Origin of the sequence: Methylobacterium ajmalii, assembly GCF_036448855.1 — a bacterium.
Taxonomy (GTDB): Bacteria; Pseudomonadota; Alphaproteobacteria; order Rhizobiales; family Beijerinckiaceae; genus Methylobacterium; species Methylobacterium ajmalii.
Window position 1 is genome coordinate 1 of record NZ_JAZFXT010000001.1, and the last position, 45,624, is coordinate 45,624.

43 protein-coding genes are annotated in these 45,624 nt (G+C 73.2%); 26 read left to right on the forward strand and 17 right to left on the reverse strand.

Annotated elements, in window-relative coordinates; translation table 11 throughout:
- Window positions 1–185 precede the first annotated feature (185 nt).
- From V3T34_RS00005 to sbnA, 8 genes are read right to left on the reverse strand one after another with little or no spacing between them, the layout of a single operon-like run.
- A complete protein-coding gene (locus V3T34_RS00005) occupies window positions 186–680 on the reverse strand; it encodes a ParB N-terminal domain-containing protein (protein WP_305079542.1) in 495 nt (164 codons plus the stop codon).
- 2 nt (window positions 681–682) lie between these two features.
- Entirely contained in the window at window positions 683–1,891 is a 1,209-nt protein-coding gene (locus V3T34_RS00010; protein ID WP_305079543.1) for a type III PLP-dependent enzyme, read from the reverse strand.
- On the reverse strand, window positions 1,888–2,670 hold the full coding sequence (locus V3T34_RS00015; protein ID WP_305079544.1) for an HpcH/HpaI aldolase family protein: 783 nt from the start codon (window positions 2,668–2,670) through the stop codon (window positions 1,888–1,890). Before V3T34_RS00015 ends, V3T34_RS00010 begins: the two co-directional genes overlap by 4 nt.
- Window positions 2,667–6,104: an IucA/IucC family protein gene (locus V3T34_RS00020; protein ID WP_331369072.1), complete on the reverse strand. Its 3,438-nt coding sequence runs from the start codon at window positions 6,102–6,104 to the stop codon at window positions 2,667–2,669. The genes V3T34_RS00015 and V3T34_RS00020 overlap by 4 nt, the downstream gene beginning before the upstream one ends.
- The gene (locus tag V3T34_RS00025) at window positions 6,101–7,297 is read right to left on the reverse strand and encodes an MFS transporter (protein ID WP_331369073.1); all 1,197 of its coding nucleotides are present in this window, start codon (window positions 7,295–7,297) and stop codon (window positions 6,101–6,103) included. The genes V3T34_RS00020 and V3T34_RS00025 overlap by 4 nt, the downstream gene beginning before the upstream one ends.
- Entirely contained in the window at window positions 7,294–9,114 is a 1,821-nt protein-coding gene (locus V3T34_RS00030) for an IucA/IucC family protein (RefSeq protein ID WP_305079547.1), read from the reverse strand. The genes V3T34_RS00025 and V3T34_RS00030 overlap by 4 nt, the downstream gene beginning before the upstream one ends.
- A 12-nt stretch (window positions 9,115–9,126) precedes the next feature.
- Window positions 9,127–10,137 (reverse strand): 2,3-diaminopropionate biosynthesis protein SbnB, encoded by a 1,011-nt coding sequence (gene sbnB, locus V3T34_RS00035; RefSeq protein ID WP_091891389.1) that lies wholly within the window; start codon window positions 10,135–10,137, stop codon window positions 9,127–9,129.
- A 44-nt stretch (window positions 10,138–10,181) separates the two neighbouring features.
- A complete protein-coding gene (gene sbnA, locus V3T34_RS00040) occupies window positions 10,182–11,180 on the reverse strand; it encodes a 2,3-diaminopropionate biosynthesis protein SbnA (RefSeq protein WP_331369074.1) in 999 nt (332 codons plus the stop codon).
- Between the two features lie 560 nt (window positions 11,181–11,740).
- Here sbnA and V3T34_RS00045 point away from each other — a divergent pair.
- The gene (locus V3T34_RS00045) at window positions 11,741–13,945 is read left to right on the forward strand and encodes a TonB-dependent receptor (protein WP_305079549.1); all 2,205 of its coding nucleotides are present in this window, start codon (window positions 11,741–11,743) and stop codon (window positions 13,943–13,945) included.
- A gap of 439 nt (window positions 13,946–14,384) precedes the next feature.
- A complete protein-coding gene (locus V3T34_RS00050; protein WP_060848820.1) occupies window positions 14,385–14,804 on the forward strand; it encodes a hypothetical protein in 420 nt (139 codons plus the stop codon).
- Between the two features lie 473 nt (window positions 14,805–15,277).
- On the opposite strand, the gene V3T34_RS00055 is transcribed toward V3T34_RS00050, so the two are convergent.
- The gene (locus V3T34_RS00055; protein WP_305079550.1) at window positions 15,278–15,553 is read right to left on the reverse strand and encodes a hypothetical protein; all 276 of its coding nucleotides are present in this window, start codon (window positions 15,551–15,553) and stop codon (window positions 15,278–15,280) included.
- A gap of 564 nt (window positions 15,554–16,117) precedes the next feature.
- On the opposite strand from V3T34_RS00055, the gene V3T34_RS00060 reads away from it, so the two are divergent.
- From V3T34_RS00060 to V3T34_RS00165, 22 genes are all read left to right on the forward strand, one after another.
- Window positions 16,118–16,465 (forward strand): hypothetical protein, encoded by a 348-nt coding sequence (locus tag V3T34_RS00060; protein ID WP_305079551.1) that lies wholly within the window; start codon window positions 16,118–16,120, stop codon window positions 16,463–16,465.
- Window positions 16,466–16,487: 22 nt separating this feature from the next.
- A complete protein-coding gene (terL, locus tag V3T34_RS00065; RefSeq protein WP_305079552.1) occupies window positions 16,488–17,855 on the forward strand; it encodes a phage terminase large subunit in 1,368 nt (455 codons plus the stop codon).
- The gene (locus V3T34_RS00070) at window positions 17,855–19,120 is read left to right on the forward strand and encodes a DUF1073 domain-containing protein (RefSeq protein WP_305079553.1); all 1,266 of its coding nucleotides are present in this window, start codon (window positions 17,855–17,857) and stop codon (window positions 19,118–19,120) included. The genes terL and V3T34_RS00070 overlap by 1 nt, the downstream gene beginning before the upstream one ends.
- Window positions 19,121–19,462: 342 nt before the next feature.
- Entirely contained in the window at window positions 19,463–20,479 is a 1,017-nt protein-coding gene (locus tag V3T34_RS00075; RefSeq protein ID WP_305079554.1) for a DUF2213 domain-containing protein, read from the forward strand.
- Window positions 20,479–20,922 carry a structural cement protein Gp24 gene (locus V3T34_RS00080; protein ID WP_305079555.1) on the forward strand — a complete coding sequence of 148 codons (444 nt, stop codon included), beginning with the start codon at window positions 20,479–20,481 and terminating at the stop codon, window positions 20,920–20,922. The genes V3T34_RS00075 and V3T34_RS00080 overlap by 1 nt, the downstream gene beginning before the upstream one ends.
- 13 nt (window positions 20,923–20,935) lie before the next feature.
- Window positions 20,936–21,883 carry a DUF2184 domain-containing protein gene (locus V3T34_RS00085; protein ID WP_305079556.1) on the forward strand — a complete coding sequence of 316 codons (948 nt, stop codon included), beginning with the start codon at window positions 20,936–20,938 and terminating at the stop codon, window positions 21,881–21,883.
- A gap of 12 nt (window positions 21,884–21,895) precedes the next feature.
- Window positions 21,896–22,150, forward strand: coding sequence for a hypothetical protein (locus tag V3T34_RS00090; protein WP_305079557.1), 255 nt, complete (start codon window positions 21,896–21,898; stop codon window positions 22,148–22,150).
- Window position 22,151: 1 nt separating this feature from the next.
- Window positions 22,152–22,526 carry a DUF4054 domain-containing protein gene (locus V3T34_RS00095; protein ID WP_305079558.1) on the forward strand — a complete coding sequence of 125 codons (375 nt, stop codon included), beginning with the start codon at window positions 22,152–22,154 and terminating at the stop codon, window positions 22,524–22,526.
- Window positions 22,526–22,828, forward strand: coding sequence for a hypothetical protein (locus V3T34_RS00100; protein ID WP_305079559.1), 303 nt, complete (start codon window positions 22,526–22,528; stop codon window positions 22,826–22,828). Before V3T34_RS00095 ends, V3T34_RS00100 begins: the two co-directional genes overlap by 1 nt.
- Window positions 22,825–23,109, forward strand: a complete 285-nt coding sequence (locus V3T34_RS00105; RefSeq protein ID WP_060848810.1) for a hypothetical protein — start codon at window positions 22,825–22,827, stop codon at window positions 23,107–23,109. The genes V3T34_RS00100 and V3T34_RS00105 overlap by 4 nt, the downstream gene beginning before the upstream one ends.
- Complete coding sequence (locus V3T34_RS00110) at window positions 23,109–23,528, forward strand: DUF3168 domain-containing protein (RefSeq protein ID WP_305079560.1); 420 nt, start codon at window positions 23,109–23,111, stop codon at window positions 23,526–23,528. The genes V3T34_RS00105 and V3T34_RS00110 overlap by 1 nt, the downstream gene beginning before the upstream one ends.
- A 26-nt stretch (window positions 23,529–23,554) precedes the next feature.
- Complete coding sequence (locus V3T34_RS00115; RefSeq protein WP_060848808.1) at window positions 23,555–24,001, forward strand: phage tail tube protein; 447 nt, start codon at window positions 23,555–23,557, stop codon at window positions 23,999–24,001.
- Between the two features lie 7 nt (window positions 24,002–24,008).
- Window positions 24,009–24,572: a gene transfer agent family protein gene (locus tag V3T34_RS00120; RefSeq protein WP_091891426.1), complete on the forward strand. Its 564-nt coding sequence runs from the start codon at window positions 24,009–24,011 to the stop codon at window positions 24,570–24,572.
- Window positions 24,569–25,936, forward strand: a complete 1,368-nt coding sequence (locus tag V3T34_RS00125) for a hypothetical protein (protein ID WP_331369075.1) — start codon at window positions 24,569–24,571, stop codon at window positions 25,934–25,936. The genes V3T34_RS00120 and V3T34_RS00125 overlap by 4 nt, the downstream gene beginning before the upstream one ends.
- Before the next feature lie 36 nt (window positions 25,937–25,972).
- Window positions 25,973–26,608, forward strand: coding sequence for a DUF2460 domain-containing protein (locus V3T34_RS00130; RefSeq protein ID WP_305079576.1), 636 nt, complete (start codon window positions 25,973–25,975; stop codon window positions 26,606–26,608).
- A gap of 5 nt (window positions 26,609–26,613) precedes the next feature.
- A complete protein-coding gene (locus tag V3T34_RS00135; RefSeq protein ID WP_305079577.1) occupies window positions 26,614–27,501 on the forward strand; it encodes a DUF2163 domain-containing protein in 888 nt (295 codons plus the stop codon).
- Window positions 27,479–27,955, forward strand: a complete 477-nt coding sequence (locus tag V3T34_RS00140) for an NlpC/P60 family protein (RefSeq protein ID WP_305079578.1) — start codon at window positions 27,479–27,481, stop codon at window positions 27,953–27,955. Before V3T34_RS00135 ends, V3T34_RS00140 begins: the two co-directional genes overlap by 23 nt.
- Window positions 27,952–31,893 carry a baseplate multidomain protein megatron gene (locus V3T34_RS00145; protein WP_305079579.1) on the forward strand — a complete coding sequence of 1,314 codons (3,942 nt, stop codon included), beginning with the start codon at window positions 27,952–27,954 and terminating at the stop codon, window positions 31,891–31,893. The genes V3T34_RS00140 and V3T34_RS00145 overlap by 4 nt, the downstream gene beginning before the upstream one ends.
- Window positions 31,886–33,967, forward strand: a complete 2,082-nt coding sequence (locus V3T34_RS00150; protein ID WP_305079580.1) for a DUF2793 domain-containing protein — start codon at window positions 31,886–31,888, stop codon at window positions 33,965–33,967. The genes V3T34_RS00145 and V3T34_RS00150 overlap by 8 nt, the downstream gene beginning before the upstream one ends.
- 7 nt (window positions 33,968–33,974) lie before the next feature.
- Entirely contained in the window at window positions 33,975–34,592 is a 618-nt protein-coding gene (locus V3T34_RS00155) for a hypothetical protein (RefSeq protein WP_305079581.1), read from the forward strand.
- 94 nt (window positions 34,593–34,686) lie between these two features.
- Window positions 34,687–35,253 (forward strand): glycoside hydrolase family 108 protein, encoded by a 567-nt coding sequence (locus tag V3T34_RS00160; RefSeq protein ID WP_305079582.1) that lies wholly within the window; start codon window positions 34,687–34,689, stop codon window positions 35,251–35,253.
- Window positions 35,254–35,282: 29 nt separating this feature from the next.
- The gene (locus tag V3T34_RS00165; protein WP_060848799.1) at window positions 35,283–35,552 is read left to right on the forward strand and encodes a Pam3-gp28 family putative phage holin; all 270 of its coding nucleotides are present in this window, start codon (window positions 35,283–35,285) and stop codon (window positions 35,550–35,552) included.
- A 78-nt stretch (window positions 35,553–35,630) separates the two neighbouring features.
- Here the strand turns inward: V3T34_RS00165 and V3T34_RS00170 are convergent, their stop codons facing one another.
- Window positions 35,631–36,524, reverse strand: coding sequence for a L,D-transpeptidase (locus V3T34_RS00170; protein WP_060848798.1), 894 nt, complete (start codon window positions 36,522–36,524; stop codon window positions 35,631–35,633).
- A gap of 330 nt (window positions 36,525–36,854) precedes the next feature.
- On the opposite strand from V3T34_RS00170, the gene V3T34_RS00175 reads away from it, so the two are divergent.
- Both V3T34_RS00175 and V3T34_RS00180 read left to right on the forward strand, forming a co-directional pair.
- A complete protein-coding gene (locus tag V3T34_RS00175) occupies window positions 36,855–37,280 on the forward strand; it encodes a Ros/MucR family transcriptional regulator (RefSeq protein WP_060848797.1) in 426 nt (141 codons plus the stop codon).
- 160 nt (window positions 37,281–37,440) lie between these two features.
- Window positions 37,441–37,737, forward strand: coding sequence for a GCG_CRPN prefix-to-repeats domain-containing protein (locus V3T34_RS00180; protein WP_305079583.1), 297 nt, complete (start codon window positions 37,441–37,443; stop codon window positions 37,735–37,737).
- Between the two features lie 69 nt (window positions 37,738–37,806).
- Here the strand turns inward: V3T34_RS00180 and V3T34_RS00185 are convergent, their stop codons facing one another.
- The 7 genes from V3T34_RS00185 to V3T34_RS00215 all read right to left on the reverse strand — a co-directional run.
- Window positions 37,807–38,838: a TIGR03885 family FMN-dependent LLM class oxidoreductase gene (locus V3T34_RS00185; RefSeq protein ID WP_305079584.1), complete on the reverse strand. Its 1,032-nt coding sequence runs from the start codon at window positions 38,836–38,838 to the stop codon at window positions 37,807–37,809.
- 86 nt (window positions 38,839–38,924) lie between these two features.
- Window positions 38,925–40,964, reverse strand: coding sequence for a squalene--hopene cyclase (gene shc, locus V3T34_RS00190; RefSeq protein ID WP_175540099.1), 2,040 nt, complete (start codon window positions 40,962–40,964; stop codon window positions 38,925–38,927).
- Between the two features lie 77 nt (window positions 40,965–41,041).
- On the reverse strand, window positions 41,042–42,337 hold the full coding sequence (hpnE, locus tag V3T34_RS00195) for a hydroxysqualene dehydroxylase HpnE (protein ID WP_091891748.1): 1,296 nt from the start codon (window positions 42,335–42,337) through the stop codon (window positions 41,042–41,044).
- On the reverse strand, window positions 42,334–43,101 hold the full coding sequence (gene hpnD, locus V3T34_RS00200; RefSeq protein WP_407942625.1) for a presqualene diphosphate synthase HpnD: 768 nt from the start codon (window positions 43,099–43,101) through the stop codon (window positions 42,334–42,336). Before hpnD ends, hpnE begins: the two co-directional genes overlap by 4 nt.
- Window positions 43,102–43,190: 89 nt before the next feature.
- Window positions 43,191–44,075: a squalene synthase HpnC gene (gene hpnC / locus V3T34_RS00205; protein ID WP_305079586.1), complete on the reverse strand. Its 885-nt coding sequence runs from the start codon at window positions 44,073–44,075 to the stop codon at window positions 43,191–43,193.
- A complete protein-coding gene (gene hpnA, locus V3T34_RS00210; RefSeq protein ID WP_305079587.1) occupies window positions 44,072–45,118 on the reverse strand; it encodes a hopanoid-associated sugar epimerase in 1,047 nt (348 codons plus the stop codon). The genes hpnC and hpnA overlap by 4 nt, the downstream gene beginning before the upstream one ends.
- Window positions 45,119–45,304: 186 nt before the next feature.
- Window positions 45,305–45,624 (reverse strand): transketolase C-terminal domain-containing protein (locus V3T34_RS00215; RefSeq protein ID WP_305079588.1); only part of this gene is annotated, 320 nt, incomplete at its 5' end.

Here is a 45,624-nt window from a genome sequence, read left to right on the forward strand (position 1 = left end):
CTTTCTCAGATGAACTTGTCAAAGAGCCGATCCGGTCGAAGCCGGATCTCGACCTTCTCGGAAACGAAAAGCAGCGCCGGGTTGCCCTGGCCCTTGCTCGCTCGTCTCTGGGGAGGTTCGGCGGGGCGGCCAGTTCGTCGGCGCCCCGTCGGTGAGCGGCTGTCTAAGGGTAGCCGGCTCGACTGTCAACACGGGGCCAGACCGGGCGATGGGTGGGGTTTTCCGGCGTCGAACAGGAGCATCGGACGCCCCGGAGACGGTTCGGTTCCGTCGGGAATCGTGGATGCGCCGACCGATTCTCCGAGCAACTGAGCCAGCGCCACGGAAGCGGGCGGTTCGGGCGCGAAGCTGTGTCGGGTGGTCTTGGGCGGGTAGAGGTGCCCGGCGAGGGCTCGGCGCAGGACCTCGCCGCGGGTCGGGACGATCCCGGGCCGCCAGGACGCGAGGGGCACCGTGTCATAGTCGTAGAGCCGCGCCGGCACCCGGGAAAGGCCGAGCTGGATCGCGGCGGCGAGGCGATGATGCCCGTCGAGCACCGCGAGGGTGTCGCGCTCGACGCAGATCGGCTGGATCCAGGCCTGCTCGGCGAGGATGAGCGCGATCACCTCGCCGATCCGGCCCCGCACCGTCTCCTCGGTCGGGCGCAGCAGGCGCGGCGGGATCAGGGACAACTCGCTCATGGTCATGCCCGCGCCACCCGGCCCTGGTCGAGAAACAGCCGCTCCGGATAGGCATGGCGCAGGAAGTCGTGATGCGAGATGTCCCAGCCATAGGCGCCGGCCATCTCGAAGCGAACGAGGTCGCCGACCCGGATCCGCCGCACGGGGACGTCGCGGGCGAGCACGTCCTTGGGCGTGCACAATTCGCCCGCCAGGGTGACGGCGGTGTCGGCCAGTTCCGGCCGAGTCCAGGGATGGGTCCAGGCTTCCCGCGGGAGGATACTGAACGGGTGGTCGTGCGCCCAGGAGCTCGGCAGGCGGAAGTGGTGGGTGCCGCCTCGCAGGAGCGCGAAGGCGCGGCCGTGGCTGCGCTTCACGTCGAGGACCTCGCACAGGTAGGCCGCGTGGTAGGCCGCCACGATGCGCCCGCACTCGAACTGGAGCGCGGGACCGCCCGCGTCGAGATGGGGGCGCAGCGCCTGCGCGAAGGCGGCGACGTCGAAGCGCCAGTCGGGGTCGGCGTAATCCACGCCCCAGCCGCCGCCGAGATTGACGACGCGCAGGTCCACCCCGTGCTCCGCGGCGAGGGAGCGGGCGAGGGCGAGCTCGGCGGCGCAGAGGGCGGCATGGCCGATGGCGTCGCGGTTGTTCGAGACGGTGTGAAAGTGGAAGCCGTCGAGGCGCAGGGACCGGCAGTCGCGCGCGAGCGCGATGGCGTCGGGGATCGCCCCCTGCTCGATGCCGAACTGGGTGGCGGCGCCCCCCATGGTCAGGGTCGCGCCCGGGACCGGCCCGGTCAGGTTGACCCGCAGCAGGATCGGCAGGGTCACGCCGGCCCGCGCCGCCGCGGCGTTCGCGAGATGCAGCCCGTGCAGGCTTTCGACGTGCAGCCGCTCAACCCCGTGGGCGAGGATCACCCGCATGTCCTCCTCGGTGCGGGCGGGCCCGCCCATCACGATGCGGGCCTCCGGCCCGACCGCCTCGCGCACCCGCAGCACCTCGCCGGCGGAGGCGACCTCGAAGCCGCTCACGCAGGGCTCCAGCGCGCGCAGGACGTGCGGGTCGCTGTTGGCCTTGACGGCGTAGAGGAACGACGCGCCGGGCGGGAGCGGCGCCGTCAGGTTTCGGGCCTGGCGCCGCAGGGCGTCGAGGTCGTGCAGGAAGGCGCAAACCGGCCGGTCCGCGCGCGCGACGGCGGCGACGGTCTCGGTCGTGGGGCGATACAGGGTCATCGGGAGGCTCCCGGAAGGTTGCGCCAGGTGCGGTCGGCGTCGGTGAGGGCGCGGCGCAGCAGGCCGCGATCGTTGGCGACGAGGAGGCCGCGCACGCCCTCCTCGCGCAGGCGCGGCAGGTCCGCCTCGGTGCGGGTGACGGCGAAGGCATGGATGCCGGCCTCCCGGCAGGCGCGGACCACCGCCGAGCCGGCGGCGGTGACGGCCGGGGCGCCGGTCTGCCAGGGCAGGCCGATCGCCTGCGAATAGTCGGCCGCCCCGAAGAGCAGCCCGTCGACGCCCTTAAGCCGGGCGATGGCCGGGGCCGCCTCGAGGCCCGCTGGATCCTCGATCATCGCGATCACCAGGGTTTCGGCGTCGAGGCGGGCCGGCATGGCGGGAAGGTCGACGTCGCCGTAGCGGCCGAGCCGCCCGGCATTGAGGCCGCGGATCCCCAGGGGGGCGTGGCGGGCGCGCCGGACCGCCTCGGCGGCTTCGGATAGGGAGGAGACCCGCGGCACCACGATGCCGGCCGCCCCCGCATCGAGGCTCTGGAGGATCCGCTCGGAGCCCGCCCCCGGCACCCGCACGAGGGCGCTGAGGCCGGCCCGGTCGGCCGCCGCGATCATCCGTTCCAGGTCCGCGCCGTCGACGAGCGTGTGCTCGAGGTCGATGAGCACGAAGTCGAAACCGGCCACCGCGGCGATCTCGACGATCTCGGGCGCGGGAATCGACACGAACAGGCCGCCGGCCGTCCGCCCGGCCTCGATGAGGCGCTTCAGGCGAAGGCGCGCGCTCACAGAAGCGGCCCCAGGCCGGCCAGGGGGTTGGGCCGGCGCCGGCCGCTGGCATTGGCGGGATCGAGGCGGCGCCGCGCCAGGTCCTCGACCACCAGAGTGTCGGCGGCCAGGCGGTAGCGCAGCGCCCCGGCCCGGGCCGCCGGATGGGCCGTGCAATGCCCGGCCAGAGCCGCGACGACCCGCTCCCAGAACCGCGCCTCGGGATAGCCGAACCAGAGGTCGAGGCCGTAGCCGAGCTCGGCGAAATTCACGCCGAACAGGGCGTCGACCATGAAGTCGCGCACGTCCTCGACGTCCCGGGCCTCGACGTAGGAATTGGCGTTGACGCGGGCGTGCTCGGGCGGCGTCGGGGTCAGCGGCGGACGCCGGGCGACGTGGTCGGGGATGAACCGGACCCCGTCGTGGAAGTCCTTGAGGGCGACGCGGGCCGGCCAGCCGTCGCGGTGGAGGAGCGCCATGTTCTGCTGGTGGCTCTCGACCGCGATGCCCTCGGCCAGGAGGAGGTGCACCACCGGCAGCATCGCGACGGCGAGCAGCCGGTCGAGCCACGGCTCGATCCCGTGCCGGGCGATCCAGCCGGCGATGAACGGCGCGCCCCGGTCGTGGTGGGTGAGCGCCGTGAACGGCACCGCCGCCTCCCCGTCGCGCAGGTGCGGCGTCAGGGGATCGCGCCAGATCGCCGAGAGCGCGCCCCGCGTCGTGCCGTCCCGGTCGTGAGGCGGGAGCGCGGTGACCGCGACGCCCATCCGCTCGGCGAGGAGCACCACGCCGCTGTCGCGCAGGTAGGGGTTTTCGGCCGCGATCTCCGCGAGCCAGCCGCTGACGATCGGGGCGTTGAGCACCGTGTGGGGGGCGAGGGTGCGCGCCGTCGAGGTGTTGCGGATCGAGAGCGCGAGCTTCAGCGAAGGCGCGCCCGGCGCCGTGCGGTCGGCGAGCGTGCGGATCGATTGCTGCGCGCCGTAGAGGTGGGGGCTTTCGCCGAGCACCACCACGCGGCCGGCCCGCTCTTCGGCCTCGGTCGCGGCCTCGCCGACCTGGCGCCACTGCCAGGGATGGACCGGGAGGAGCACGAACTCGTCCGCCCGCCCGTCGAGCCGGCCCCGGAACTCCGCCAGGATCTCCGGACCGAGGCTCTGGGCCAGCAGCGCGTCGTCCTGCCCGCCGGCCTCGGCCAGGGAGCCGGCGACCGCGAGCGACCGGTGGACGGCGATCCAGACCGGGCGCAGGGGCCGCCCGAATTCCGGCCCGAAGGCGCGGTTGTCCCGCGGGGTGAAGCCGATCCGGGACTTGAAGCAGGGATGGTAGCGGTGCCCGTCCGGCAGCGCACCCTCCAGGGCCTCGTAGGAGAGGCCGGCGAGGGCCGTGCCGGCGCCCTGGAGGAGGCTCGCGGCGTGGTTTGCCTGCGTGCGCGCCAGTTCCTCGGCGAAGCGGGCGTGGTCGGCGCCCGTGCCGGGCAGGTCCGGCAGCAGGTCGGCGAGGAAGGCCGAAGCGTCGTGAACCGACGGGGCGTCGGGGATGGACCCGGCGGGGGAGGCCGGATCGGTCTCCGCCGCGAGGCTGCCGGGGATGATCAGGACGCGCTCGTATCCCCGCATGCGCCGGCCCCGCGCGCGGTAGCGCGTCCGGCCGTGCGACGGGATGATGGTGATCGACAGGTCCGCGTCCGGCCCGGACAGGGTGGCCACGCAAGCGGGCAGCAGGTCCTCGTGCAGGAGGGCGCCGAGGAGCTGCCCGGTGACCCGGGTGCCGGCCTCGTGCCAGGCCTGCGCCTCGCTTTGCGCGCGGGCGGCTCTCAGCGGGTTGGCGAGGGCGACGTAGTCGGGGCGCTCGCCCCGGCCGGCGAGGCAGCTCGCGAGGTTGGCCTTGGCCGGGAGCGTCGGGGCGGCGAGGAGCCGCTCGATGAGGGCCGTCGTCGCGGCGTCCTCGTCGCAGGCCGCGAGGCTGTGCGCGACGACCTGCCAGAGCGGCGCCTCGGCGAGGTCGGCGGCCCGGGCCACCGTCGCGACCACATGGGCGACCTGGTTGACGACGAGGTAGTAGAGCAGGCGCCGCCAGGCCTCCTCGGCGCCGTAGAGGACGGCCGGGTCGAGGGCGAGGTCGGGTACGCGGCGGCGGAGACGCGCGCCGTCGATGCTCGCACCTTCGAGGTCGCGCACCACCAGGCGGGCCGGCAGGCCGCCGTCGAGGACGAGCAGGCTGTTCTGGGCGTGCGCCTCGAGGCTGATGCCGGTGCGGGCGAACAGGCGCAACGGCGGCAGGATCGCCGCGCGGGCATAGGCGCGCAGCCACGCCGCGGCGTCCTCGGCCGTGGCGAGCGACGCCCCGATCGCGGCGAGGACCGGGCGGCCGTTGCGGGGCGAAGGCTCGAGGAGCCCCGCCACCACCAGGGCCGGGCCCGCCGGGCCCTCCCGTACCAGGGCGCCCGTGACCGCCTCGAGCGCGGGATCGGCGAGGGCGAGGGCTCCGGGCTCGCCGAGGATGTCGAGGCCGCAGGCCGCCACCGTCTCGGGCAGGGCCGCGAGCGCGCGGGCGGCGGACAGGCTGCGGGCGAGGTGCTCGCGGCTGTTGGTGCGGGGGAAGTTGGTGATGCGGGCCGCGATCGGCAGCTTGAGAAACAGGTTCTCGGTGGCGGAAAACACCGTGCGCACGGAGGAGGTCGGCGTGACCGGCGTGCCGGAGGGCGGGGTGATCGCGAGGCGGCCCTGCGCCACGAGGGCCCGGATCGCCGGATCGGCTTCGAGCCGGGCGGCCTGCCAGGGATGGCTCGGGATCACGACCCGGCCCGCCATCGTCTCCCGCGACAGCCCCGACAGGCGCGCGAGCGCCGCGCCGATCCGCGCCTCGGCCTCGGGCTCGCGCCACAGGGTCGCGGCGAGGGCGGGATCGGCCACGAGCCAGCGCAGGCGGAACGAGGCCGCCCGCTCCGGGGCGTAGAGGTCCGAATCCATCTCGGAGAAGCCGTCGACGCTCTTGGCGAGGGGATGGAACGGGTGGCCGTGCCAGAGGCCCTGCTCGAGCCCGGTCGGCGTCGGCGCGAAGGGCCGGGCGGCGCAGGCCCGGGCATGGTCGCGCGAGCGGCGCAGGCCGTCGAGGAGGCGGCGCTTCATCGCCTCCCGCACCGGCGTCGCCTCCGGCACGGCGGCGTCGATCATCCGCCGGGCGAGGTCGGCGGGACCGTCGAGGTCGACGACGCGGCCGTCGGGCAGCCGCAGCCGGCACGGCCCCCAGGCGTGGAACCCGCCGGGCGAGGCGCGCCGGCAGGGTGCCAGCAGCGTCGCGTCGCCGAGGGGGATCGTGCAGGTCTCGCCCTCCGGGGGCACGAGGTCGGGGCTGCGCTCGCGCAGCCAGGTGTTGATCAGGCGCTCGACGGCGAGGCCGGCCTGGACGGCATCGACGGCCTCCGGGGCCGGCCGGGCGAGGGGTGAGGGCATCATGGGGCGCGGCTCCGGGCAACGGGGTGAGGGGCGAGAAGGACGGGAACGAGGGCGAGGGCGCCGGCGAGCGACAGCCCCGCCGCCACGAGGAGCGGGCCCGACGGGCCGAGGGGCGCGAGGGCGAGGCCCGCCGCGACCGGACCGAGGAGCTGGCCGACGGTGAGCCCGGCCCGGGCCCGGGCGAGGGCGGTGGTGCGGCTCGGCCCCGCCTTCTCCGCTGCCGCGAACAGGGCGGGCGCCTGCCCGGCGAACACCGCCCCCTGGAGAAGGCGCAGGGCGACGATGCCGCCGAGCCCGAGGCCGAGCGGGACGCCCGCATAGGCGAGGCCGCAGCCGACGAGCGACAGGCCAAGCCCGAGGACCGGCGCGGCGCCGTCGAGACCCCGCGCCCAGAGCGGCAGGATCAGGAGGGCGACGGCCCAGCTCAGGCTGTGCAGGAGACCGATCAGGCCGGGGGTGTAGAGGCCGGCATCGTGCGCGCTCGCCCAGGTCGGGAAGAAGGCGACGAACGCGAAGGCGCCGGCGCTGCCGCAGGTCCCGGCGAGCAGCAGGGGCAGGAGCGTCGGGGAATCGCAGGTGTCGGCGCGCGCGCGGGGGGCCTCCGGCTCGGCCGCAAGCCCCCGCGCGGCGCGGGCCGCCGCCAGGGTCAGGACGAGGATCAGCCCGGCGCAGGCGAGCATCAGCCCGCCGATCCCGCCGCGTTCGAAGGCGAGCCCGCCGGCGAGCGGGCCGAGGAGGCAACCGGCCGAGACCGCCTGCTGCATCAGCGTGAAGCCGCGCCCCGCGCTGCCGCCCGTCGCCCGGAAGGCGAGGGCCAGCACGACGCCGCCGCCGGCGAGACCCTGGACGAGACGGCCGACCACGAGGAGCAGCGGATCGGTCGCGAGCGCGATCAGCCCGCAGCTCGCCGCCGACAGGAGGCCGGTCCAGACGACCAGGGAGGAGAGCGACAGGCGCCGCGCCAGGACCGTCCAGGCCGGCGTCATCGCCAGGGTGGTGACGGCCGGCGCGGCCAGAACCAATGCGGTCCAGAAGGCCGGGGTCGCGCCCATCCGGGCGGCTTCCATCCGGGCGACCTGGAGCCCGAGCACCGGCAGCAGCGCGAGCGGAGCCGCCGTCACCGCGAGCTGGAGCAGCACCAGGACGGCGAGCCCGGCGCGGCCGATGGCGGGCCGGCCCGCCCCCGCCGTCACCGGCCCACCCCGGTGGCGAGCGGGTTCGGCGCCCGGCCGAGCCGGCTCGGCATCGAGGTGGTCAGCGCCGGCGCGGCGAGCAGCGGCGCCAGCACCTCCTTGAACGGCGCGTCCGGGCGGGCGACGAGGCAGGACGCGACGAGCGCCTTGCGAGGCGCCGGAGCCTCCACCCCGTCGAGCGCGGCCTCGACCGTGGCGATCAGGATCTGGCGCGCCTGCGCCAGGGTGAAGCCGCGGCCCGCCGCCGCGAAGGTCTCGGCCACCGCCCGGAGCGCCACGTCGAGCGCCAGGGTCTGGGCGTAGGCGATCAGGTCCTCCGGCTGGCGCAGCAGCAGGGAATTGCGGAGCGGATCGGTGACCAGATAGGCCGGGACCGGCAGGCCGACGCCGGCGAGCCAGTCGGGGGCGGTGCGCACGGTGTCGTGGTCGCGCAGGATCAGGCGGCGGGGCCGTCCGGACTCGAAGGCCACGAGGGCGTTCTGGCCGTGAAGCTCCGGCACGAAGCCGAGGCAGGCGCACCGCAGGGCCGTGCCGAGGACGAGGCCGGCGATGTCCGTGAACAGGACCGAGAGATCGGGTGCGTCCCCGGCGACCGCCTGCAGGGCCGGCGGCACGCCGCCGCGCGGCGCGACCGCGAGGCTTGCGAGCGGTACCGCCGGGGCTACGGGCAAGCGGCGCAAGGCGCAGCCGAGAAGGCCGGGACGCTCCGCGTAGAGGTCGCCGTCGGCCTCCGCGAAGTGCCAGAACGCGGTTTCGTCGGCGATCAGGACCGTGCGGGCGAGTTCCGGGTCGCGGGCGATCCCGGCGGCGAGGAGCGCCGCGCCGTGCAGGCCGTTATGCAGCGATTGCGGCGGCAGCAGGCGGCGCACCCCGAGGGTCCGCACGTCGAGGGGCAGCTTGAGGTGGAGCCCCGGCCGCGTCGGCAGCGCCACGGTGCGCAACGACGAGGTCGCGGCGACGAGCGGCCCGCGAAAATCGAGGGGCACGAGGCGCCCGCCCCGGATCTCGGGGGCGAAGCGCTCGGGGAGAACGTGCGCGGCCTGCCAGGGATGGAGCGGCAGGGCGACGTGCGAGCCGTCGAGGCCGCACGCCTCCATCTCCTGCGCGAGCAGCGCCCGTTGCGACGGATCGAGGAGCCAGGCGGCGGGATCCAGCGGCGCCGCGCCGGGCGAGCGGTCCAGGCGGTCGCGGGCGAGCGCGCACCAGGACAGGGCGAAGTAGCGCCCGGCCTCGGCGCCGTAGGCGAGGCTCTCGGCCCTGTCGAAGCCGCCGCGGGCGCGGGCGAGCGGATGGAACGGCCGGTCGCGCCAGGCCGCGAGGCGCTCCCAGGCGAGCGGCGCGGCCACCGCATCGCCCGACAGCGCCTGCGCCACCAGAGGGTCGGTCGCGGCCTCGCGGTCGGGCAGCGCGTCGAGGACGCCGTCCATCGCCGCGAGGGTCCGCTGGCGGATGGCGGGCGGGAGGTCGGGCAGCGCATCGAGCGCGAGCGCGAGCAGCCCCGCCGCGTCGAGCTCCCGTGTCCCGCGGGCGGTCTCGAACCGGGTGCCGCCGGCGAGCCGCACGCCGTCGCGCCATTCGTCCGGCCGCACCCGGGCCCGCAAGTGGCCCGGCCCGAGGGCCAGGGCGTAGTCGTGGGTCCCGTCCTCGCTCGGGGCCCCGAGGATTCCGCGGCTGCGCAGGCTCGCGACGTCCTCGATCCAGAGCGCGTCGAAGAGTTCGGACAGGATCTCCCGGGCGGCGCCATGCGGCGCGGGCGCGCGGGGGCGATCCCGGGCGATGTACCGGGAAGGGGCGGGGATCGACGGCACGGCGTTCATCGAGGCGCTCCCTCAGAACAGCGGCAGCACGGTGCCGGCCCCCGCCTCCTCGGCGCGGCGCAGGACCGCGCGGGCGCAGGCGATGTCGTCGATCGCCATCCCCATCGGGTTGAGCAGGATGATCTCGTCGTCGCTCTCGCGGCCCGGCCTGCGCCCGACCACGATCTCGCCGAGCTCGGCGTGGAGCTTGTCGCGGGAGAATTCGCCGGCCTCGACCAGGAGGTTGATGATCTTCTTCTCGCGATTGCACTGGTCCCAGTCGTCGACCACGACCTTGTCGGCCTTCAGGAACACCTCGCGCTCGACATCCATGATCGAGACGTTGGCGAGCAGCGTGCCCGGGCTGAGCCAGCGATAGGGCAGGTAGGGGGTGTCGGTGACGGTGCAGGTGACGACGACCGGGCAGTCGCGCACTGCCGCCTCGGCACTCGGGGCGATGATTGTGCGCAGCCGCGGGAAGCGGTCGCGCAGTCGGGCCGCCAGGTCCTCGGCAGCCTCGGGGCGCAGGTCGAACAAGCGGACCGAATCGAGCGTCGGAAACTGCTCGGCGAGCGTCTGGGCCTGCCGGGCCGCGATCGGACCGCAGCCGATCAGCGCGGCCTCCGAGAAGCCCGCCCGGGCGAGGTGGCGCACGGCGAGACCGGTGACCGCGGCGGTACGCATGGCGCTGATGAGCGCCGCCTCCATGACGGCGACCGGGTGGTTGGTCTCGGGATCGTTGAGGACGATCACCGCGCTGGCGCGATCGAGGCCGCGCGCGGAGGGATTGTCGTGCTTCGAGCCGATCCACTTGAGGCCGGCGACCGGCCGGTCGCCGCCGATCCAGGCCGGCATCGCGATGATGCGGTCGGCGATGTGGGTGGCGCGCGGGCTGCGCAGGTAGGGCTTCAGCGGCTGGACGAAGTCGCGCGCGGCGTGGAGGCGAAAGCCCTCCTCGATCGCCGCCATGTAGAGTTCGGAGCGGTCGCCCCCGATCTCGACGATGTCGGAGCGCGAGAGGTAGCGCAGGCTGGTCGAAGCCATGGTGACGGTCCTTGTCGGTATGTGATGGGGGCGTCGCGGGCGGCTCAGGCTGCGGAGCGGGTCGCGATCCGGCGGTAGGAAGCCTCGAACGGCCTCGTCAGGCGCCGGTCCGCCGCCGGCCAGCTCGGGTCGTAGACCGTGTCGAGGTAGCGCTCGCCGCGATCGGGCAGCAGCGTGACGATCCGCGCGCCGCGGCCGAGATGCGGGATCAGCTTCTGGATCGCCGCGACGACCGTGCCCGAGGAGCCGCCGGCCAGGATGCCCTGGCGCGCCACCAGCGCCCGGCAGCCGAGGGTCGATTCCCAGTCGGTGGCGTGGATGACAGCGTCGACCTCGGGCAGCGAGAGCTGCTCGGGCACCCGGCTCGCCCCGATGCCCGGGATGTCGCGCCGTCCGCCCGGCCCGCCGAAGATGACCGAGCCGTCGAGGTCGACGGCGACGACCTCGATCCGAGGCCAGCGCTCGCGCAGGCGGCGCGCCATCCCCATCAGGGTGCCGCAGGTCGAGACCGCGGCGACGAGGTGGGTCGGCTCCGCCGGCATCTCGCGCACGATCTCGGCGCCGATGCCGTGGTAATGCGCCCGCCAGTTGTCGGGATTGGCGTATTGGTTGAGCCAGACCGCCCCCGGTATGGTGCGCGAGAGCTCCGCCACCCGCCGCACCCGGGTGTGGAGGTAACCGCCGCCCTCGTCCTTCTCCCGCACCATGTCGACCCGGCCGCCGAAGGCCTCGATCAGGCGGCAATTGGTCGGCGCGATGTTCGGGTCGACGACCGCGGTGAACGGGATGCCGACGCGCTGCGCGATCATCGCGAGCGCGATGGCGAGATTGCCTGACGAGCTCTCGACGAGGTGGCTGTCCGCCGTCACCCGGCCGGCGGCCAGCGCCTGCGAGACCATGTAGTGGGCGGTGCGGTCCTTCACGCTGCCGCCGACGTTCAGCATCTCGAGCTTGGCGAAGACCGGGACGATATCCGGCGGGAACAACCTGTCGAGAATGACGAGCGGCGTGTCTCCGACACGGATTTCAAGCGCCGGCTTCATGGACAACTCCCCGTCTGGCGTTCGTTCGACATCGGCCATGATCTCGGCAGACGAGACAGGATGTTTACCCGTCTTCGTGAGATGCCGGTCCGATGTGCGGCGTAGATAGCCATGATGGCGCAGCATTCAAACGATTTTGTTCGCAGTATTCGCAAGCTGTTATTATTCCAGATCGCGATTGTCGCGAGAGAGCGACCGTATCGGAGTTCGACAAATTCGAGGGAGCGGGATTTTTCGAGGGAGAACAGGGGATTGCGATGCACGGCCGGCTCTCGGCGGCACCGGTGCTGTCCGTCCGCATCGCCGGATCGGTCACGATGCCGCAGGAGTCGGATCGATGTCGCGCCGGATCCCGGCAGCATTCATAAGACCGATGTTCTGAATGAGCCCGTAGTTTAGAGATATTATATTTTAAATTTTGTGCCCGAACGGCCACAATCATGCGGATAACCGCAAAGATCGATCGCGAAACCGTTGCGTGCCGCGTCGAGACACCGAATAGAAAAAACGACCCGGCGGCGCGCCGGCGCTCAGACCACTCTCTGCTGGATCGTCATCGCATGCGGTACGCCCGACGCCCCCGTCCCAGGAACCGCCGCCTCGAAGCCGGTCTCGGCCTGGCCACGCTGGTGCTGCCGTGCCTCGTGCAGGGCGCGCTCGCCGAGGGCGAGATCCGCCTCGACGAGATCACCGTGGCGGGCGGCGGCGGCGGCACGCCCGCGGCCCGGCCGGCTCCGCCGACCGGCGTGGTCGGGCCGCCGCCTCCGGCCTATGCGGGCGGTGCCGTCGGCTCCGGCTCGCGCCTCGGCTTCCTCGGCAACCGCAACGTCTTCGACCAGCCGTTCAGCGCGACGAGCTATACCGAGAAGCTGATCCGCGACCAGCAGGCCCGCAGCGTCCAGGACGTGGTCAACAACGACCCGTCGATCCGCACCAACGTGCCGGCCTTCTCGGGGATCCTCGGCTTCTTCATCCGCGGTTTCCCGGTCTTCGCCCAGGACATGGCGTTCAACGGGCTCTACGGCGTCGCCGACGCGTTCAACCCGGCGATCGAGCCGATCGAGCGCGTCGAGGTGCTGCGCGGCCCCTCGACCCTGCTCTCGGGTGTGCCGCCCTTCGGCAATATCGGCGGCAGCATCAACCTGATCCCGAAGCGGGCCCTCGACGAGCCGCTGACCCGCGCGACGATCGGCTACGCCTCCAATGCGACGATCTACAAGGCGATCGACGTCAGCCGCCGCTTCGGCGACGACAAGGAATGGGGCGTGCGCTTCAACGGCGCTTTCAACAACGGCGCGACGCCGATCGACAACCAGAGCGTCCATTTCGGCACCGCCGCGCTCGCCCTCGACTATCGCGGCGAGCGGCTGCGGGCGAGCCTCGACCTCGGCTACCAGGAGCTCGACTTCACCTCGCCGCTGCGCAACCGGAGCGTGGCGGCGGGCGTACGGATCCCGCGCGCGCCCGACCTGACGCTCAACCAGCACCAGCCCTGGGAATACCGCGACAGCGCCAACCAGCAGCTCGCCACCCGGATCGAGTACGACCTGACCCCGGACCTGACGCTCTACGGCGCCTACGGCGTGTCGAACTTCCGTCAGGAATACTTCGGCGGCGTGCTGACGATCTTCAATGCACGGGGCGACTACCGCGATCCCATCAGCTACCTGCCGTTCCACATCGTCAACCAGACCGCGGAGGCGGGCCTGCGCGGCACGGTCGAGACCGGCCCGGTCAAGCACAGCTTCGGCCTCGCCGCGGTCGGGTTCTGGCAGGACCTCGCCCAGCCCCCGGCCCAGACCGTCGGATCGACGATCACCTCGAACCTCTACGACCCGACCTACGTCGCCCCGCGCTCGACCTTCGGGCTGTCGAACGCGACGCCGCGCACCTCGAGCCGGATCAACCGCAGCATCGCCATCGCCGACACGCTGTCGATCCTCGACGACCGGGTGCTCCTCACGCTCGGCGGCCGCTGGCAGAGCCTCGACGTCAATTCCTACAGCGCGACCACCGGGTACCGGACGGGGGCGAGCGAGAGCGGCGCCTTCTCGCCGGGCGTCGGCCTCGTGGTGAAGCCGTGGGAGAGGCTGTCGCTCTACGCCAATTACATCGAGGGCCTGACCTCGCCCGCCGCGCCGGTGAACGCCGTCAACGCCACCGCGGCCTTCCCGGCCTTCGTCTCGCGCCAGACCGAGGTCGGCGCGAAGTACGATTTCGGCACGGTCGGGGTCGGCTTCGCGGCCTTCGAGATCGAGCAGCCCTCCGGCTTCCTCGATTCGCGCACCCTGGTCTTCTCCGTCGACGGCCGCCAGCGCAACAGCGGCGTCGAGCTGACCGTGTTCGGCGAGCCGGTGCCGGGCGTGCGGCTCCTCGGCGGCATCACCCTCCTCGACGGGGTGCAGGTGCGTGCGCAGGATCCCCGCAACGTCGGGCGGACCGCGGTCGGCGTACCGGACGTGCAGCTCAACCTCTACGGCGAATACGACCTGCCGCCGAGCCTCGTCCCCGGCCTGACCCTGACAGGCCGCGTGATCTACACCTCGGCGCAGTACTACGACCTCGCCAACAGCCAGAAGATCCCCGACTGGGCGACCCTGGACGTGGGGCTGCGCTATGCCACGACGTTCCAGGAGCGGCCGCTGACCCTGCGGGCCACCGTCGCCAACGTCACCGGCACCAACTACTGGGCCTCGACCGGGCGCGGCATCCTGAGCCAGGGCGCGCCGCGGACGTTCCTGCTGTCGGCCTCGGTGGATTTCTGACCGGACCCAAGCAAGACCTCCCTCCTATCGGGGCACCGGTACTGCATGTGCGACAGACCACCCTGCCAGATTCGTCCGGTTCATCGAACCGTATGAGCCTGCGGCGGCCGGCGATGCTGATGCCGTCCTCCATCGCCGCTGGGTTCTGCTCCCGGTAGCGTGTCAGGCGGAGATCGCGTGCCCAAGGCCGCCTTCGATGCACCCGCGGCGGGAGGCACTTGGCCCGCGCCTCAGGGGTGGAGACCTTTACGGCCACGCCGTCGGGGGCGTCAGCTTTGTCCATCCGTGCCGCCCGCGCGCCATCGGCCGCTGGCGCACCGAGCCGGCGCGCGCTCTGCGTCGACTCCATCCGAGACACCACGGCGCTATCCCCATCGGGCCTCGATGCTCTAGCTTCCGCAGCGGCGGCGATGCGCCGTGCGAAGGAGGATCGGAGACGATGAGGACGCTTGGGGTGATGGCGGTCATCGGATTGGGCCTGATCGGCGCGGTGGGGACCGCCTCGGCCCAGTCCTGGGGGCCCGACTACGGCTATCGCGACCGCGACTACCGGGATCGCGAATACCGCAGCCGAGACAGCGATTATCGCGACCGCGACTATCGGGATCGCCGCGACGATTACGGCCGGCGGGACGACTACCGCAATCGCGACTACGGCTATCGCGACCGAGACCGGGATTATGGCGCACGTGACCGGGACCGCGGGTCACGGGACAATGGGGCCGCCGCCTTCAACGAGCGTGAGTATTTGCGCTGCAACCCGGACGTCGCCCGCGCCGTGCTCGCCGGCAAGATGGAGTCGGGCTACAAGCACTTCCGGGTCCACGGCTTCCGCGAGGGTCGCAAGCTGAGCTGCTGAGGGAGGACCGACACCCCGTTTGCCCGACGGCCCGTCGGCTAGCGATCGACGCCGGAGCCTCCGTGCTCCGGCGATTCTCGTTTAGAGGGCCGGCCGGCATCGATGTAGCCGGGCGCATGAAGCTCTTCATTATGTCCTCGATCTCCCATAACTCATGGAGATCGAATCACCATATCGATGTTTGAGACACGTTCGAGTCTGTCCGTCCCCGGCCTCGAGTCAGGCGGTCCTGGATCAAGATGTTCTTGGATCAAGGTGTTCTTGGATCAACGCGAGCCGGACATCTGCGCAACCTGATCGAGTAGCGCGGGGGCGTCGGACTTAGTGCACCTCACAAAATCCCGCCGCAATGTCGCTGCCACAGCAAGCCGAGGCGGTGATCGGGAGTTTTGTGAGAGACACTTAAGGCCCGCTGCAGAGGGACGGTCCCAACCATTGGAGCCGCCGCCAAAGCCACGCGCGCAACCGGGCCGTCAATGACAGGCGGCAGATACCTGCGACCACGACGGGCCTTCTTCAACCCAGCACCACTCGACAACAAAGGTCACCGGCAAGGCGGCGGGCATGAATATATTTGCAATGAACTGATATAAAATATGATCAATGCGATTGAATAATAAAAAAATCGCATCTTGCATATCAATCAATAAAATGCATCGACATGAGCACGCAACATCTTTGCTTGCGGGCGATGGCGCGAGCGGCGCAGGCCAAGCCCAGCCATAAATCGCAGCCCTCGAAAAGAACATTTGACGAACATCGGCGACGCGGGTACAAGGGTTTCAGGTTATCCGGGTCTGCGGCCTGCCCCTCGGGGGAGGTGGCTGCTCGACTGCCCCGCCGATGCGGGGATGTGTCCCCGGACCCGGCCCACGGCATCACCGAGGCGAAGAGCGGCTCGTGCCCGCCGGCCTGAGGGCCGGCGGTTCCGCGCCGCGCCTCCCACCTTCCGACGAGGCGACATGGCCAAGATGCCACGAGCAGGGACGCCACCAGCAGAGACGTCGCGGGAACGGACGGCGGCGCAACCGGCATCGACACGAAAGCCCTCGACCGCGAACCATCCGGCCAAGCCCGCGGCCCGGTGCGTCGTCGACTGGACGGGCGTCGCGGCAGCCTACCGGGCGGCGCCGGAGAGCGGGCCCGCCATCGCGCGGCAGTTCGGCCTCAACCCGGAGACGCTCCGGCGACGGGCACGGGCGGGGGGGTGGGACGCCCCGACGGTCGTTCTCCCGGGCAACGGTTCCCCGGACGTAGCCCGTCCCGGCGGCGTGCTCGGCGGCCACCGCATTGTGGTGGCCCAGGGTGCCGCCTTGACCCTGCGGCTTCTCGACGACCTCCGGGCGGCGATCGCCGAGGAGGCCGGGCCGGAGAACGCCCCGGAGGAGAGCGGGCTCGCCCGCGCCGCGGCGCTGCAGAAGCGGGTTGCGGCCCTGCGCGATCTCGCCGCCGCGGCGCGGCTGTGGATCGCCCTCGAACGCCAGGCCTGGGATCTCGACGGCAAGGGGGACGGAAAGCTCCGTGACGACACCGCGTCCCTCGATCACCAGACCGCCTTCCGCCTCCTCGACGGCGAGCAGCGCGCCCAGCTCCGGGCCATCGCCGAGCGCCTGGCTGAGCGACCCGCCGGCCCTGATCCGGGCCCTCGACCGGCTCGATAGCGAGGAGAGCCTGGCGGGCTTCGTGCGCCGGGCCTGGCCGGCGATCGAGCCGGGGGCGCCCTACATCCACGGCTGGCACATCGACGCGGTCTCCGCCCATCTCGAGGCGGTGACCGCCGGCGAGATCACCCGGCTCCTGATCAACGTGCCGCCCGGTACGATGAAGAGCCTGCTCGCCGGCGTGTTCTGGCCGGCCTGGGAATGGGGGCCGAAGAACCGCCCGTCGTTGCGCACCGTCGCGGTTTCGCACACCGAGCGGCTGGCATTGCGCGACAACCTGCGCACGCGCCGCCTGATCACCTCGCCCTGGTACCGGCGCCTCTGGGGGAATCGGGTGCGGCTCACCCGCGACCAGAACCGCAAGGGCCGGTTCGAGACCACGGCGACCGGCCTGCGCGAGGCGGTCTCGGCCGGCTCGATCACCGGATCGCGCGGCGACCGGGTGATCCTCGACGACCCGATCTCGGTCGACGGCGCCGCCTCCGAGCGGGTGCGCGAGGCGGTGGCCCAGTGGTTCCTGGAGGCGGTGCCGACCCGCCTCAACGACCCCGTCCGTTCCGCCATCGTGGTGATCATGCAAAGGCTGCACGAGCGCGACCTGTCGGGCGTGATCCTGGCGAGAAACCTCGGCTACGATCACCTGATGCTGCCGATGGAGTTCGAGCCGGAGCGCGCTTGCGCCACCCGGATCGGCTTTTCCGACCCGCGCCGCGAGCCGGGCGAGCTGCTGTTTCCGGCTCGCTTTCCCAAACACGTGGTGGAGCGCGACACGGCGACGATGGGCGCCTACGCGGCGGCCGGCCAGTACCAGCAGCGCCCGGCCCCCCGGGACGGCGGGTTGTTCAAGCGCGGCTGGTTCACCCTCGTGCGGGCGGTCCCGGCCGGCTGCACCGAAGTGCGGGCCTGGGACCTCGCGGCGAGCGTGCCGAGGCCTGGGCGCCAGCCGGACTACACCGCGGGCGTCAAGCTCGGGCGCAGCCCCGACGGGCGGCTCTACGTCCTCGATGTCCGCCGCGACCGGCTCTCGGCCGGCGGCGTCGAGCGGCTGATCCTCGCCACCGCCGCCGAGGACGGCCCGGCCTGCCGGATCTCGCTGCCGCAGGACCCGGGCCAGGCCGGCAAGGCGCAGGCGCAGTACCTCGTCGGGCGGCTTGCCGGCTACGACGCGCGGGCGAGCCCGGAGAGCGGCGACAAGGCGACCCGCGCCGCGCCGGTCTCGGCCCAGGCCGAGGCCGGCAACTTCCACCTCGTCGCCGGGCCCTGGAACGAGGCCTTCCTCGACGAGCTCTGCACGTTTCCCAACGGCGCCTTCCTCGACCAGGTCGACGCCCTCTCGCGCGCCTTCTCGGCGCTGGCCCGGCCGGGATACGGCCTGCTCGGAGTCCTGTGATGTGGCTCGCCGACCGCCTCGCCAACCTCGTCTCCGGCCTCGGCGGGCCGCGGGACAAGAGCACCGGCAACCTGCACGTCCACGTGCCTCGCGCCCGGGCCGAGCTCGACGCCGCCTACCGGGACAACTGGCTCGCCCGCAAGGTCGTCGACATCGTGCCCTTCGACATGCTGCGCGAGTGGCGTGCCTGGCAGGCGCCGCCCGAGGTCGCGGCGGCTCTTGCCGCCAGCGAGGCGCGCCTCGCCCTGCGCGAGCGCCTGCTCCAGGCCCTGCGGCTCGCGCGCCTGCACGGCGGTGCCGCGCTCCTGATCGGCGACGGCGCGCCCGATCCGGCCCGGGCGCTCGATCCCGAGACGATCGGGCAGGGGGGATTGCGCTACCTCCACGTCCTGCCCCGCACCGCGATCCAGCCCGGCCCGGTCGAGCGCGATCCGCTCTCGGCGTGGTTCGGCGAGCCGAGGGGTTACACGGTCGCCGGCGGGCAGGCGGTCCATCCCTCACGCGTCGTGCGCTTCCTCGGCGCCGCCCTGCCGGACGATGCGGTCGGTGACGGCTGGGGCGACAGCGTGCTCCAGGCGCTGCTCGAGGCGATCGACCAGGCGACGGCGGCGGCCGCCCACATCGCCGCGATGCTGCCCGAGGCCAAGCAGGACGTGATCTCGGTGCCGGGCCTGTCGCAAGCCCTCTCGACGGAGGACGGCACCCGCCTCGTCACCGAGCGCTTCGCCTACGCGGCCCGGATGAAGGGCCTGTTCGGGATGCTGCTGCTCGAAGGCGACGGCCGCTCGCCGGAGGGCGAGCGCTACCAGCAGAAGCAGCTCGACTTCTCCGGCCTGCCGGAGGTGGCCCGCCTCTTCCTTCAGGTCGCGGCGGGCGCCGCCGACATCCCGGTGACGCGGCTGCTCGGGCAGTCGCCAGCGGGCCTCAACGCCACGGGCGAATCGGACACCCGCAACTACCACGACCACGTCGCGGCCCGTCAGACCGTCGAGCTCACCCCCGCCATCGCCCGCCTCGACCGGCTGCTGATCCGCGACGCGCTCGGCCGCGACGAGCCCGCCCTGCGCTACGCCTGGCGGCCTCTCGCCCAGGCGAGCGAGCGCGAGAAGGCGGAGGTCGGCCGCCTCAAGGCCGAGACCGCCGCGATGCTCGCCCGCGAGGGCGTGGTGCCGACGGACGTCCTCGCCCGCGGCGTCGAGGGCTGGCTTTCCGCCGCCGACCTCTTCCCCGGCATCGCCGCGGCCTACGGACGGCCGGCGGGCTGAGCCGGGTTTCCAACCCACTCCCGAGCGGACCGACACTGTCACATCCCCGAGAAAGGCGCGGCTTCTCTCCTCGTCCCGCGGGCGGGGAGAGGGCTGCGGACCCCTTGTCGGGTCTGCAGCAAGCGAAGGCGAAGCCGAAGCGGGGTTGAGGGGGGCTCGACGCCTGAGGCTCCCCCGGAAACACCCCCTCACCCTCGGCTGCCGCCTCGCCGCGTCACCTGAACGGTGGCGCTGCCCTCTCCCCGCCCGCGGGGAAAGGAGAGATGCGCGCGACCCGGCCTGTGACCCCACGAGCCCGATCGGGAGCGAGGCTTCCCCACCTCCCACCACGAGACATCCCCCATGCACATCTTCGACCGACTCAGCCTCGGCCCCGCGGCCGAGATCGCGGGCGCCCGCCCGCTCGGCAACGGTGCCCTGGTAGTGCAGGCCCGCGCGGCGCGGGCCGGCAACGTCCAGGTCTATCGCGGCGACGAGGTCGCCCGGCCGGACCTTGCGCAGGTGCGCATCTACCGCGACCCCGACGAGATCTTTCGGCCCGAATCCCTGCGCAGCTTCGGCCACAAGCCCGTCACCCTCGATCATCCGCCCGAGGCGGTGACGCCGCGGACCTGGCGCGGCGTCGCCCGGGGCCATGTCGGCGACGAGGTGGTGCGCGACGGGGAGTTCGTCCGCATCCCGATGCTGCTCGCCGATTCCGCCGCCATCGCGGCGGTGCAGGGCGGGCGGCGCGAGGTCTCGGTCGGGTATACCTGCGACCTCAACTGGACCCCCGGCACCGCCCCGGACGGCAGCCCCTACGACGCCCGCCAGACGATGGTCGTCGTCGACCACGTCGCCATCGTGGCCCAGGGCCGCGCCGGCCCGGAGTGCCGGATCGGCGATTCGGACCTCGCCCGGCGCCTCGCCGAGGCCGAGGGAAGGGCGCAGGCCGCCGAGACCGCCCTGGCCCAGCGCGACGGCGAGGTCGCGGCGCTCCGCGCCCGGGTGCCGGACATCGCCGCCCTCGACGCGCTCGCGGCCGAGCGCGGCGCCCTGGTGGCGCAGGCCCGCCGCATCCTCGGCGACGCCTTCGAGCCCGCCGGCCTCAATGCCGACGCGATCCGGCGCGCCGCCGTCGCCCGGGCCCTCGGCGAGGCGGAAGCCAGCGGCATGGGCGCCGCCGCGATCGAGGGCGCCTTCCGGGTGATCGCCGCCGGACCGCGCCACGCCTCCGCCCCCCACGCTCCGGATCCGCTGCGCGACGCCCTGCGCCAGCGCCCCGACGCCCCGACGCAAGCCCCGCTCACCCAAGAAGCGGCCCACGCCGCCATGGTCGAGACCCTCCGCAACGTCTGGAAGCCCGCAGGAGCCCGCTGATGCCCCCCGTCCAGACCAGCTATCCCACCCGCCCGGCCGCCGCCTACGAGGGCATGGCCGCCGATCAGAATCCCGCGACGATCCTGAGCCGCACCGTCGAGACCCCGGAGGGAATCGGCTTCGGCCGCGCCGCCTTCCAGGGCGCCCGCGACGAGAGCATCGCCGCCGCCGGCGCGGTCTTCCGCGGCATCGTGCTGGCCGACCGCAACGCGCGGCCGTCCCCGAGCGGCGCCGATCTCTTCGCCAAGGGCGAGACCGCGCCCGTGATGGTGCGCGGCGCGGTCTGGGTGATCACGGCCTCGGCCGCGAGCGCCGGCGGCTCGGCCTACGTGACGCCCGCCGGCGCGATCACCGCCGCCGCCTCCGGCAACGCCCCGATCCCGAACGCCCTGTTCGACACCTCCGCGCCCGCGGGCGGCCTCGTCCGCCTGCGCCTGAACTGAAGTGAGGCCAGCCATGACCCGCACCCTCGTCACCGACGCGCCCCGGGCGCTCGCCTTCCTGGTCAGCCAGCAGGCCTTCATCGAGCCGACCGTCTACCGCGCCCAGTACCCGGCGATCCGCTATCCGCGCCTCGTCCCGGTCGACACCGCGGCGCCCGAATGGGTGCCGACCGTGACCTACTTCTCGGTCGACCGGGTCGGGCAGGCGACCTGGGTCCACGGCGGCGCCGCCGACGTGCCGAAGGTCGAGCTGACGCGCCGCCAGCACGAGACCGCCGTCGCCATGGCGGGGATCGGCTACGGCTACGACCTCGAGGAACTCGGCAAGGCCCAGTTGCTGGGCATGACCCTCGACGCCGACAAGGCGGACGCGGCGCGGCTCGCCTCGGAGGAGTTCATCGACCAGGTCGCGCTCATGGGCGACCCGGCCAAGGGTTTCTCCGGGCTTCTCAACCACCCGGGCGTGACGGTCGGCAGCGCCGCCGCGACGGGCGCCGACGGCAGCACCGCCTGGGCCCGGAAGACGCCCGAGCAGATCCTCGCCGACGTCAACGGCCAGCTGATCGGGATCTTCACCGGATCGAACACCGTCGAGATGGCCGACACCCTGCTGCTGCCCTACGAGCAGATGCTCGGCATCGGGCTTCGCCGACTCGACGGAATCAGCCCGCTCACCCTGCTCGACTGGATCCGGCGCCACAACGTCTACACCCTGGAGACCGGCCAGGAGCTGACGGTCTACGGCGTGCGGGCGCTCGAGACGGCCGGCACCGGCGGCAGCGCCCGCCTCGTCGCCTATCGCCGCGACCCTTCCGTGCTGAAGCTGTGGCTGCCGATGCCGTTCCGGTTCTTCCCGGCCTGGCAGACTGGCCCGTGGCGCTTCGAGGTACCGGGGGCCTTCCGGCTCGGCGGCCTCGACATCCGCCGCCCCGCCGCCTGCCGCTACCTCGACGGCATCTAGGAGGGAGGGAGCATGATGCGGGTGACGAACCACGCCGCCGGCCCTCGGCTGGTCTGGCCGAAGGGCGCGCGGGCGCCCCGACTCCTGGTGCCCGGCGAAAGCGCGGTCCTCGCGCTTCCCGACCGGCCCGACCCCTGCCTCGCCGCCTGGGCGGCGGCCGGGGAGGTGCGGATCGAGGCGGCGGAGCCCGGCCCCGACCCCCGGCCCGACCTCCGGCCCGAGCGCCGCCGCGGCCGCGAGCGTCCGACCACCGGCGGGGAGGCGTGAGATGGCGGACGCGATCGCGCCGGACGCCTTCCGGGCCCGCTTCCCGGCCTTCGCGAGCGTCGCCGACGCCGTCGTCGCCGGGGCGCTTGCCGAGGCAGCCCCGCGGGTCGGGGCGGGATGGCCGGCGGCGGAGGCCGCCCTCGGGCGGATGCTGCACGCCGCCCACACGCTGACCCTCGACGGGCAGGGCGGACCGGAGGCCGAGCTCGCCCGGGCGGGCGCCCTCGACCTCAAGGCCCTGCGCTCCGGCACGCTCCACATCGAGCGCCGGGATCCGGCCCCGGACGCCGCCCCGGGCACCCTCGGGCTCACCTCCTACGGGCGGCGCTTCCACGAGGTGGTGCGCCGCAACAGCCCCGGCGTGGCGGTGGTGTGATGGGACTCGTCGACGGTCTCGGCCGCCATCTCGGGAGGGTGCTCGCCCCCCTGTTCGACGCCGCCATCCTGCACCGGGCCGGCCTCGCCAACGAGCCGGTCCGAGCCCGGATCGAGAGCGTCCGGGAGGCGGGCGAGGAGCCCGGCCTGCCGGGCCGCCTGGTGCGGGCGGTCGTGCTGACGCCGGGGGCCGCCCCGAACCCCGACGACGAGATCACCCTGGCGGGAATCCGCCACCGCATCGTCGCGGTGGAGACCGACCCCACCGGCAGCCACGCCCTCATCCAGGGGAGACCGTTGTGACGCAGAGAGCCGAGACCGGCCCGCTCCAGGCGCGCCTCGCGCGGCTGGCCCGGGCCGGCGGGGAGGCCGCGCGGCGACGCGCGGCGGAGGCCGCCGCCGCGCTCGCGGCCGACATCGCCGCGGAATTGCCGGACGGACGCGCCGAGGCGGTACCGACCCCGACGGGCGCCGCCGTCGCGGTCGAGGCCAAGGGGCTGGTCGCGCGGGAATTCGGCACCGCGACGCGGATGCCGCGCCCGGTGATCGGCCCGGCGGTGGCGCGCCTTGCGGAGCCGGGCTGATGGCCGGCCTCGATCTCTCGCCCGGGCTGCTCCGGGCGGTGCATGAGCGCCTCCTCGCCGATCCGGCCCTCCGTGCCCTGGTCGGCGACCGGGTGCGCGAGGTGGCCGGGGCCCGGGAGGAATGGCCGTTCCTGCGCGTCGATCCGCCGGAGGTCGGCCCCTACGAGGCGCAAGGCTGGCGCGGCTGCACCTGCCGCCTGACCGTCCACGCCTTCCTGCGCGGCGCCCGGAGCCTCGGCCCCGTGCAGGACCTGCTCGCCGCCGTCGCGGCCGCCCTCGACGAGGCGGACCTGGCGCTGCCCCGCGGCGAACTCCTGTGGCTGTCCCACGAGCGCAGCCTCGTCCTGCCGGAGCCCCTCGGGCCCGGCTCCTGGCACGGTGTCGCCCGCTTCGGGGCGGTCGCCGCCGAGACGACTTGACCCACTCATTCGGGAGCGAACTCCTCATGGCCCAGCCCACCACTCTGCCTTTCTCGGCCATCGCCGTGAAGCTCGAGAGCCTCGCGAAGGCCGGCACCTTCGAGGCGCCCTGCGGCCTCACCGAGCGCGCAGCGCAGTTCACCAAGGAGACCAACAGTTCGGTCGTGCCCGACTGCGCCAACGAGGACGCCGCGCCCTTCGTCGACCGGTTCGCGGTGTCGAAGTCGGTCGCGGTCTCCGGCAAGGGCGTGATGGCGCGCCAGAGCCTCGTCCGCTGGCGCGCGGCCTACGAATCCGACGCGCCGGTCAAGGCCCGGGTCGAGGTGAGCGGCACCGGCGCGGAGGGCGGCGGCGCCTGGGAGGGACTGTTTCACCTTACGAGCTTCGAGGTCGGCGCCGTCCGGGGCGAGCGCTGCAGCGTCTCGGTGGCGCTGCAATCGACCGGGGCGGTCGCCTTCACGGCCGCGGCGTGAGGCGCCGATGAGCCGCGACGGCCATGTCGACCTCGACCTCGATGGCACCACCCACCGCTTCCGCCTCGCCATCGGCGACCTGGAGGCGCTGCAGGAAGCGACGGGCCTCGGCCCGGCGGCCCTCCTGCAGCGCCTCCATGCCGGATTGTCCTACCGGTTCCGGGACGTGCGCGACGTCCTGCGCCTCGGCCTGATCGGCGGCGGCGTCCCGGTGCCGCGAGCCCACGCCATCGCCCGCCGCCTCGACGGGCTGCCCTGCATCGCGCTCATCGCCAAGGCCGCCCTTGTGCTGGCGGCGGCGCTGGAGGGGGCCGAGGACGAGCCGGTCGGCCGTCCAGCCGCCGCCGCCGGCCCCGAGGGGCGGATCGCCTTCGCGGCCTTCTACGGCGCGGCGGCGGCCATGGGACTGCCCGCCGCCGACCTGCGGGCGATGAGCCTGTGGCAGCTCGCCGCCTACATCGACGGCTTCAACCGCGCCCGCGACCCGGACGCGGCGGACGCCCCGACACCGCAGGAAGAGGACGCGCTCTGGGCCTGGATCCGGGACGCATCCGACGAGGGCTCCGCATGACGACCGAGATCGAGCGCCTGGTGGTCTCGCTGGAGGCCAACGTCGCGGCCTACGAGCGGGAGATCTCTCGCGCCGGGCCGGTCGCCGAGCGGGCGATGGCGGAAGCCGAGCACGCCGTCGAGGCCGGGTCCGGCCGGATCGCGGCCGCGATGGCCCGGGCCGGCGCCTCGCTGCGCGACGAGCTCGCCCGGATGGCGGCGCCGGAGAGCCTGGGACGGATCCAGCGCGCGATGGAGCAGGCGAGCGCCCTGCCGGCGACTGCGGGCGACGGCGCCGCCCTGCGACGGGTCGACGACGCGGTCGGGGGCCTCGCCGCGCGCCTCGGCGAGGCCGGCTCCGCCTCCCGGGAGGCGGTGGCGGGGTTCGCCGCGGTGGCGGGCGCGGTCGGGGACATCGCGCAGAAAATCCCGGCCGCCGCCGACCTCGTCGCCGATCTCGGCCGGCGGGTGAAGGCGGCGTCGGGGGAGGGCGCGGCGATCCGCGCCCGCATCGCCGACGCCTTCGCGATCAGCGAAGTGGCGCCCCGCGGTAGCCTCGCGCAAAGTCCCGAGCCTGTACCGCAAGGCCCCGCGCCGACACCCGCCCCCGTCCGGGCACCGGCTCGGACGAGGCCTGCCCGGCCGGCGGCGGAGGAAGGCGACGATGCCTTCCGCGACGAGGTCGCCCGCCTCACCCGCCGGACCGGTCTCCTCAAGATCGAGGCGGATTCCGTCGGCCGGGAGGAAGGCGCCGCGGCCAGGGCCGAGGCGGCGTTCCGCCTGCTGGAAGCCGCCAAGAAGGCCGACCTCGCGGTGACGCCGGCGCTTCGCGCGGAGATCGACCGGGTGGCGGAGGCCTACGGCGCCGCGACCGCGCAGGTCGAGCGGGCCGAGGCCGCGCAGCGCGCCGCCCAGTCGGCGTCGCGGGAGCTCGGCTCCGCGCTCGCCGACAGCTTCAAGGGCGCGATCCTGCACGGCGAGCGCCTGACGACGGTCGTCGCGCGGCTCGCCACCACGCTGGCGAGCCGGGGCCTCGACCGCGCCTTCGATGGCCTGTTCGGCCGCGGCAGCCCGGGGGCCGACCTGATCGGCGACGCCCTCGGTTCGCTCGGCCTGACCCAGAACCCGACCGGCCGCGCCGCCGGCGGCCCGGTCACCCCGGGCGTCGCCTACACGGTGGGCGAGAGCGGCCGCGAGACCTTCGTGCCGCTCCAGCCCGGCCGCATCCTGCCGGCGTCCCACGGCGTCGCGCCGTCGCCTACCGCCCCGACCGTTCAGGTCTCGGTCTCGATCGCCACCGCGGACGCCCCGAGCTTCCACCGCTCGGAGGCGCAGGTCAGCGCCGCGCTCGCCCGGGCGGTGCAGCGCGGCCTCCGGGGTCTATGAGAACAGGGCCCCGTCACCCTCAGGAGGCCGCGCGCCATGTCCAGCCCCTTCCACGAGGTGCGCTTTCCCCTCGCCCTGTCCTACGGCTCCCGCGGCGGCCCGGAGCGGCGCACCGAGATCGTGACCCTCGGCTCCGGCGACGAGGAGAGAAACAGCCTCTGGCGCCACTCCCGCCGCCGCTACAATGCCGGGCCCGCCCTGCGCTCGGCCGAGGACGTCGCGGCGCTCCTCGCCTTCTTCGAGGAGCGTCGCGGCCCCCTCTACGGCTTTCGCTGGCGCGACACCTTCGACCACAGCTCCGCTGCTCCCGGTCAGACCCCCGCCCCCACCGACCAGCGCCTCGGCACCGGCGACGGCACCACCCGGCTGTTTCCCCTCGCCAAGACCTACGGCGCCGCCTTCGCCCCCTATGCCCGACCGATCACCAAGCCGGTCGCCGGATCGGTCGCGATCGCAGTCGGCGGCGTCGCGCTCGGGGCCGCCGCCTTCACCCTCGACGCCGCCACCGGCCTCGTCACCCTGAAAGCGGCGCCCGCCGCGGGCGCGATCGTCACCGCGGGTTTTCTCTTCGACGTGCCGGTGCGCTTTGCCACCGACCGCATCGAGATCGACCACCAGGCCCTGCGCGCCGGCCTCGTCGCCGACATCCCGGTCATCGAGATCCGCCGGTAGCCCCCATGAAGATCCTCTCTCCCTCCCTCGCCGCAAGCCTCGCGAGCGGGGTCACCACCCTGTGCCAGTGCTGGATCGTCACCCGCACCGACGGCCTGCGCCTCGGCTTCACCGATCATGACGAGGACCTGGTGGTCGACGGCGTGACCTGTTCGGCCGAGAGCGGCGCCACCGGCACGGCGGTCGAGCAAGGCACCGGCCTCTCGGCCGACAACCTGGAAATCGTCGGTGCCCTCACGAGCGGGCGCCTGGCCGAAAGCGAGCTGGCGCGGGGCCTGTTCGACGGCGCCGCGGTCGCGGTGTGGCGGGTCGATTGGGCGAACCCGGACGATCGGGTGCTGATCCTCTCGGGCACCGTGGGCGAGGTTTCGCGCGGGCCCACCGCTTTTACGGCGGAGGTGCGCGGCCTCGCCGATCGGCTCAACCAGCCCCGCGGCCGGGTCTACCAGCGCTCCTGCGACGCGCTGCTGGGGGACGCCCGCTGCGGGGTCGACGCCGCGGCCGCCGCGATCCGCGGCGGCGGCACGGTCGCGACGGTGAGGAGCGCCCGCAGCGTCACGGCCTCCGGCCTCTCCGGCTACGTCTCGCGGTGGTTCGAGGCCGGCCGGCTGGTCTGGACCTCCGGCGCCAATGCCGGCGCCGCGGTCGAGGTGCGGGCGCACGGCCTCGCCGGCGGGCTCGCCAGCCTCGACCTGTGGGAGCCGATGCCGGCCCCGATCGCGCCCGGCGACACGTTCCAGGTCGTCGCCGGCTGCGACAAGTCCCTGGCGAGCTGCCGGGACAAGTTCGCCAACGTCCTCAACTTCCGCGGCTTCCCGGACCTTCCGGGCAACGACTACGCCGTGGCCTACGCCGTGCAGGGGGCAGACAATGACGGAGGCCGCCTCGGCTGAGACGCGGGCGCGCATCGTCGCGCTGGCCCGCACCTGGCTCGGCACGCCCTACCACCACCAGGCCAGCGTCCGGGGCGCGGGCTGCGACTGCCTCGGCCTGCTGCGGGGCGTCTACGCCGAGGCCTACGGCGCCGAGCCGGAGGTGCCGCCGCCCTACTCCCCGAGCTGGGCCGAGGACCGGGGGCGGGAGACGCTGCGGGAGGCCGCCGCCCGCCACCTGGCGGTCCTCGCGCCCGACGCGGCCGAGCCCGGCGACGTGCTGCTGTTTCGCTGGCGGGACGGGCTGCCGGCCAAGCACTGCGCCATCCTCACCGGCCCGGCGCAGATGATCCACGCCTATGACGGCCACGCGGTGGTGGAAACCTGGATCCCGCCGGCCTGGTCCCGGCGCATCGCCTACGCCTTCCGGTTCCCCGCGATCCCGCCCGCAATCCCGCCGGAGCCCCCACCATGAGCACGCTCGTCCTCTCGGCGGTCGGCCAGGCGGCCGGCTCCGCCCTCGGCGGCCCGATCGGCGGCGCCATCGGCCAGGCGCTGGGCGCCGCCGGCGGCAGCGCCCTCGACCGCGCCATGTTCGGCTCCCGCCCCAAGCCGCAGATCAACATCGGGCCGCGGCTGGCGGATCTGCACGTCACCGCCTCGACCGAAGGGGCGGCCATCTCGCGCGTGTTCGGCCGGGTCCGCGTCGGCGGGCAGATCATCTGGGCGACCAAGATCAAGGAAGTCCAGAAGGTCGAAAAGGTGAAGTCCGCCGGCGGCAAGGGCGGCGGGGGTCAAAAGCAGTTCAACGTGACGTATTCGTACAGCGTCAGCGTCGCGATTGCCTTGTGCGAAGGTCCGATCGTCGCCGTGGGCCAGGTCTACGCGGACGGCAAGCCGATCGCGCTCGCCGCCTACGGCGCCCGGGTCTATCTCGGCGACGAGGCGCAGGGCCCGGACCCGAAGATTGCCGCCATTGAGGGCGCCGACAACGCCCCGGCCTATCGGGGCCTGGCCTACATCGTGTTCGAGGACTTGCCCCTGGCGGGCTTCGGCAACCGGGTGCCGGTTCTCACCGCCGAGGTGATCCGCCGCGCGCCCGACGCCTCCGGCCGGCCGGCGCTCGAGGACCTGGTGACGGCGGTGACGATGATCCCCAGCATGGGGGAATTCACCTACGCCACCGTGCCGGTCAACGCCTCGACCTTCGGCGGGATCGCGGGACAGAACACGGTGTCGGGCGGGGTCGACGCGCTGAAGGCCCTCGACCAGCTCGCCGTCGAGGCGCCGCGCTGCCGGCACGTCTCGCTCGTGGTCGCCTGGCAGGGCACGGATCTGCGGCTGGGCGCCTGCCGCATCGTCCCGAAGGTCGAGACGGCGAACAAGACCACCACCCCGGAATGGCTCGCCGGCGGGGTCGACCGGGCGAGCGCGGGCCTCGTCAGCCGGGATGCCGGCGGGGCGCCGATGCTGGGCGGGGCGCCCTCCGACCTGTCGGTGGTGCAGCTGATCCAGGCGCTCAAGGGGCGGGGCTACGCGGTCACGCTCTACCTGTTCGTGATGATGGACATCGCCCCCGGCAACGGCCTGCCCGATCCCTACGGGGCGGCGGAGCAGGCCGCCTTCCCGTGGCGCGGGCGGGTGACCTGTCATCCGGCGCCCGGCCGGCCCGGCAGCCCGGACAAGACCGCGGCGGCGGCCGATCAGGTCGCGGCGTTCTTCGGCAGCGTGGCGCCGGCGGACCTGGCGTGGAACGGCAAGACGGTCACCAGCGCCCGGGCCGAGTTCTCGTTCCGGCGCTTCATCCTGCACTGCGCCCGGCTGGCCGAGGCCGCCGGCGGGGTGGATACCTTCCTGATCGGGTCCGAGATGATCGGGCTCACCACCGTTCGCTCCAGCGCCTCGACCTTCCCGGCGGTGGCGCAGCTCATCGGCCTGGCGGCCGACGCCCGGTCGATCCTGGGAAGCGGAACGAAGCTCGGCTATTCGGCCGACTGGACGGAATACGCCTCGCATCGGCCGGCGGACGGCTCGGGCGACGTGTATTTCCATCTCGACCCGCTGTGGTCGAATGCCAATATCGATTTCGTCGGCATCGACAACTACATGCCGCTCGCCGATTGGCGGGACGGGTTCGACCACCTCGACGCCAAGGGCGGCACTTTCACATCGGGCGTACCCTCGCCCTACGATCCGGCCTATCTCACCGGCAACGTCGCGGCCGGCGAGCTGTTCGACTGGTACTATCCGACGCCGGCCGATCGCGACGCGCAGGCCCGGGCGCCGATCGCCGATACGGCTTACGGCGAGCACTGGGTGTTCCGCCTCAAGGATCTGCGCGGCTGGTGGGCGAACCCGCACCGCCACCGGCCGGGCGGGGTGCGCCAGGCGCAGGCGACCGCGTGGGTGCCGCAAGGCAAGCCGGTGCGCTTCATCGAAGTGGGCTGCCCGGCGGTCGACAAGGGCGTGAACCAACCCAACGTCTTCGTCGACCCGAAGTCGTCGGAAAGCTTCCTGCCGTACTACTCGAACGGCCGGCGCGACCTCGCCGCGCAGCGGGCCTACCTCGAAGCGACGCTCGCGTACTGGCAGGGGACGGCGGGCAACCCGGTCTCGGCCGTCTATGGCGGGCGGATGGTCGATCCCGAGCGGCTGTTCGTCTGGACCTGGGACGCCCGGCCCTACCCGGACTTCCCGCGACAGGCGGCGGTGTGGAGCGACGGGCCGAACTACCGGCTCGGCCATTGGATCAACGGCCGGCTCGGGCTCACGCCGATCGCCGACGTGGTGGCCGAGCTGTGCGGCGGGCTCGGGGTGCCGATCGATGTCGGCGGGCTCTATGGCTTGGTGGAGGGCTACGCCATCGCGGAGGTTCAGACGCCGCGGGCCTCCCTCGACCCGCTGCGGGCGTGCTTCTTCTTCGACGCGGCGGAGTCGGCCGGGCGGCTGGTCTTCGCGCCGTTCGCCCGGGCGCCGGCGGCCACCCTGACGGCCGATGACCTGGTGGCCCGGGGCGGCACCGGCGGGGACTACCGGCGCACACGGGGCGAAGAAACGGCCCTGCCGGGTGTGGTGGCGCTCACCTACATCGATCCGCAGCGCGGCTACCAATCCGCGTCGGTCGAGGCGCGCCGCGTGAACGGCCGGGCCAACGCGGTGCAGCGGGTGAGCGTGCCGCTCTGCCTGGACGAGGGGGCGGCCCGGGGCATCGCGCAAGCGCTGCTCTATCAGGGCGTGGTCGAGCGCGAACAGCTCGGGGCGACCCTGCCGCCGTCCTGCCTGGCGCTCGATGCCGGCGATGTCGTCACCCTGTCGCTCGCCGGGGGCGGCACCGATTACCGGCTCACCCGGCTCGGCCTCGAGCTGGGCCGGCCGGCGAGCGCGATCCGCACCGACCTCGCCGTCTACGCCTACCGGGACGGCACCGCGACGCCGCGGCCGGCCGAGCCGCCGCCGACCGTGGGGGTGGCGTTGTTCCGGTTCCTCGACCTCCCGCTCCTGCGGCCGGACGCGGTGCCCCACGCCCCCTACCTCGCCGCCTACACGGCGCCGTGGTCGCCCGTCGCGGTCCTGCGCTCGACCGCCGGCGGGGCGTTCCAGGAGGATGCCGTGGTGGGCGCCCGGTCGATCGTCGGGCGGCTGACGGCGGACCTCTATCCCGGCCCCTGCGGGCGGTGGGACCGGGTAAACAGCGTCTATCTCGAGGTGCCGCGCGGGGTCGAGCTGGCGTCCGCCCCCGAGGTCGACGTGCTCAACGGGGCCAACGTGGCGGCGCTGCTCACCCCGTCCGGGGAATGGGAGGTGCTGCAATGGGCGCAAGCGACCCTGCTGGCGCCCGGCCGCTACCGGCTCGCCACGCTGCTTCGCGGCCAGCTCGGGACGGACTTCGCCCTCGGCAGCCCGACGCCGATCGGCGCCCCGTTCGTGGTGCTGACGGACGCCCTGGTGCAGTCGGGAATGCCGCTGTCGGCCCGCACGGTGCCGCTCGCCTGGCGCTGGGGACCGCTCGGCCGGCCTCAGGACGATCCGAGCTTCACCGGCGCGACCCTGGCGTTCCGGGGCGTGGGCTTGCGGCCCTACCCGCCGGCGCAAGGCCGGCTGGTGCGGGCGGCCTCGGGCGACCTTCGGCTGTCGTGGATCCGGCGCACCCGGATCGACGGCGACCCGTGGGAACAGCTCGAGGTGCCGCTCGCCGAGGAAACCGAGGCCTACAGCCTCGACGTGCTGGCGGGCCCGGGCGCGGGCGCCGCGGTGCTGCGCACGTTCGAGGTCGGGACGCCCGCGCTCACCTACACCGCCGCCCATCAGGCGGCGGATTTCGGCGGGCCGGTCACCAGCCTGTCCGTCGCCATCCACCAAGTCTCGGCAACCTACGGCCGCGGCGCGGCCCTGAGGGCGACCCTGTATGCCTGACGCCATCACCGCCAACCTGTCCCTGCCGCTGATGGCGGCGGCGCAGGCGCAAAAGCACGTCACCCACAACGAGGCGCTGGTCGGCCTCGATACGCTGGTGCAACTCGCGGTCCTCGACAAGGACCTGACGGCGCCCCCGGCGAACCCGGCGGAGGGCGACCGCTACCTGATCGCCGGCGCCGCCCCCACGGGGGCGTGGGCGGGCTGGGGGGCCCGAGTGGTGCGCTACCAGGACGGGGCGTGGCGGTCCTTCCCGCCGCGCCCCGGCTGGCTCGCCTTCGTGGCGGACGAGGCGGACCTGTACACCTATACAGGTATGGCCTGGGCCTCGTTCCGCTCCACCCTGACGGTGCTCCAGAACCTGACGCGCCTCGGCATCGGCACCACCGCGGATGCCGGCAACCCCTTCGCCGCCAAGCTGAACAAGGCGCTGTGGACCGCGCTGACCACGGGCGAGGGCGGGAGCGGGGACCTGCGCACCACCCTCAACAAGCAAGCGGCCGGCAACGTGCTGTCGCTGCTGTTCCAGTCCGGCTTCTCCGGCCGGGCGGAGCTGGGCTTGACCGGCGACGACGACCTGAGGGTGAAGGTCTCGGGCGACGGCGGCACTTGGCGCGAGGCCTTGCGGGTCGACCGGAACACCGGCGGTCTCGACTTCGCCGCGGCCGAGGCCTCGGCGCCGATCGCCGGCACGGTCGACCTCGGCGGGCTCGGGGCGCTGCGGGTCGTGCTCACCGGCTCGGGCACGGTGACGAGTTTCGGCACCGCCCCCAACCGGGTGCGGCTCCTGCGCTTCACCGATGCGGCGACCCTCACCCACAACGCCGCGAGCCTGGCGCTGCCGGGCGGGGCCAACCTGGTGACCGCCGCCGGCGATACGGCGGTGGCGGTGTCGGATGCGGCGGGCACCTGGCGGGTGGTCGACTATGCCCGCGCCTCCGGCAAGGCGGTGACCGGCCCGGCCGCGGCCGATATCCTGGATGCCAGCGGCTCCGGCCGCAGCGTCCTCACCGGCTCGCCCGGGCAGGGCGCGACGGCGATCGGGGTCGGGCTCGGCAACATCCCGACCTTCGCGGGCCTCAACGTGGTGACCGGCTCGTTCGACGGCACGGTGTCGTTCGAGACCCAGCAGGCGCCCGCGAACTCGTATCGCCGCAAGACGCTGTTCAGCTCGATCAATGTCGGGGGCGGCAACGACCTTCTGATCCGGTCCACCCGGCCTTCGGATGGCGGGTTCGTCGATCACGTCCTGTCGGCCTCCGCGCCGGGCACGATCCTCACCACCGGCAGCACCGCCGTCAGCCCGACCTTCGCGGGCATGACCGTCACCAACGGCGGCGTCTTCGGCGACCTCCGGGTGAATGCCGGCGGCAACGCGTTCGAGGCCGGCGGTAGCATCGCGTTCGGGATCGCGCAGCTCCAGAACTACGGGCCGATGGCGATGGTCCAGGGGCGGTTGGGCAACGCGACCGGATCGGAGTTGCAGGGCGACCTGGTGGTGATGACGCGCCCGGTCGGCGCGAGCGGCGCGGCGCTGCTCGAGCGGATGCGGGTGACGAGCCGCGGCCTGGTGGGGATCGGCACCGCCAATCCGCAAGTCGCCCTCGACGTGGGCGGGGGCGCCGGCGCCCGGCTCGGCGGCGTGACCGCGGCGGCGGCGTATTTCGGGATCGGCAATAACGCGGCCTGGGGCGGGATCGTGCTCGGGTCCGGGGCCAACGGGAACACGCCGTTCGTGGCCGCCTCGCGCGACGGCAACGGCAACCCGCTGGCGCTCTCCCTGCAAGCCGGAACGGTGACGGCGGCGTGCCTGCTGCCTAACGGCAATGTCGGGATCGGGACGACCAATCCCGGCGCGCTCCTCGACGTGGCCGGGTCGGCCGCGATCGGCGGGACGCTCAAGCTCGGAACCTACATCGTCTCGACGCTGCCGGCCGGCGTGTTCGGCAGCGTGGTGCACGTCTCGAACGGCCGCAAGGTGGGCGAGGGCTCGGGCTCCGGGACGGGCGTGGTCGCCTACTACTCCAACGGCAACTGGCGCCGGCTGTCGGATGACAGCCCGGTCGCGGCGTGAGGTCCCCATGGGTGAACCCTACCTGTACGAGTTCCTGTATCGCGGCCGGCCGGCGGGCTCGGCCGAGGCGCCGGCCTGGCACGTCGTCATCGGCCAGCACGTCACCCCGCCGGGGGCCGCGGAGGCGCAGTTCGTGGCGAGCGGGGCGCTGACGCCGGTGCAGGCCGAGGCCGCGGGGTTCCCGCTCTCGGCGGTGCTGGCGGGGATCGACGCGGCGGCGCTCGCCGGGCGGGACGCCGCCGCGGCCGAGGCGGCAGCGCTGCGGCGCGAGCGCGACGCCCTGGCGGCGGAGCGCGACGGCCTCGTGGCGCAGCTCGCCGCGCGCGAGGCGGCGGCGCAGGCGCTGCCGGCGATCTCGGATCGGCAGTTCTTCCAGGCGCTGGCGCAGGCCGGCGCGATCACGGCCGACGAGGCGCTGGCGGCGGTGATGACCGGCCGGCTTCCGGCGGCGATCGAGGCGGCGGTGTCGGCCCTGCCGGCGGCGGAGCGCTTCGCCGCCCGGATGCTGCTGTCGGGCGCGACGGCGTTCGAGCGCGGCCACCCGATGGTGGCCCGGCTCGGCGCGGCGATCGGCTACGACGCGGCGGCGCTGGACGCGCTGTGGCACCAGGCCGCCGCCCTCTGATCGGCAGTCCCTGACCAGCGGCCCCTGATCGCGGTCCGACGCCCGGGCCCGACGGCCGGCGCGCCGCCCCCCTCTGCACAACCTGGAGAGACCGATGACCGCGACGACGTTCGAGCGGGCGATGACGCTCGTCCTGGCCCACGAGGGCGGATGGTCCGACGACCCGGCCGACCCGGGGGGTGCGACGAACCTCGGGGTGACGATCGGCACCTTGAGCCTGTGGCTCGGCCGGCCGGCGACGAAGGCGGAGGTGAAGGCGCAGACCGTCGCGAGCGTGTCGCCGCTCTACCGGCGCCGGTTCTGGGACGCGGTGCAGGGCGACGCGCTGCCGGCGGGTCTGGATTACGCGCTGTTCGACTTCGCGGTGAACAGCGGGCCCAAGCGCGCGGTGATCGGGCTGCAGCGCGCCTTGGGCATCGCCGACGACGGCCGGCTCGGGCCGGTGACGCTGGCGGCGCTCGCCGGCCGGGACGTGCCCGGGCTGGTGAACGCCCTGTGCGACGGGCGGCTGGCGTTCCTGCGGGCGCTCTCGACCTGGCCGCGGTTCGGGCGCGGCTGGGGCCGGCGGGTGGAGGAGGTCCGCGCCGCGGCGCTGGCGCTCCACACCGCGCCGGCATCCGCCTCCAGCTGCCCGGCCTGCGGCCGGCCTGCCGCGGCCTGACCGCACACCCTCCTCACCGCGAGATCGCCATGAACCAGGAACAGCTCGCCGCGCTGCTGCGCACCCTGCTGCAGTTCGCCGGCGGCATCGCCGTCGGGTACGGCTGGATCGACACCGACACGGCCGCCACGCTGACCGGCGCCCTCGTGACACTCATCGTCACCGTCTGGGGGCTTTACGCACGGCGCAATGCCGGCCTCGTCGCGGCGGCCGCCGCTTTGCCGGCGGTCAAGACGATTGTGGCGGCGCCGGAGACGGCACAGGCCGTCCCGAGTTCCAAGGTCCGACCTTCGGAGTAGGAGCGATCATGCCGGACAGGCGGGGCGACGGTGGAACACCGATGCAGGACGCGATGATTCTGCCGTCGCCCGCCCGTTTCAGCCCAGCACCACCACCTGCGCACCCACCGGCACGCGGGCATAGAGGTCGATCGCGTCCTGGTTGATCATCCGGATGCAGCCCGACGACACGCTGCGACCGATGCTTTCCGGCTCGGTGGTGCCATGGATGCGGAAGAGCGTGTCCTTGTTGTTCTGCCAAAGGTAGAGAGCGCGGGCGCCGAGCGGGTTGCGCGGGCCGCCCGGTACGCCGAGGCCGCTCTGGAGCTTCGACACGCTGCGGGCGAGCGCCGGCTGGCGGGCGATCATCTCCTTGGGCGGATACCAGTCCGGCCAGGCCTGCTTGGAGTTGATGGTAGCCGCGCCGTTCCAGGCGAAACCCTGGCGGCCGACGCCGACACCGTAGCGGCGGGCCCGGCCGCCCTCCTGGATCAGGTAGAGATGGTGCGCCCGCGGATCGACGACGATCGTGCCCGGCGCGTAGCGGCCGCCATAGGCGACCTCCTGGCGCAGGAAGGACGGGTTGGCCCGGCGCCAGCGGAAGGCCTGGACCGGGAACGGCTCCGTCTCCACCGCCGCGTAGGCGCGGGCGTAGTCGATCGGCCCGTCATCGACCACGACCGCGGCGTTCGGGTCGACGGCACCCTGGGGCGGCGGCGCTTGGCGCCGCGGGCCGCCCCAGAACGAATCCTCCTCCGGCGTCTCCACGGGCGCGGGCTCGCCCCGGTAGTACGGATCGGCAGCCTGGCCTCGCGTGTCGTAGAACGCACCGTCATCCGCCGGCACGGGATCGCGGGAGCGCCGGCGCCGGGCGGGCGCGAAATCCTGGTCCGTCCAGGCCAGAGCCGGACGGGACCAGGCGCCCGCCAGCAGCGTCGAGGCAAGGCCGGCTGCCGAGCCGGCGACCAGGAAACGGCGGTTCTTGTCGGTCATGGGAGGTCTTGGGATCGTGCTGACAGGAACGGAACGCCGGATGGCGCAATGCAGCGACAGCTAGGGCATTTACCCGCGGAGGGGAAACCACCGCGCACGAAAAAACCGTCAGGACCAACACGCTAGGGCGATATCCCACGCCGGTGTGGCCCCGGCGCCGCCCCGACCGGTGCCGCTCTCGGCCGAGGCGTCAGCACGCAGCAGATCGGGTACGATACTTTTTCCGCTTCGTGTCCCGATCTTCGAAACCTGTTGTTGTCCATATCTGCTACGGTTGACGCCTGCCGGAATACGTGGCCTCCTGAGGCGATCACTTCAATCCGGTGTGCCATGATCGACGATGACACGACCCGACCCCTCGATCTGATCGAGCTCGCCGCCGACATCGTATCGGCCTACGTGGCGAACAACTCCGTTCCGGTAGCGGAGCTTCCGGGGCTGATCGCGGCCATCCACACGTCGCTCGACCGGCTCGGCGCGCCGCAGGCGCCGGAGCCCGAGCGGGCGACCCCGCCGGTGCCGATCAAGAAGACCGTCACGCCCGACCACATCATCAGCCTCGAGGACGGCAAGCCCTACAAGACGCTGAAACGCCATCTGTCCGGCCGCGGGCTCACCCCCGAGCAGTACCGCCAGAAGTGGGGCCTGCCGCACGACTACCCGATGGTCGCGTCCAACTACGCCGCCCAGCGCTCCGAACTCGCCAAGACATCGGGCCTCGGCCAGAACCGCCGCGGCCGCGGCGCGGCGCGCTGACGGGAAGCCGGGTTGCCCCTCTGAGGCATGGAGCACCCGCAGCCCCGGGCCGATCGGGCGTCGACCGGCGTGCTCAGCCTGCGTTCAGGTCGTTAGCGTCTATCCTGAAGGGGTAGGGCGGTGCTCACGTCCGCCCTCGTCCTGAAGGAGAGATCCCACGATGATGCACGTCAAGGTGCTCGGGATGGCCGGCCTCGTTGCGGGCGGCCTGGTTCTCGCGTCGGCGGCGCAGGCCGCCCCGATCGGCCTCGGCGCAGCGGACTCGCTTGCGCCGGAGACCGGCGTGACAAAGGTGGCCGGCGGCTGCGGCCCGGGCTTCGCCCCGAACCGGTTCGGCTATTGCCGTCCCTTCTATGGACCGCGGCCGTTCTACGGGCCACGCCCGTACTATTACGGCCCGCGACCGTACTGGCGCCGTCCGGTCTACGGTCCGCGCCGTTTCTACTACGGCTACTGACTAAATCCTGCGAGGCGCCCGACCGGCCGGTCGAGCGCCTCGTCGCGTTTTCGGGGCGTTAGCCGCCGCCTATCCGGCTCGCGCCGCGGGCTTGCGCCCGAAAGGATCGAACTCGATCACCGGGGCCTTGCGGCCGTGCAGCACGGGCAGCACCCGCTCGCCGAAGGCGTCGATGAAGGCCGGCTGGCTCCCGCCGACCTGATGCAGGTCGATGCTGTCGAAGCCGAGGGCCGCGCAGGCCGCGATGCGCTCGGTCAAAGCCGGCAAGTCGTGGGAGATCAGCACGGTCTCGTGCATGTCCTCGGGCCGCAGGTAGCGGGCGGCGGCCTCGAAATCGGTCGGCCGGGGCAATTCCCAGGCGACCGAGGCCGGCAGGGCGTTGAAGCGCCACTCGGCATGGGCCTGATGCAGGGCCTCGGCCGGGTCGGGCGCGTAGCTCAGGTCCATCTTGAGGAAGACAGGCTTGTCGGCGCCACCGTTCTCCCGGAAGGCGTCGACGATGGGCCCGAGCGCCTCAGGGTTCGTCCCGACGGTGAGGAGGCCGTCGGCCCAGGCACCGAGCCAGGCGGCGGTCTCGATGCTGGTGGCCGCGCCCACGAGCCGCGTCGGGGTCTCGGGCAGGGACCACACCTTGGCCTCCACCGCCGTCAGGCGGCCGCGCTGGGTCACGGTCTCCCCGGCGAGCAGGGCCCGCATGATTTCGGCGCCCTCGCGCAGGCGGGCGTTGCGCTCGGCCTTGTCGGGCCAGGACCCGCCGGTGGCGCGCTCGTTCATCGCCTGGCCGCTGCCGAGCGCCACCCACGGCACCCGGCCGGGAAACATTTGTCCGAGGGTCGCCACCGCCTGGGCCAGCACGACGGGATGGTAGCGCCAGCCCCCCGGCACCGAGATGACGCCGAAGGTCAGCCGCTCCGTCGCCTGGAGCGCGGCGCCGAGCCAGGCCCAGGCAAAGCCCGACTCGCCCTGGCTCGGCGACCAGGGCTGGAGGTGGTCGGAGGAGAAGGCCCCGTCGAAGCCGGCCTGCTCGGCCCGCTGAGCCAGCGCGAGCAGCGCCCGGGGCGGGCACTGCTCGTGGGAGATGTGGTAGCTGTAAAGGGTCATCGCGCGTCTCCCGGCCCGGGGAATGCCCGAGCCCGGGCGGTCGTTCCGGCGGGGTGCGGTTGCGCCGCGGACCCGACCGGTCGTCGCTACATTCCGACCGCAACCTTGCGACTGTTGCCCCGCTGGAGGTTGCGGTAGCGCGCCAGCGCCCAGAGCGGGAAGAACTTCGCGTAGCCGTGATAGCGCAGGTAGAACACCCGCGGGAAGCCGGTGCCGGTGTAGAACTCCTCGCCCCACAGCCCGTCCGCACCTTGCGTGCGAGCGAGATAGTTGACGCCGCGGGCCACCGCCGGATGGTCGGCCTCGCCGGCCGCCATCAGGGCGATCAGCGCCCAGGCGGTCTGCGAGGCGGTGCTGCCGGCGCGCTCGTAGCCGCGGTATTCGAGCTTGTAGCTCGTCGCGTCCTCGCCCCAGCCGCCGTCGGGGTTCTGGATCGAGACCAGCCAGTCGACGGCCTTGCGGACCGGCACGGAGGCCGGGTCGTGCCCGGCGGCGTTCAGCGCGCACAGTGCCGACCAGGTGCCGTAGATGTAATTCATGCCCCAGCGGCCGTACCAGCTGCCGTCCTCCTCTTGGTCGGCGAGCAGGTAGTCGACGGCACGGGCGAGAGGCGCGCTGGTCTCCTTGGTCTCGCCGAGCTGGGCCAGCATCGAGATGCAGCGCGCCGTGACGTCGGCGGTCGGCGGATCGAGCAGCGCGCCGTGGTCGGAGAACGGGATGTAGTTGAGGTAGTGGTAGGTGTTGTCGGCGTCGAAGGCGGCGAAACCGCCGTCGCGGCTCTGCAGGCCCTCGATCCACTCGCGGGCCCGAGCGATCGACTGGGTGTAGTCCGAGCCACCCTCGCCGGGGCCGAGGCGGGTCTGCGCCCGGTCCATCGCCATCGCCACCACGGCGGTATCGTCGAGGTCGGGATAATGGGCGTTGTTGTACTGGAACGCCCAGCCGCCGGGACGCACGTCCGGCTTGCGGGCCGCCCAGTCGCCCTTGATGTCGAGCACCTGGAGGGGCTTGAGCCATTCGAGGGCGGCGCGGGCCTGGCGCTCGTTGTCCTGGCCGCCGGCCTCCATCAGGGCGTGGGCGGCGAGCGCCGTGTCCCAGACCGGGGACAGGCAGGGCTGGACGTAGGCCTCGTGCTCCTTGACGGTGACGAGCTTCTCCACCGCCGAGCGAGCGGTGACCACCAGCGGATGATCCTCCGGATAGCCGAGCGCCTCGTACATCAGCACCGAGTTGGCGATGGCCGGGTAGATGGCCCCTAAGCCGTCCTCGCCGTTCAGCCGCTCGCTGACGAAGGCCACCGCCTTGTCAATGGCGCGGGCCCGCGGCTTCTTCGGGAAGAACGGCTCGACCACCCGCAGGATGTCGTCGATCGCCGCGAAGACCGGGCGCCAGGGCGACGATTCCTGGGCGCCGGAGGGCCAGCGCCGGATCCGCTCCGGATCCTGGGTGAACAACTCGCGCACGCCGATCCCGCGCGGGTTCTTGGCGCGCGGCTTCTTCACCTGCAGCACGAAGAGCGGCACCATCACGGTGCGGGCCCAGTACGACACCTTGTCGAGGTGGAACGGGAACCACCGCGGCAGCAGCATCACCTCGACCGGCATCACCGGCACGGCGTTCCACGGCACCTCGCCGTAGAGGGCGAGCAAGGTGCGGGTGAAGACGTTGGCGTGAGCCGCACCGCCGCGTTGAAGGATCGCCTCGCGGGCCCGGCGCATGTGCGGCGCGTCGATCGGATCACCGATCATCTTGAGAGCGAAATACGCCTTGACGGACGCGCTCATGTCGAACGGACCTTCGTGGACGAGGGCCCAGCCGTGGTGCAGGGCGCTCTGCGTCCGGCGCAGGTAGACGGCGATCTTCTCCTCCAGCTCCCGCGGCGGGATCGAGGCGCGGAAGTGGTGGTAGAGGATGTACTCGGACGGGATGGTGGCGTCCGCCTCGAGCTCGAAGCACCAGTGCCCGTCGGCATGCGCCAGCTGCGTCAGCGCCCGGGACGCGGCGGAGACCCGCCGCTCGACTTCGTCGAGGGTGATGTCCTGCGTACTCTTGCGTTGCAGCGTCTCGACCTTGGCCACGGTGTGTCTGCCTTCCTCTAGGGAGGGCGGCTCCGCCCCGCCGCCCATGATGCCATCCCAATTCGTTTTCGCAGCGCACAAAACGCCGCTTACGCCCACGCTGTTCCCGAAACAGGGTCCCGTCGTCAAGCCGCTCCGCGCAACGCAGCGTTGCCACGGTTACCGATGTCGGCGCCTGTCAGAACCTGCGCCGCCGTGGCGCCCGACCGGATCGCGCCCTCGATGGTCGAGGGCAGCCCGGTCGCCGTCCAGTCTCCGGCGAGCGCCAGGTTCCCGATGTGCGTGCGCGCACCCGGACGGCGCGCCGCCTCCGCCGGGGTCGCCGCGAAGGTCGCCCGCTTCTCCTTGACGATCTGCCAGCGCGGCATTGCCTGGCCTGCATACCCGGAGAGCCGCGAGACCTCGTCCCAGATCGTGCGGGCGAGTTCTTCCCGCGGTACGTCGAGCAGGCGGTCGGCGCCGCTGATCGTCACCGAGAGCCGGTCGGGATAGGAGAAGAGCCACTCGGTCACGCCGCCGACGACGCCGAGAAGCAGCGGCGCCTCCGGCTTCGGAAGAACCGCGAAATGCGCGTTGACGATCGAGCGATGGCTCTGCGGCACGCTCAGACCCGGCATCAGGCCGGCGGCGACCCATGCCGGCAGCGCCAGCACCGCCGCGTCGTCGGGCCCGAGCTCCTCCATGCCGTCCGAGAAGTCGAGCCGGGCCAGCCGCCCGCCCTCGATCCCGAGTGCCCGCAGGCGACGGCCGAAGCGCACTTCGGCCCCGGCCGCGGCGAGGGCCGTCAGCGCCGGATCGACGAAGGCCGCCGACAACCCCTCGACGGCGATGAGCGGCCGGCAGGCCCGGCCACCGGCACCGAGCGTCTCGCGCAGGATGGTGGCGGCGAGCCCCGCATCGCTCTCCTGCGGCTCGGTGTTGAGGGCGGCGAGCAGCACCGGGTGCCAGAGGCGGTCCCACAGCAGCCCCTCGCAGGCCATGCTCTCGCCGATCGTGGCGGAGCGCGTCGCGCCGCGGAAGATGCCCAGCGGCGCGAGATAGTCGCGGGCGCGGCTGCCCGGCACCCGGCGTCGGGCATCGAGCACCCACCAGGGCAGGCGCCCGGCATTGGGGCGCAGGGTCCAGCGCTCGCCGGTGGCGAGATCGGCGAAGGCGAAGGCAGCCTCGTCGGGCCCGGCGAGCACGCCGTCCGGCGCACCGGCGAGCTTGAGAAAGTCGAGGGCGTCGCGGTTGCCCGACAACAGCAGGTGGTTGCCGTTGTCGATCGTGAGTCCGAGGGCCGGATCGAAGTAGGAGCGGCAGCGCCCGCCGGCCTGCTTGGCCGCCTCGTGCACCACGACGCGCCGGCCGGCCTTGGCCAGCCGCAGGGCTGCCGACAGGCCGGCGAGGCCGGCCCCGAGGACATGAACCGTACCCATCAGACCACCGCGTGACGCAGGAGGACGCCGACGAGCGCGAGCTTGCCGGGCTTCACCCGCGCGCGGGGCGCCGCCCAGCCGCGCTTGCGCAGGCCGACGAGGATCAGGTGGTAGGCCGCCCCCATGATCCTCGGCGCCTTGGTGGCGCGGCGCGACTGAGCGTGCATGATCGCCCAGGACGCGTCGTAATGCGCTTGCGCCTCGTCGAGGAGCCGGGCGCAGACCTCCCCGAGACGCGGATGAGCGAGCGCGCTCTCGGGCGTCGCATGGGACAGCCCGATCGCCGCCAGCGGCTCGGCCGGCAGGTAGAGCCGGCCGCGCTCGGCATCCTCGTCGATGTCGCGCAGGATGTTGGTGAGCTGGAGCGCCCGGCCGAGATGATGGGCGAGCTTGATCCCGGGCTCCTCGGGCAGGCCGAAGATCCGCACCGACAGGCGGCCGACGGCGCTCGCCACCCGGTCGCAATAGAGGTCGAGGGTCGCGGAATCCGGGGCGACGATGTCGGCCTCGGCGTCCATCGCCATGCCGTCGATCACCGCCTGGAAATCCTCGCGCTTCAACCCGAACTGCCGCACCGGCCCGACGAGGGCTTGCGTCCGCGGCACGGGCCGGCCGGCATAGAGCGCGTCGATGTCGGCGCGCCAGCGGTCGAGCTCGGCCGCGCGGACCTCGCGGGCGCCGCCGTCATCCGCCACGTCGTCGACGGCGCGGCAGAAGGCGTAGACCGCGTACATCGCGTCGCGCTGCTCGGCCGGCAGCAGCCGCATGGCGGTGTAGAACGACGAGCCGGCGGCCGGCAGGGCCGCGGCCTCGGTCGTGGCCTCGACGGGCGAGGCGGGCTGAGAGGCGAGGGCGGTCACGGTCGGGCTCCCCGCAGGGCCGGATGGAGGTGGCGGCGGAACGGCCGCCGGGCGAGCGTCGTGGCGGCGGCGCCGAGCGCGGTCAGCGCGAAGGCGGCCTTGCCGTGATGAACCTTTTCGCTCAGCGGATCGCGAACGAGGAGGCCGCGGGCGAGCAGCACCGCGAGGCGGTGGATCGCCGCGATCTCCATGGCGAGCCGCGTATCGTCGATGAGATCCGGCAGGGGCCGGCCCTCGTCGAGGAGGTCGAGGCAGCGTTGCGCCAGGTCCTTGATCACGGCACGGAGCGCGGGGGTGGCGCGCTCGGCACCCAAATCCTCGATCCGGGCCCCGTGCTTCTCGAGGGTCTCCCGCGGCAGGTAGACCCGGTCGACGTTGCGATAATCCTTGCCGCAATCCTGCAGGTGGTTGATCACCTGGAGGGCGGTGCAGATCGCGTCCGAGGTCGGCCAGGTCCGGCCCGGATCCTCGCCGTGCACGTCGAGGACGAAGCGGCCGACCGGGACGGCCGAGTAGCGGCAGTAATGCGCCAGCTCGTCCCAGGTCTCGTAGCGCGTCTTGTGCGCGTCCATCCGGAACGCGTCGAGCAGTTCGAGCGCATGGCGCGGCGGCAGACCGCGCTCGGCGAGCGAACGGCGCAGGGGCGCGGCTTCCGGGTCGTCGGGGCCCTTAGCCGTCAGCGCGTCGGCGAGGCCGTCGAGGAGCGCGATCTTGCGCTCGGGCGACAGGCCGGCATTGTCGGCGACGTCGTCGCCGGCCCGGACGTAGTAGTAGAAGTCCAGGATCGGGCCGCGGTGGCGCGGATGGATCAGGTGCGAGGCGACCGGAAAGTTCTCGTCGCGATGCCCCTTGCCGGAGCGCGCCTCGGTAACGGTTGTCATCGAATATATCCCGCCTGACGGAACCAGGCGACGGCGTCGGACAGGCCGTCGCGGTAGGGCCGGGCCGCGTAGCCGAGCTCGGCCCGCGCCTTGGCGTCGGAGAAGAACATGCGGTAGCGCGACATCCGGATGCCGTCGATCGTCGCGAGCGGCGCCTTGCCGGTAATCCGCGCGGCGAGCTCGGACACGAAGGCCACCGGATAGACCGCCGCCCGCGGCAGCCGCACGGTCGGGGGCTTCCGCCCAACGAGGCCGGCGATGTCGGCGAGCATGCGTGACAGGAGCACGTCCTCGCCGCCCAGGATGTAGCGCTCGCCGATGCGGCCCCTGTGCAGGGCCAGGAGATGGCCCTTCGCCACGTCGTCGACATGGGCGAGGTTCAAGCCCGTATCGACGAAGGCCGGCATCTTGCCGTTCGCCGCCTCGACGATGATCCGCCCGGTCGGGGTCGGCTTGACGTCGCGCGGGCCGATCGGGGTCGAGGGATTGACGATCACCGCCGGCAGGCCCTCGCGGGCCACCATCTCCTCGACCACCCGCTCGGCCACCACCTTGCTGCGCTTGTAGGCGCCGATCGCGGTCTCCGGGGTCAGCGGACGGGTCTCGTCGGCGGGGGTACCGTCGTCGTGCGGCTTGATGGTGGCGACGCTCGACGTGTAGACGACCCGCTCGACGCCGGCCTCCAGCGCCGCCCGCATCAGGGCCCGGGTGCCGTCGCGGTTGGTGCGCACGATCTCTTCCGGATCCGGCGCCCAGAGCCGGTAATCCGCCGCGGCGTGGACGAGGTAGCGCATGCCGCGCATGCCCTTGGCCGCCGCCTCGGGATCGCGCATGTCGCCCTCGACGATCTCGACGTCGGGCCAGGTCAGGTTGGTGCGCGGGCTGGTGGCGCGCACCAGCACCCGCACCGGGAAACCGGCGGCGCGAAACACGTCGACCAGCGCCGGGCCGAGGAAGCCGCTGGCACCTGTGATCAGCACCGGGCCGGGCTCGAATCCGGCGCCGGACGGGTTGGGCGCTGTGCGGTGCTGGGCCTCGGTCATGTGTTCCTTCTCGGCGGCTCGGGCGGCGGGCCCGCCCTTGCCGACAGTGACATCAATTTCGGGAAGCCGGGCCGCTTCTGCCAGCCCGGCGCCACGCTCGCAAGGCGCAGTCCGTTGATCGCGGACGGGCGTGCCGCCCGCGCATCAGCATCCCGACCCCGGGACGAATCCGTCCGGCGAGACGTCTCAGGCGAGGCGCAGGCGCCCGCCGCGCTCGGCCGCCGCCCCGCGGGCCGGGAGGATCTCCTCGACGACCTTGACGATCGAGGGAGCGTCGAGGCCCGCCTCCGCGTACATCCGCTCCGGCGTGTCATGGTCCTGGTAGCTGTCCGGCAGCGTCAGCGTGCGAACCCGCACCCGGCCGTCGTCGAGCGCCCCACGCGACGACAGCAGGTGCAGCACCATCGCGCCGAAGCCGCCCACCGACCCCTCTTCCAGCGTCACCAGAACCTCGTGGTTTGAGGCCAGGTCCAGGATCAGGGCCTCGTCCAGCGGCTTGGCGAACC

Excerpts from the sequence above, each read along its gene's own strand:
- V3T34_RS00005 (WP_305079542.1), bottom strand. The coding sequence starts at position 680 with ATGAGCGAGTTGTCCCTGATCCCGCCGCGCCTGCTGCGCCCGACCGAG.
- V3T34_RS00010 (WP_305079543.1), bottom strand. The coding sequence starts at position 1,891 with ATGACCCTGTATCGCCCCACGACCGAGACCGTCGCCGCCGTCGCGCGC.
- V3T34_RS00020 (WP_331369072.1), bottom strand. The coding sequence starts at position 6,104 with ATGATGCCCTCACCCCTCGCCCGGCCGGCCCCGGAGGCCGTCGATGCC.
- V3T34_RS00030 (WP_305079547.1), bottom strand. The coding sequence starts at position 9,114 with ATGAACGCCGTGCCGTCGATCCCCGCCCCTTCCCGGTACATCGCCCGG.
- sbnB (WP_091891389.1), bottom strand. The coding sequence starts at position 10,137 with ATGGCTTCGACCAGCCTGCGCTACCTCTCGCGCTCCGACATCGTCGAG.
- sbnA (WP_331369074.1), bottom strand. The coding sequence starts at position 11,180 with ATGAAGCCGGCGCTTGAAATCCGTGTCGGAGACACGCCGCTCGTCATT.
- V3T34_RS00045 (WP_305079549.1), top strand. The coding sequence starts at position 11,741 with ATGCGGTACGCCCGACGCCCCCGTCCCAGGAACCGCCGCCTCGAAGCC.
- V3T34_RS00050 (WP_060848820.1), top strand. The coding sequence starts at position 14,385 with ATGAGGACGCTTGGGGTGATGGCGGTCATCGGATTGGGCCTGATCGGC.
- V3T34_RS00055 (WP_305079550.1), bottom strand. The coding sequence starts at position 15,553 with ATGTTCTTTTCGAGGGCTGCGATTTATGGCTGGGCTTGGCCTGCGCCG.
- V3T34_RS00070 (WP_305079553.1), top strand. The coding sequence starts at position 17,855 with ATGTGGCTCGCCGACCGCCTCGCCAACCTCGTCTCCGGCCTCGGCGGG.
- V3T34_RS00075 (WP_305079554.1), top strand. The coding sequence starts at position 19,463 with ATGCACATCTTCGACCGACTCAGCCTCGGCCCCGCGGCCGAGATCGCG.
- V3T34_RS00080 (WP_305079555.1), top strand. The coding sequence starts at position 20,479 with ATGCCCCCCGTCCAGACCAGCTATCCCACCCGCCCGGCCGCCGCCTAC.
- V3T34_RS00085 (WP_305079556.1), top strand. The coding sequence starts at position 20,936 with ATGACCCGCACCCTCGTCACCGACGCGCCCCGGGCGCTCGCCTTCCTG.
- V3T34_RS00090 (WP_305079557.1), top strand. The coding sequence starts at position 21,896 with ATGATGCGGGTGACGAACCACGCCGCCGGCCCTCGGCTGGTCTGGCCG.
- V3T34_RS00095 (WP_305079558.1), top strand. The coding sequence starts at position 22,152 with ATGGCGGACGCGATCGCGCCGGACGCCTTCCGGGCCCGCTTCCCGGCC.
- V3T34_RS00100 (WP_305079559.1), top strand. The coding sequence starts at position 22,526 with ATGGGACTCGTCGACGGTCTCGGCCGCCATCTCGGGAGGGTGCTCGCC.
- V3T34_RS00110 (WP_305079560.1), top strand. The coding sequence starts at position 23,109 with ATGGCCGGCCTCGATCTCTCGCCCGGGCTGCTCCGGGCGGTGCATGAG.
- V3T34_RS00115 (WP_060848808.1), top strand. The coding sequence starts at position 23,555 with ATGGCCCAGCCCACCACTCTGCCTTTCTCGGCCATCGCCGTGAAGCTC.
- V3T34_RS00120 (WP_091891426.1), top strand. The coding sequence starts at position 24,009 with ATGAGCCGCGACGGCCATGTCGACCTCGACCTCGATGGCACCACCCAC.
- V3T34_RS00125 (WP_331369075.1), top strand. The coding sequence starts at position 24,569 with ATGACGACCGAGATCGAGCGCCTGGTGGTCTCGCTGGAGGCCAACGTC.
- V3T34_RS00130 (WP_305079576.1), top strand. The coding sequence starts at position 25,973 with ATGTCCAGCCCCTTCCACGAGGTGCGCTTTCCCCTCGCCCTGTCCTAC.
- V3T34_RS00135 (WP_305079577.1), top strand. The coding sequence starts at position 26,614 with ATGAAGATCCTCTCTCCCTCCCTCGCCGCAAGCCTCGCGAGCGGGGTC.
- V3T34_RS00140 (WP_305079578.1), top strand. The coding sequence starts at position 27,479 with ATGACGGAGGCCGCCTCGGCTGAGACGCGGGCGCGCATCGTCGCGCTG.
- V3T34_RS00145 (WP_305079579.1), top strand. The coding sequence starts at position 27,952 with ATGAGCACGCTCGTCCTCTCGGCGGTCGGCCAGGCGGCCGGCTCCGCC.
- V3T34_RS00150 (WP_305079580.1), top strand. The coding sequence starts at position 31,886 with ATGCCTGACGCCATCACCGCCAACCTGTCCCTGCCGCTGATGGCGGCG.
- V3T34_RS00155 (WP_305079581.1), top strand. The coding sequence starts at position 33,975 with ATGGGTGAACCCTACCTGTACGAGTTCCTGTATCGCGGCCGGCCGGCG.
- V3T34_RS00160 (WP_305079582.1), top strand. The coding sequence starts at position 34,687 with ATGACCGCGACGACGTTCGAGCGGGCGATGACGCTCGTCCTGGCCCAC.
- V3T34_RS00165 (WP_060848799.1), top strand. The coding sequence starts at position 35,283 with ATGAACCAGGAACAGCTCGCCGCGCTGCTGCGCACCCTGCTGCAGTTC.
- V3T34_RS00170 (WP_060848798.1), bottom strand. The coding sequence starts at position 36,524 with ATGACCGACAAGAACCGCCGTTTCCTGGTCGCCGGCTCGGCAGCCGGC.
- V3T34_RS00175 (WP_060848797.1), top strand. The coding sequence starts at position 36,855 with ATGATCGACGATGACACGACCCGACCCCTCGATCTGATCGAGCTCGCC.
- V3T34_RS00180 (WP_305079583.1), top strand. The coding sequence starts at position 37,441 with ATGATGCACGTCAAGGTGCTCGGGATGGCCGGCCTCGTTGCGGGCGGC.
- V3T34_RS00185 (WP_305079584.1), bottom strand. The coding sequence starts at position 38,838 with ATGACCCTTTACAGCTACCACATCTCCCACGAGCAGTGCCCGCCCCGG.
- shc (WP_175540099.1), bottom strand. The coding sequence starts at position 40,964 with ATGGGCGGCGGGGCGGAGCCGCCCTCCCTAGAGGAAGGCAGACACACC.
- hpnD (WP_407942625.1), bottom strand. The coding sequence starts at position 43,101 with ATGCGGCTGCTGCCGGCCGAGCAGCGCGACGCGATGTACGCGGTCTAC.
- hpnC (WP_305079586.1), bottom strand. The coding sequence starts at position 44,075 with ATGACAACCGTTACCGAGGCGCGCTCCGGCAAGGGGCATCGCGACGAG.
- hpnA (WP_305079587.1), bottom strand. The coding sequence starts at position 45,118 with ATGACCGAGGCCCAGCACCGCACAGCGCCCAACCCGTCCGGCGCCGGA.